Consider the following 57671-nt stretch of genomic DNA (forward strand, 5'->3'; position numbering starts at 1 on the left):
ATGAATATAACATTCCCGAACCGGTAGATGGTATTGAAGTTCCTTCTACTAAAATCGATGTGATTTTTGTTCCGCTTTTGGCTTTCGACAAAAAAGGACATCGGGTGGGTTACGGCAAAGGATTTTATGACAAATTTTTATCAGAGTGCAAACCGGATGCAATCAAAATTGGACTTTCTTTCTTCGAACCCGAAGAATTGATTACCGATATTTTTGAAGGCGATATACAACTGGATTACTGTGTGACTCCGAATCAAGTTTATAAATTTTAATCCGTACTTTTGTAACTGATACAATCCACTTAACTTATGAGAACATTCAAAAATTCAAGATTTGCCGTAAGCGTTATGGTTATTCTATTTGCAGTTTCCTTTTCAAGCTGCAGTATTCACACTGGAACCAGCAGATCATCCTATAAAGCTAAAAAACTACCTCCAGGTCAAGCAAAAAAAAAATATGGAGGGAAAAGCGCTAAACAATATGCCCCCGGACACAATAAAAATTAATACAAACAAAAAAGACTTGCTCAAATCAGGAACAGGTCTTTTTGTATGTTATAAAAAACGTCGAACCTATTCGTGATGAAAAGCTTTTTTGTTGAAAAAAATCAAGATTCCAACTCCTGTCGAAATAGCCATATCTGCAATATTGAAAATTGCATTGAAAAAAGTAAATTCTTTTCCACCCCAAATTGGCAACCAACTAGGTAAATTTCCGTGCCAAAAAGGAAAATAAAACATATCTACCACTTTTCCGTGAAACCAGGTTCCATACGGTTGATCCGAGAATAAAGTAGCCACTTCTTGCTGACTATCATCAAAAATAATTCCATAAAAAACAGAATCGATGATGTTCCCAAAAGCACCTGCCAAAATCAATGAGATGGCAACAATTAGATAGTTAGAACTATTTTTTCTTTCTATAGAATCCCATAGCCAGTACCCAATTCCGCCTACAGCAACCAATCTAAAAAGGGTTAAAAATAATTTTCCGTAAACCCCCGGAATTACTGTTCCCCATGCCATTCCCTCATTTTCAATGAAAAGGATTTTGAACCATTTGAATACTTCGACTTCTTCCCCTAAGATAAAATTAGTTTTGATGTAGATTTTAGTGACTTGATCAACAAGCAGTAAAATAAAAATAAGGAGATACGCTTTTCGTAATGACATTTTATAAATTTTAATGGCGCAAAAATAGCAATTTAATCAAAAAAAACGCTCCCAATGGAGCGTTAAATATTGTTTAACTAGTAGTTTATCGTTGCAGGTTCTTTGCTTCAATACTCATTGTAGCGTGAGGGACAATTTTCAATCTTTCTTTCCCGATTAATTTACCGAAGACTTTACACACTCCGTACGTTTTATTTTCGACACGGAAAAGGGCATTTTTCAAATCCCGAATAAACTTTTCCTGACGAATTGCCAGTTGAGAGTTTGCTTCTTTAGACATCGTTTCGCTTCCTTCTTCAAAGGCTTTAAAAGTTGGCGAAGTATCGTCAGTTCCGTTATTTAAATCATTCATGTACGCACTTTTTATCAGATCTAAATCAGCCTGTGCTTTTTTAATTTTCCCAAGGATTATCTCTTTGAATTCTGCTAAATCAGTATCAGAATATCTTGTGATTTCATCTGTCATCTTATATTATTTTGAAATTAATATCATTGTTTTTATTTCATCAAATGTTATTTCCGTACCGTTTGTTATTTCATCTACAAATACCAATTCACTGGTCAGTGTTTCTGATTTTATATAGGCTTCATTTTCTAAAATTGCCTGCTCTAAAAGTCCGTTTCTCTTCAGTTGCACTTTAATTTTATCCGTAACTTCAAATCCGGAATCTTTACGAATATTCTGAATTCTGTTTACTAATTCTCTGGCAATTCCCTCTTGTTTTAATGCTGGTGAAATTGTAATGTCCAGCGCAACCGTTATTCCGTTAGCGTTTGCTACCAACCAGCCTTCAATATCCTGTGAGGTAATTTCGACATCTTCTTGTGTTAAAATTACGGTATTTCCTGCAATAACAATACTTAGGCTTCCATCCTTATCCAATTGACTGATCTGTGCCGCAGAAAACCCTTGTATTTCCCTAGAAATCAACCCCATATCCTTTCCAAAACGGGGTCCAAGTGCCTTAAAATTAGGCTTGATTTGTTTCACCAAAACACCGGAAGCATCATCCAAAAGTACGATTTCCTTCACGTTTACCTCTGCTTTTATCAGGTCAGAAACAGCTTCAATTTCGGCTCTTTGATTGTCGTCAAGCACCGGAATCATTACCTTTTGCAACGGCTGACGCACCTTGATCATTTCCTTTTTTCGGAGTGATAAAACCAATGATGAAATGGTTTGTGCTTTCTGCATTTTGCTCTCCAACATTTTATTAACATAGTTTTCAACCGAAATTGGAAACTCGGCCAAATGTACGCTGTCATATTTTTCCGACTGTGTTGCTACAGTTAAGTCTCTGTAAAGTTTGTCCATAAAAAACGGAGCGATTGGCGCACCAAGTTTACTTATGGTTAACAAACACGTATATAAAGTTTGATATGCCGCGATTTTGTCCTGTGCGTATTCCCCTTTCCAGAAGCGTCTTCTGCACAAACGAACGTACCAGTTACTCAAATTTTCCTGAACAAATTCAGAGATTGCGCGAGCCGCTTTCGTTGGCTCATAATCTGCATAATAGGTATCTACATCTTTTATCAAGGTATTCAATTCAGAGATAATCCATTGGTCAATTTCCGGTCTTTCGCTTAATGGAATCTCTGCTTCTTCATATTTGAAACCATCAATATTAGCATACAAACTAAAAAACGAATACGTGTTGTACAAGGTTCCAAAGAATTTTCTACGTACCTCAGCGATTCCTTCTAAATCAAATTTCAAATTGTCCCAAGGATTTGCATTCGAAATCATGTACCAACGCGTCGCATCTGGACCGTATTCTTTTAATGTTTCAAATGGATCTGCGGCATTGCCCAGACGTTTAGACATTTTTTGTCCGTTTTTGTCTAAAACCAATCCGTTAGAAACTACATTTTTATAGGCAACTTTATCAAAAACTAATGTCCCAATGGCATGTAAAGTATAAAACCAACCACGCGTTTGATCCACTCCTTCAGCAATGAAATCAGCAGGAAAATCCTTGTTTGCGTCTATTTTATCTTTGTTTTCAAAAGGGTAATGCCATTGCGCATAAGGCATGGAACCAGAATCGAACCAAACATCAATCAAATCAGCTTCACGTTTCATTGCCTTTCCAGAAGCAGAAACCAAGGTGATTTCGTCGACTACATTTTTATGCAAATCAACTAAATCGTAATTGGATTCAGCCATATTTCCAATTTCAAAACCTTTAAAAGGATTTTCTTTTTGAAAACCTGCAGCGATAGATTTTTCAATTTCGTTGTATAATTCTTCAACAGAACCAATTAAGATTTCCTCTTGTTTATCTTCAGTTCTCCAAATTGGCAATGGAATTCCCCAGAATCTGGATCGCGATAAATTCCAGTCATTGGCATTTTTTATCCAGTTTCCAAAACGTCCTTCTCCAGTCGATTTTGGCTTCCAGTTAATCGTTTCGTTCAGTTCGAACATTCTGTCTCTAACCTCCGTGATTTTTATGAACCAGGAATCCAATGGATAATATAAAATCGGCTTATCGGTTCTCCAGCAATGCGGATAACTGTGGACATATTTCTCTACTTTGAAGGCTTTGTTTTCTTCTTTTAATCGAATGGCAATTTCAACATCTACTGAACGCTCTGGCGCTTCACCGTCGTTGTAATATTCATTTTTCACATATTTACCGGCATATTCGCCCACATGTGAGGTGAATTTTCCTTGTAAATCTACTAATGGAACCGGAGTTCCATTTTCATCCAGCACCAACATCGGCGGGATTTCTGGCGTAGCTTCTTTTGCTACTCTTGCATCATCAGCACCAAAAGTAGGTGAGGTATGTACAATTCCTGTTCCATCTTCGGTAGTTACAAAATCTCCTGAAATTACTCTAAAAGCATTTTCAGCATTTTGATACGGAAGCACCAATGGCATTAGTTGTTCGTACCGAATATCAACTAAATCAGCTCCTTTGCATTCTGCTAAAACCTGAAACGGAATTTTCTTGTCGCCTTCTTTGAAATTTTCAAAATCAGCAGGTTCTGTACTTTCAAAGAACCCTTTCCCGAATTGTTTTGCAACTAATTTTTTAGCCAAAATCAATGTTGCCGGACGAAATGTATATTGATTGAATGTTTTTACTAAAGCATATTCAATTTTTAGACCTACAGTCAAAGCGGTATTACTTGGCAATGTCCAAGGCGTTGTCGTCCAAGCGAGGAAATAAAAATCCCCAGCCCAGCCCTCCCCTTTGGGGAGGGAGTCGAGTCCGAAAGCCTTTGATACCGAATTTTCAGTTTCAGCTCCCTCTCCTTTGGAGAGGGTTGGGGAAAGGACTTTAAATTGTGCCACAACAGTCGTATCCGTTACATCACGATAACTTCCTGGTTGGTTGACTTCATGAGATGACAATCCTGTCCCTGCTTTTGGGGAATAAGGCTGAATGGTGTAGCCTTTGTACATCAAATCCTTGTTGTAGATTTGTTTCAAAATCCACCAAACCGTTTCCATATATTTAGATTTATAGGTCACATACGGATCTTCCATATCAACCCAATAGCCCATTTTTTCGGTCAAATCGTTCCATACATCTGTATAACGCATTACGGTTTTTTTGCACGCTTCGTTGTATTCTTCGATGGAAATGGTTTTTCCAATATCTTCTTTGGTGATTCCCAATTCTTTTTCGGTTCCTAATTCCACCGGCAAGCCATGCGTATCCCAGCCGGCTTTACGCTTTACCTGGAACCCTTTTTGAGTTTTATATCTGCAAAAAATATCTTTAATGGCGCGTGCCATTACGTGGTGAATTCCCGGTAATCCATTTGCCGAAGGCGGCCCTTCAAAAAACACGAATGGGGTGTTTCCTTCACGAGTGGTTACACTTTTCTCGAATATGTTTTCCTTCTTCCAAAAATCAAGTACCTCTGACGCTACAGTTGGTAAGTCAAGTCCTTTGTATTCAGTAAATTTTGTGCTCATTTTATCCTTTTCTAAATCGAGGTGCGAAAGTAAGGAATAGTTATGAATTATGAGTTATGAGTTACGAGTTTTTGCGTGAGGGATGGAAGAGGAAATCCTTTTATGAAGTTTACGAAATAAAAGATTGGAACGAACAGCCCGACCCGAAGTTTTTACGTAGGGTCACGCCCGAATTTCTAGGTAAAAACTTCTTTTAAAACATCCAGCGATTTTGGTTTTCTTGAAACTTTTATGGCTTTGCAATTTTCTAAAGTGAATTTGTTTTGAAAGAATTTGTATTAAATACAATTTCTTATCAAATTGAAGTATTTAACCCTTATTTGTCATCATCATCCAGTTCGAAAAAATCATTAACTGATTTTCCAAACAACCTTGATAATTTTAGCGCAAGAACTGTTGATGGCACAAAGCGATTGGTTTCAATTGAATTTATAGTTTGCCTTGAAACTCCTATTTTCTCCGCTAATTCCTCTTGAGTTAAATTTAAAATGGCGCGTTCTACTTTTAATCTATTCTTCATTATATGCTCTTTTTAGCTTTTTAAAGGTAATAATCTGCATTGCGAGCATAACTGCTAAAAGAGGAATATCCTTACTACCTTCTATTTTTGGCGTAGATGAGAAACTAAAAGTAATAGCATAATGAATAAATGGCAATATTAGATACAACAACACTGTTCCTATAACTGCATAATTATAAGATTGCAAACGAATTTTCGCAATTAACTCATCTTCTATTTTCTCTCGCGAAATTGAAATGATAAGTAATCCTAAAACCATATTAGTCAAAGCTATTCGCTCAAATAAATCATAGTGTTTTACTCCCACCAAATACAGCTTAAGCGATGTAATAATTGAAAGGACTGAAACAACAAATAATACTAAACCAACAATTTTAAATTTATTAGGAAGTTGGTAGCCGGTGATTTTTTCAATTTTTTCGATTTCCCCACCTTGTTTTACTTTTAATTCCATAAAGTTAATTAGTTAAAGTCTGCTTTCCATAAAGAACAACAAACTTGATTAAAAGACAAATATACTTTACTTTTAAACACAAAACTATATTTTCTCAAAAATTTTAAGTTTAAGAAAAAACTTCTTTTAAAACATCCAGCGATTTTGGTTTTTTGAAGCCGTCCAAGTGGAAACTGTAGTAATCGATCAGTATTCTTAAAATGATTTGCCGTTCGATGACATGGAATATTTTTTGATCGGTATCGAATTTCAAATCGATTAGTTTTTTGAACAAATTGCTTTCATGTTCCGTGAGCGAACTGATGGCATTGAAAGGCGTAAAGACACCTTCGTTCATTTCGAAAAAAGGCATGTCCATATCAGAAATATCCGGATAAAAACCCAGATATTTTGTGGTTTCCAATAATAAAATCAAATGAAAATTAGCAATTTCATCGTGATTGTCGAGCCAATGCAAAGCGGTTTCCAGAAAGGTAAACAGATGTTCATTTGCCTCTTCTTCGTGAATGGAATGGTGTAGCATTTCGGAAATAAACATTACAATCGTGCTTTTATAAATATCCGAATGTATCGAATGAAAAGGAGTCCCGATTTTTATTTCCTTGAAATTTTCTAAAGTACCTTTGTTTTTATGAACGGCTTCAATTTCGAGTATCGTCAAAGGTTGAAAATAAGCGATTTTTTGATTTGATTTTCGACTCGAAAAAGCATCCCGAACGAAGTACGATTTCAAGCCATGTGACAGCGTAAAGCATTTCACAATTAAGCTTTTTTCTTGAAATTTTAAAGATGAAAGAACAATGGCTTTGGTTTTTACGAGCACAATTTTAATTTAAAGATTGAAAAATTTAAAGATTGAAAAATTCATTCTTCTAAATTACCTGATTATCATTACTTTTTTAACTTTAGTTTCCACTCCGTCTTGTGCCGAAATAAAAATCATATACACACCGGAAGCCACTTTATATTTCCCAAAGGCGGTGGTATCCCATTCTATTGTTCCGCCTTCGGAAGTGGTTTCATAAACCAGATTTCCTCCAATATCAGTGATTTTAATGTTGGCTTTATCCAGTAATCCGGCAATTTTAACGGTTCCTTGGTATTCCGGTCGTACCGGATTTGGATACACATACGCGTTACTTAAATCATCATTAGCAGCAGTTGCAATTCCTTTGAAAGAAATCAGCCCTTTTGCAGTAGCAATAAAAACTTCGCCCGTAGCGCTATTGATCTCAATGTCATTGATCACATTGCTGGGCAACGGCGAGTTGCTTATTGTAAAATGATATTTGGTTTCCTGACCGTTTGGCGAGACTAAAAACAAACCGGAATCAGCCGTTCCAATCCATTTGTTATTGGCACCGTCTACAGCAATATCCGTAATAAACTGTTCGTATAACAATTCTTGGGCCAGATTATCGTCTGTAATTATTATGGGATTAGTTGTCATCTGGTCATCCGATTGAAAACTACTTACATTTGACAAAATTCGCAACCCTTTTGTAGTACCGATCCAGAGCTGGTTTCTGGTATCTATTGCAATAGTTCGAACATCCGAAACTGGTAAATTACCCAAATCAGCGCCTGTTGTTATTTTTTTAAATCTAGTGTTACTTTCGTTAAAACCAATCACACCATCACCATTCGTAGAAAGCCATTTGGTTCCATTTCTATCTATTGCAATTGTTCCAAAATTGTTGTCATTTGGCGAGTCCAAAATAGCATCCATCGCATAACTTTGCCATTGACCCGAGGGCCTCAAGACTTTCAATCCATTTTTTATTCGGCTGTTGGTAACCCAAAGATTTCCTGTTTTGTCAAATGCGGTTCCATTAATCCTGATGTCTTTATAATTAGGCCCTGCAAAGGTTAATGACTCTAAGCCGCTATTGGTTTGATTGTACAAAATTTTTGGCACGTCATTTTCTATTTTCAACAGTCCTGAGAAAAAAGAACTGGCATATACTTCGTTTTCATTGATTGGATTAACTATTATTCTGGTCATTGATTGCGCTCCTAAAACTGCTTCATACGGAATATTCAACCACCCTGTAGCGCTAAATTTACTAATCCCATAACTGTCTAACGGATACGGATTATAATCGGACGTATAATCTCCGTAAACTACCCAAAGCGAACTGGGCGCCACCTGAAGCGAAAATATATTGTTTCTTGACGGACCAATGGGTGTTATGTTTTCAAAAGTTACCCCCAAAGAAAGCGTAGTTGTAGTCAATCCATTTTCTTTTGTTCCAATAAAAACAGTGTCGCCTATTATAGTAGCACACGTAAAACTAATATTGGGTTCTGGCAGTTGATTGGTGTTTATTTGACGTACCAATGCCATTTGGCTGTTATAAATATAAACACTGTTTAAAGTTGTAACTACTAAATAATCATCCGATGTTCTCATATCCAATGCAGGTTGAGAAAGCTGGACAGATCCCGCAAACGAATCCGTAACCAAATTAAATTTATGAATATATCCCGAAGCGTCCACAGCATACAGATTTGAACCTACTGTTGTTATGCCAGACCAGATTCCAGAGGCTATTGTGGTCCATTGGTTAAAATCGACTAAATTCTTATTAGAAACAGCAGCTCTTTTTATTCCATTATTTGTGGCAGCATAAATAAAACCATTGTACAATGCGGTTTGGCTCACACTGATTTCGGCACCGGCATTCCCAATAAAATAAGTATCCCCAAATTGCATGGTGGCCAAATTAAATTGGACAATACCAAAATCACACGAGAGATAAGCTATCCCTTCAAATTCCATGAAATGATTGATTTTCTTTATATCCGAAGGAAGTTGTTTGTTGATAATATCGACTACATTGAGCATGCTTCCATCAACTTCATTAATCACGATTAGCAGTCCGTTTTCATATCCTACAATTGTTTTATTGGAGGCTGTACTATGAAATACCGACGAGATGGTTTGTCCGGAGAGTCCATCTACTGTATTGGTGGTTTTGATTATATTACTGGTTGTGTTTTTAGAAAACAACGCATTTTCAGAAGCAGCAAAAACGGCTGTTGCAGATACGGAGACATCTTTTATTTCATTATAGGAGAAATAACCCTGCCACGACAAATCGTTTTGAGCAAAACCCATTTGCACAAAAAGTAGCAGCAAAAAAAATAAAACGCTCTTGTTCATTATCTGTATGACTATTGAATTACAAATATAGAACAAACGAAAGTCTTAGCATTTTGTTACACACAAAAAATGCCTTCTGTCCAGAATAAAGACAAAAGGCATTTTATACAATAATTAAAGCTGATTTACACGACCCCTTGTGCCAGCATAGCATCTGCTACTTTTACAAATCCAGCAATGTTTGCTCCTTTTACATAGTTCACATATCCTTCTTCGTCCGTACCATATCTTTTACATTGATTGTGGATTCCTACCATAATCTCTTTTAGTCTGCTATCTACTTCTTCACTGGTCCAGTTTAAACGAATAGAATTTTGTGTCATCTCTAATCCAGAGGCTGCAACACCACCTGCATTTGCCGCTTTACCTGGTGCAAAAAGGACTTTTGCGTTTAAGAATTCTTTGATAGCTTCTAACGTACATGGCATGTTTGCTGCTTCGGTTACACAAATAACTCCATTTGCAATTAAGTTTTTTGCATCTTCCTCGTTCAACTCATTTTGAGTTGCGCAAGGAATGGCAATATCTGTTTTTACTTCCCACACACTTTTACCTCTGTGGAAAGCGGCATTTGGATATTTTTCTAAATACGATTCGCATCTGTTATCGCCTCTTGCCCTCATCTCTAGCATAAAGTCAATTTTTTCTCCGAAAATACCTTCCTCATCATAAATATACCCATCTGGACCTGAAATAGTAACTAATTTTCCGCCAAGGTCATTTACTTTCAAAGCGACTCCCCAAGCCACATTCCCAAATCCAGAAATGGAAACTGTTTTTCCATTGATAGTTTGACCTATGGTTTTAAGCATTTGTTCCGCAAAATAAACCACTCCATACCCTGTTGCTTCCGGTCTGATCAAAGAACCTCCGTAAGCCAGTCCTTTACCGGTTAACACTCCAGTAAATTCGTTTTTTATTCTTTTGTATTGACCAAATAGATACCCAATTTCCCTGGCTCCAACACCAATATCTCCTGCAGGAACGTCTAATTGTGGCCCGATGTGTCTGCACAATTCCGTCATGAAAGACTGACAGAAACGCATCACTTCCCCATCTGATTTTCCTTGTGGATCAAAATCCGATCCTCCTTTTCCTCCGCCCATTGGCAAAGTGGTCAGACTATTTTTGAATACTTGTTCAAATGCTAAAAACTTAAGCACTGATAAATTTACCGTATGGTGGAAGCGTATTCCCCCTTTGTATGGTCCGATTGCTGAATTCATTTGAATTCTAAAACCTCTGTTAACCTGTATTTCACCACTATCGTCAACCCACGGAACACGAAATATAATCGACCGTTCTGGTTCAGCTATTCTGAGAAGCAAATTTTTTCCGTCGTATTTTTTCTGTTCTGCAATAAATGGGATTACAGTTTCAGCGAATTCCCTAACAGCTTGAATAAATTCAGGTTCATTTGGATTTTTGGCTTCAACTTGAGCCATAAATTCATTTACTTTTAGTAACATAGATTATAAATAATTGATTAAGAAAACGATTTCGTTAAACTATACAAAGATACATTTTATAAAAATATTCAGACTTAGTTTTTCCACTTTATCAATAGAATTATTTTTTTATTACCCATTTGCAATCAATTGTGTATAAGATATACCATTTAATCTAAAATCACTATGACTTTCGTAAGTAAAATAAGAATTTGTAAACTTATTTATAATTTTATTTTTATTAGTGAATGATGTTTTTATATATTTGTCAGGATTAGAAAATTTATCCCCCTAATGATCAAACAAATAACCCTGCTTACCCTTTTTTTTTTGGGTTTTTACCTCATTCTAATGCACAATTCGGTGGTTTTTCGCATGAAATAGGAGTGGTTGTTGGGCCTGTTGCTTTTCAATCTGATTATGGGGAACGAAATGACCTTTCAACAAACTCAGGAAATACAGGTATAGGAATAGGGATTATTCATTATTTGAATTTTTCTTATAAAGCCGACTGTAGTTGTTATACCCCGGAAACGTATTTTAACAACCACTTCAAATTAAGAAGTGAGCTATCGTATAATAAAACCCACTTAAAACACTTTGGCGAATGGGTCGCTCCAGAGAGACCCTCACTGGAAGCAGATCAATTGCGCGCAATGACAGGAAGCACTGCTGTTACTAACATTGGGATGCAACTGGAATATTTTCCCTGGAGTATTCGTGATTTCAGTTCCCAAACAGGAAGCTTAGGGCCTTTTATAAGCCTGGGAGGTCAGTTTAGTTATTACAATGCAAAAGCTTCGTCCTCACTAGGCCCTTTAGGAACTCCGTTAACTACATTTCCTAAATATCTGACCCCAACTGATGGTCGTCCGTATGGGTTTTCTTCTGAAAGCGGATCTGTCTGGTCCGTGGTATCCAGCGTGGGAACCCGCTATAAATTATCTCCATTATCGGATTTAATGGTCGACTTAAGAATGCAGTATTATTTTTCCAACTGGGTAGATGGTTTAAATCCTAATCCGGAAATTTATAAAGAAAACAAAGCAAACGACTGGCTGGTCTGGTTTAATGTAGGGTATATTTATTATTTGTAATAATAATGGTAATACTTTCACACAACAAACCCCCAACTCTAAATTAGAATTGGGGGTTTGTTTTTATTTTGAAAAAATCTTACGCTAAGGCTTGTTTCAAATCTTCCAGTAGATCTTCGATATCTTCGATTCCTACGCTTAACCGGACTAAATCATCTGTGATACCAACTGCTGCCCGTTTGTCTTCCGGAATTGATGCGTGAGTCATCAAAGCCGGATGATTTGCTAATGATTCTACACCTCCAAGGGATTCTGCAAGGGTAAATACGTTAATTTTTTCTAGAAAAGCAATAGCATCTTCTTTTTTACCAGAAACAAAGGTAAACGAGACCATTCCTCCATAACCGCTCATTTGCTTTTTTGCAATTGCATGAAACGGATGGCTTGGCAATCCTGGATAATACACCGTCTTTACTTTTATATGATTGTCTAAAAAATCCGCTACTTTCTCTCCATTCTGACAATGTCTTTCGACACGCAAATGCAACGTTTTTATTCCTCTAAGTACTAAAAAACTATCCATTGGCCCTAATGTAGCTCCAGTTGCAAATTGTTGAAAATGCAATTGTTCCCCAAGTGCCGCCTCTTTTACAATTAAAGCTCCCGCAATTACATCAGAATGACCGCCAAGATATTTCGTGGCCGAATGCATGACAATATCAGCACCTAAGTCTAATGGTTTTTGTAAATAAGGCGTTGCAAAAGTATTATCAACTGCAAAAAGTATTTTCTTTTCTTTGGTGATTTTAGCAATTTCCTGAATATCTGCTAATTTCATCAAAGGATTTGTTGGCGTTTCTACCCAAACTAATTTTGTGTTTTCAGTTATCAATGACTTGAATTTCTCTATGTCATTCATATCCACAAAATGAAATTTTATTCCGGAATCTTTGTAAATACGGGTAAACATGCGATAGGTTCCTCCATATAAATCATCCATTGCTATAATTTCATCCCCTGCTTTGAAAGAACGCAAAACACAATCTGTAGCCGCTAACCCTGAAGAAAAAGCCAATGCTCGGGTTCCGTTTTCTATACTTGCTAATGCATTTTCCAGTGCGGTTCTGGTAGGATTTGCAGCTCTGCTATATTCATAATCCGGATTTATGGGTTGTCCGGGACTTGTTTGTGCAAATGTAGATGTTTGATATACCGGTGGCATAACGGCTCCTGTGCTTGGGTCATGGTGTTGTCCACCGTGAATCACTTTAGTATTAAATTTCATATCTTCTAATTTTAAAATGCTCGATTGTTTTACAAATTTACCGTTTAATTCATTCTTACCAAGCCTCAAGTAGGTACCATAGTATTTAATTATCTATTACAGGATGAAATACATTGTCTTATTTTCACTTATCCTTTTTTCTATCACACGGTGCTCTAATGAATTAGTTTTTGAATACCAGAATTTTGTAACAACAACTACATTACACTGCAAAAAGCCATGTCCTACAATAAGCTTAAAAATCCTAATAGCTAAAGAACTCCCAATTGTAGCAGACAGCATTAATAAAAAAGTATTTTCTGTACTGAAGAAAATTATTTATTTTGGCGAAAAGCCACACACTGCATCAAATCACAAGGAACTAACGACTGCTTTTATTGGTTCCTACGAAAAACTCCAAAACGATTTTCCGAATGATACCTTTGGATGGGAAGCTCAGGTTGAAGAAAGCATAAAATACAAATCTGAAAATATTTTAAATTATAAAAGTATGTCTGACCACCAGTCTTTCGGTTTAATTTACTCCAACAGAGGTCTTTTGGGGATCTGATTCTAAAAACACGAGGACAACTTGTTTTTAGAATCAAAAATTCAATTAGTCTATAGCTTTAATTCGGGATACCATCAGTGCTATCAAAAATCCAAAAATACCTATAAATGCGAATGAAAATCGCAGACTGGACAACTCAGCGATGTACCCTATAATAGGCGGACCCATCAAAAATCCAAGAAAGCTTACGCTGGAAACTGTGGTTAGGGCTACGCTGGGAGAAACGTTTGGTGTTTTCCCGGCAACACTATATACAGTAGGCACAATAGTAGAAACACCTAGTCCTACAAACATAAAAGCGAGGGTTGCGGGAATAATAAAAGGAAAAAGTACTGCTGTAAAAAGTCCTGCCGAAATCATGATACCACTTATTTGTAAGACTCTTTTTCTTCCAAATTTACGGATCAGTCCATCCCCTAAAAAACGCCCACCTGCCATCATAATCATAAAAGAAGTGTATCCTAAAATCACTAATGGTCCGGGTGCTTTGATAACATCTTTGAAATAAACGCCGCTCCAGTCAAACATAACACCTTCACTGGCCATGCAACAAAAGCCAATGACACCAAGCCAAATTAAACCGCTATCTGGTTTTGAAAACATTTTTTTCTTCTCGACTTGGATCGTTTCTTTGGCTTTGACCAAAAAATTATAATTAAATGCCATCATCAATAGTACTATTCCGGCAACAATCAAAAAATGAACATACGGAGTCAACTCAAATGCCAGCATACCCAATCCTACTAAAGCACCTGTAAATCCGGCAAAACTCCACATCCCATGAAAAGAGGACATAATTGTTTTTTTGAAAAGTACTTCTGTGTAAACACCCTGTGTATTCACGGCTATGTTAGACAAGTTTCCAAAAATTCCAAACACGAATAATCCCAATGACAATTGCCAAGCCGCAACAGCCAAGCCCAAGTTTGTCAAGCTAAAAACATAAAAAAGCAAGGAAAAAATCAAGATCCGATGACTGCCAAAACGAGTGACCAATTTACCGGAAAAAGGCATCACCACCAGTTGTCCTAGTGGCAAAGCAAATAAAATACTCCCTAAATCCCCTTCGCTTAGGTGCAATGCTGTTTTAATATCCGGAATTCGGCTGGCCCAAGTAGCAAAACACAAACCCATACCAAAATAGAACATAGAAACTGCCCAACGAATTCTTTTCAGATACGAAATCTTAGCATCTTTATATGTTTTCTTGAATTTAGCTTTCGTTTTTGACCTTCCTAAAAAGTTTAAATCTATCAAAGTGATTTGTTTTAGAATTTTATTGTGCCAAAATTACAAAAAGCAACGATTGGTTGTGTCAGAGCCACACATTTGATGCAAGCTACAACGTTATTGTTCATAAAAAGTAATTCCCGCGAATTCACTAATTTTCACAAAAGTTTAAAAAAATTAGCGAATTCGCGGTAGATTTTATAGGTCAATTACTTTTTTCTGCGCACTGCTTTGGATTGCCGATTCAATAATTCGCATAACCTGAACACCCTCTTGTGCCGTAACCGGTTCTATAGATTCATTTGTAATCGAATGATATACGCCGTCAAAAAAGTCATAATAATTCCCTTGAAGCGTGGGTGTGATTTCCTGAACCGTTTTGCCTTTTATTTCCGTGTGTAACAACCCTCTTTTTTCAACTGATTCCGTTCCCCAAACATCCAGATTGGGTTTCATTCCTAATTTTAATTCGTCTTCCTGTACATCGCCACGCGGTTTCAGGAATGACCCTTTTTTTCCATGAATAATATAAGCGGGAATCGCTTCCCGGACAAAAAAACCCGCTTTTAATCGGACACGAAAGTTAGAATAATACAGTAAAATATCGATATAATCATCAACCAAAGAATGTTCCCGTGTGATGCGGATGTCAGCAAAAACAGATTGTGGCAATCCAAATAAGCACAAGGCCTGATCGATTAAATGTGGCCCTAAATCCTTGAGAATTCCAGCACCGGAATTGGCGGTTTCTTTGTGTTGTTTTGGACTCAAAAGCGGATTGTACCGATCAAAATGGATTTCGGCTTCTATAAGATCTCCCAAAACTTTCTCTGAAATGATTTTCTGGACGGTCTTGAAATCACTGTCCCATCGTCTGTTTTGAAAAACGGCCAGTTTCAATCCATTTTCTTTAGCGATAGCAGCTAATTCCTGCGCTTGGGCAACCGTTGTGGTAAATGCTTTCTCGACAATGGCGTGTTTCCCGGCCAACAGCACTTTTTTAGCATATTCGTAATGTGTCTCTACAGGGGTATTGACTACCACCAGATCAAGATCATCCTCTAATAGCTCTTCCATCGTGGCATAACTTTTCACCGAAGGATAATCTTGATGAATCAATTTTTTACTTCGTTCCCAAGAACCAAGCAGCTCAAATCCGGGATGAAATTCTAAAAAAGGAGCATGAAATACTTTTCCGGACATTCCGTAGGAAAGCAAAGCTGTTTTTATTTTTTGCATGGTATTATTTTATATAACATTGATTTATACTTTTTAAAAACAAAACTCAAGTAAGTCGAAAGTTTAAACGTCATAAAGTCAAAAGGAACACTATTGCAAACAGTAGTTTAAAATCAATCTGTTGCGTCATTTTGTCTAATTTTAAAACACGACATTATACAGTGGCTGTTACTTATATGACTTAAGTAGCAAGAAAGATATATTGTCGCAATTATTAAAAAGATTTTTTGCCACAGATTGTAAGGATTAAAAAGATTTTTAAAATTACATAACGAATTAATCTGTGCTAATCTGTGAAATCTGTGGCAAAGAAATTTAGTGCTTTATTAAAATACGACATTAAATTTTAGTCATTACTTATATGTTTCAAAATTTTACTTTTTTGCTCTTTCGTATTGTTTTGGCCATTCGATCTCCGCCTTTAAGTCATGGGCAAATGTCAATCCTAAATTTGGATTTCTCAGGGACTCTCTGGCAAATAACACTAAATCCGCTTTACCTGAAGCAACAATCTCCTCGGCTTGGGCGGCATTAGTGATTAAACCTACGGCGCCAGTCCGGATTCCGGTTTCTTTTTTTATGCTTTCTGCAAAAGGGACTTGGTAATTTGGTCCCAACGGAATTTGTTGGTGCGAAACTAATCCTCCCGAAGAAACATCAATCAAGTCCACTCCTTTTTCTTTTAGTATTTTCGAAAGTTGTACAGATTCCTCAGCATTCCACCCGCCTTCTGCCCAGTCTGTTGCTGAGATTCTAACGAATAAAGGCAAGTTTTCCGGCCACTCAGCTTGAACTGCTACAACGACTTCGAGTGTCAATCGGATTCGGTTTTCGAAACTTCCACCGTATTCATCGGTTCTAAAATTAGACAAAGGCGAAAGAAACTGATGCAACAAATACCCGTGTGCGGCATGGATTTCCATCACTTGAAAACCTGCTTGAAGCGCTCTTTTTGTGGCTGATTTAAAGTCGGAAACTACTTTTTGAATTCCTGTTTGGTCTAATGCAATTGGTATTGCTTCATTGTCATGATAGGCTACAGCACTTGGCGCTACTGGATCCCAACCGTCTTGTATTTTAGCTACTTTTCTACCTCCGTTCCATGGTGATGCGGCGCTGGCTTTTCTTCCGGCATGTGCCAATTGGATTCCGGGAATTGAATTCTGATTGATGATAAATTGATTAATTTGCTGCATTTTTTCGATTTGTTCGTCTTTCCAAAGTCCCAAATCGCCCGGAGAAATCCTGCCTTCTGGAGAAACCGAAGTCGCTTCCTGAATGATTAATCCTGCGCCTCCGCTGGCGCGACTTCCCAGATGCACAAGATGCCAATCATGAGCAAAGCCATCATGAGCAGAATATTGGCACATAGGAGAAATTGCAATTCTATTTTTAAGCGTGATGCTTTTTATTTGGAGTGGAGAAAATAATTGAGATGACATAGTAGTAATTTAAGTATGTAATTAAAATAAAGACAAAGGGAATTTCCTTTTAAAAAAAGTAAAGTTACGGGACAGCAGCGAAACGAGGGACTGAATTTTCATTAATTAACAAACATTTAAAACGGTATGGAACAATTATTGCGAATTAAACAAATAGAAAACCTTACTTTTGTGAGTTGTAAAAGAACTAAAATTAAAAAATGGACATAGTTATCAAGCTTTCTCAATTTTTATTGAGCTTATCATTACTGATTATACTTCACGAATTAGGACATTTCATTCCTGCTAAACTGTTTAAAACCAGAGTCGAAAAATTCTACTTATTTTTTGATGTTAAATATTCCCTTATCAAAAAGAAAATTGGCGAAACTGAATACGGTATCGGGTGGTTGCCTCTTGGCGGTTATGTGAAAATTTCCGGAATGATTGATGAAAGCATGGACAAGGAACAAATGGCCTTGCCTCCGCAACCCTGGGAATTTCGCTCTAAACCGGCTTGGCAACGTTTGATTATTATGTTGGGAGGCGTTACCGTAAATTTTATTTTGGCTTTCATTATATATATCGGAATGGCATTTGCTTATGGCGATATTTTCATAGCAAATGCGGATTTGAAAGATGGTTTATTGATTGAAAATAAAGCGATGCAAAATGTTGGTTTCAAAACCGGTGATCATATTTTATCTGTTGATGGTGAAAAAATTACCCGATTTGACAATGATCTAACCATGAAGGTTATTATGGCAAAACAGATTCTTATTGAAAGAAATGGTGCGGAACAAGCAATCAAAATGCCAAATGACTTTGTAGACCAATTGTCAAAACAGGAAAAAGTACCATTGGTATCGATCCGAATGCCGTATGCAATAACATCTATCTCCGAAGGATCTTTGAACACTGCCCTGCAGCCTAAAGATATTATTACTTCATTAAACGGACAGTCCACAAAATATTTTGACCAAGTAAAATCTGTTTTAGAAAAAAACAAGAATAAAACAATTGCAGCCACTGTTTTAAGAGATGAAAAAGAGATAAAAGTACCTGTTATTGTTTCTAGCAATGGAGAATTAGGGATTACTGTTGGGTCATTAGGAATGGCTTCACTTGAAAAACTGGGCTATTACAAAATTAGCAAACAAGAATTTGGTTTCTTAGAATCTATTCCGGTTGGGATTACTAAAGGAAAAGATCAATTAGTAGGATACGGAAAACAGTTGAAAATGATTTTCAATCCGGAGACTAAAGCCTACAAACAAGTGGGAGGTTTCAAAGCCATCTTCGACATTTTTCCTAATACTTGGAGCTGGGAAGTGTTCTGGAACATCACTGCATTGTTATCCATAATGCTAGGTGTAATGAACTTATTGCCTATTCCGGCACTTGATGGAGGTCACGTTATGTTTTTATTATATGAAATCATCAGTGGTAAAAAACCAAGTGACAAATTCCTAGAGAATGCGCAAATGGTTGGTTTCGTATTACTTATAACACTGTTATTATTTGCTAACGGAAACGACATTTACAAGGCAATTGTAGGGAAGTAAAAAAAATTAAAAAAAAATTTATTTTTGCTTGCAGAAATCAAATTAAGCCCTATATTTGCACCGCTTTACAAGTGAAATAAACTTCATTAATAAGCACACAAAAACGTTCATTTTTTACCAGAATAAAAATATACAGTTTCCTTCTTAGCTCAGTTGGTTAGAGCATCTGACTGTTAATCAGAGGGTCCTTGGTTCGAGCCCAAGAGAGGGAGCTTTTAAAAAGACTTTACAGCAATGTAAGGTCTTTTTTATTTTAAAGCGGTAGTGGAAGCGGGACTTCAGGGTGATTCAGTAGATAAAAGCTAATTCTAGATTTTGCCAAGTTGCTAGGTTCGTTTATAAAAAAAAGGCACACTATTCGGTACCCATCTAAAATCTCGAGGTACCCATTTTATATTCTGACTTGTCATGCCAATTGTTTAACTCTAAAAAACGGAAACATGAATCAAAAAAAAACTACAATTCTAATAGTGCCTCTTGCCAAAAACCCACCTCCTTTTTTTAAAGAATCCTATCCTGCCTTTGCTATAATTTTACGCTAATAGTACATTAATTGTATATCTTTGAATTTCGATCACATGACTTATTATTTACAAATAGGTTCGGGAATAAATAAAGACACTTAATCCTGTTTGAACTTGCGGATTTTAATATCTTTTCTTTCGAATATACATCCAACACCTTTTGTTTATAGTTGCTTCGATTAAGTAAATAGTGTAAAAACGAACTAGAACTGACCTAAAAAAAACCAATACATAACCCTAAATTTAGATTTAATGAAGAAAATTCTTTTCCTCTCTCTCTTTTTTATACTGGCTTGTAAGCCAACTCAAAAAACAGTTATTCCGGCATGGGCCCCTTATGACGAAACCGAAGAACTAGCAAAAAATGCTACCAACGCATCAACAAAAATGCAATACAAATTGATCCAGTCAAAAATTCTGGATAAAAACACTATTTGGGAAAACATAACACAACAGATAGGTGCTTTTTCGGAAGACGATTATCAAAGACTAAAACCTTTAATCTTAGAACAAAACATTCCCACCATTCAATCCCATATTCAATCTGGCAGCCTTAGCTATGAAACACTGACACAGTGGTATTTATACAGAATTGTCAAATATGAAAATGATAAAGATAAGATGCTAAATGCAATTGTAGCTATTAACCCTGAAGCAGTTAATGAAGCACGAAAGAGAGATAAAAACAAATCCAATCACGACCATCCAATTTACGGTATTCCAATACTTGTAAAAGACAATACAAACGTTAAAGGCATGCCTACCACCGCAGGAACACATTTGTTACGAAACAATACCGCTGCAGATGCATTTATAATTACCCAAATAAAAGATAAAGGTGCTATTGTTTTAGGTAAAACAAACTTAAGCGAATGGGCTAATTTCCTTTTCCTGACTGGTCCTAATGGCTATAGTGCAGTGGGAGGGCAAACGCTTAATCCCTATGGACGGAAAATATTTGACACTGGTGGTTCGAGCTCAGGAAGTGGTGCTGCGGTAGCCGCCAATTATGCAGCGGCAGCAGTGGGAACTGAAACTTCAGGTTCTATTCTTTCTCCTTCGTGGCAAAATTCAATTATTGGTCTAAAACCAACTACTGGTTTATTGAGCCGAACGGGTATTATTCCAATCTCAAGTACATTAGACACGCCTGGGCCAATGACAAAAAATGTTACTGATAGTGGAATCCTTCTTTCGGCTATGAGTGGAGAAGACAATAATGATCCTGCAACCAAGAACAATCCAAAAAACATAAAGTACCTCGATGATCTAAAGTCGGGAACGCTGCAAGGATTACGATTTGGTGCCATTAAAAACTTTTTAGGAGATTCAATTTATAAGCAGAGTATCAATACCATAATTAAGTTAGGTGGCATAGTCGTTGAATATGATCCAGAACCAATGAACTTCGACGGTTTTGGCACCATACTTAGTGCCGACATGAAAGTTGATCTTCCTAATTATTTGAATAAATATGCATCAAATGAACTTACTATCCGCTCTATTGCTGACATTATAGCGTACAATAAAAATGATTCGATACTAAAAATTCCCTACGGACAAGGACGTTTTGAACAAATGCTAGCCGAAAACACTACTGAAGCAGAATTACTGCAAATAAAGGCCAAAATCAAAAAAGAAGGAGTCAATTTTTTTGAAAAACCGATGGTAAAATACCAACTCGACGCTATCTTATCCATAAACAATAATAACGCCGGTCATGCCGCTGCGGCCAACTACCCTTGCCTTACTATTCCTATGGGCTACAAAACAACGGGAGAGCCATGGGGTCTTACATTTATAGCCAGACCGTATCATGAAGACAGCCTTTTAAAAATGGGATTTGCCTTTGAAAAAGCAACAAAAATTCGAAAATTACCGCAAGACTATAAATAGTTTTAAAAGATTAAAATTAAAACTACCCGCATCTATTAAATCACTTGTACGTTGGTTACAACTTTAATTTAAAGCAAGAAGATGCAAAGCAAAATTGATATTGAAAACCTAATACAGAATCCTGAAATTTCAATGAGATTACTTGAAAACATATAAAAAGTTAATCATCGAATAAATCACCCGAACTAGCCTCAATAGCTATCGGTAGAACCTTTTTAAAAAAGACTTTACAGCAATGTAAGGTCTTTTTTGTTTTAAATTCACAATGAAATTAAGACATCACCTAGTTCAAAGATAGAAATAGGAAAATTTGTTGATAACCATTTTAACTTGGTTACAAATCTGTGCTTCCATGCAACGCCGTTTAACAACTACAATTACTACTAAATTAATTCTTATATTTGATAAATAACTAGGTATGTGTTTTTCCAATATGCAGTGTTTAAAACTAAAAATGGCAAATCCTTATTGAAGTTTAAAATTTAATAACCACTAACCAATCTATTAAAACCTATGAACCAAACTTATTTTAAAAGAATTAACTTTAGTATCGTTCTTGTCTTTTTTATAACACTTTCCACTAGCTTAGGCTATGCTCAAAAAAAGAATGTAAAAAACAAAACAACTTCAAATTTTGTCTCAGATAGCGTATTTAATGCGCTTAAATGGAGAAATATCGGACCTTTTCGATCGGGAAGATCACTTGCGGTAGCAGGACATGCCAACCACCCTTTGACGTATTATTTTGGTGCAACAGGAGGTGGCGTTTGGAAAACAATTGATGGAGGAAATGAGTGGTTTCCTATTTCTGATAGTATTTTTAAATCATCTGCTGTAGGTGCAATTACAGTTGCCCCATCTGATGCAAATGTGGTATATGTAGGAATGGGCGAAGCGGATATGAGATCCAATATCTCTTTTGGTGACGGAATGTATAAATCTGTAAACGGCGGAAAAACCTGGTCAAAATCTGGCCTCGATAAAGCGGATGCAATCGCTAATATTGAAGTACACCCTTCTGATGCTAACATCGTTTTTGTTGCAGCAATGGGAAATCCTTTTAAATCTAATCCGGAACGCGGTGTTTACCGATCAAAAGATGGTGGAAAAACATGGCAATTAGTTCTTTCTAAAGATGAAAAAACGGGCGCCATGTGTGTTCGTATCGATCCTACCAATCCTAGAATTGTTTACGCAACGCTTTGGGAAGGGTATCGTAACGGTCATTCTATGTCATCAGGAGGAAAAGGATCTGGAATGTACAAATCTATTGATGGCGGTGATACTTGGAAATCGCTTAACGAAAAACCAGGAATGCCAATTGGAATCCTCGGAAAAATGGGAATCGCTGTGTCTCCAGTAAATTCGAATCGCTTGTATGCTTTGATCGAAAATACAAAAGGCGGACTATATCGATCTGACGATGCAGGCGAGCACTGGGAATTGATTAATGAAGATAAAAATCTTTGGCAAAGACCATGGTATTACATGAATTTACAAACCGATCCTAAAAACGAAAATGGATTAATTGTATTAAATGTAGACGCTTGGAAAACCAGTGATGGCGGTAAAAGCTTTAAAAAAATAAATGTCCGACACGGAGATACACATGATGTATGGATAAATCCTTTAAACCCAGATAACTTTATAATTGGCGATGATGGTGGTGGAGAAGTAACCTTCAACGGTGGAGAAACCTTCACGGAATTAGACACACCAACCGCTCAATTTTATCATGTATCAGTAGACAATGAATTTCCGTATAATATCTATGGAGCTCAGCAGGACAATTCTTCCATTCGGATTGCTTCTAGAACTAGTGGCAATAGTATAGGTCCTGAATCTTGGTACGCCGTTGCGGGTGGCGAAGCAGGATACATCGAGGCAGATCCAACGAATGCTGACATTACATACGGTGGCGAGTACGACGGTCAATTGAGTTCTTACAACAAAAAAACAGGCCAAGGAAAAGATATCTCTCCGTATCCAGAATCGAATATTGGGGCTCCTTCTAGTGCTAAAAAATACCGTTTTCAATGGACGTACCCAATTGTTTTTTCGCCTCACAACCCAAAAAGAATGTATGTTACCTCTCAGGTAGTACACGTGACGGAAGATCAAGGTCATTCATTTGAAATTATAAGTCCTGATTTATCCCGAAATGATCCAAAAACTACAGGAGAAACGGGCGGACCAATAACTAAGGATCAAACAGGAGCGGAAGTATACGCTACTATATTCACCCTCTCAGAATCACCGCTAGAAAAAGGGGTAATTTGGACCGGATCTGATGACGGTTTAGTACATATCACTAAAAACAATGGGGCAAAATGGGAGAATATCTCATTACCAACAACAGTATTACCTGACTTTTCTTTGATTAGTATGATTCACACTTCAGAACACGAAAAAGGAAAAGCATATTTAACAGCCAATAAATACATGTACGGCGATCGTACACCGTATATGTTCAAAACGGTTGATTATGGAAAAAGTTGGACTAAAATAACCAATGGGATTCCATCTGATGAATATTGCAGAGTATTGCGTGAAGATCCTAACAAACCTGGATTACTGTTTGCTGGAACTGAGCGAGGCGTTTATGTTTCCTTCAACGATGGGGATTCTTGGCAAAAACTAAACTTGAATTTACCGGTTACTCCTATCCGAGATTTAAGAATTCAAAAAAGAGAAAAGGATTTAATCGTTGCAACCCACGGCCGATCTTTTTGGGTATTAGATGATATTACACCGCTTTATGAAATAAAAGACAAAACAGTAAAAGGAAACAAACACCTTTTCAAACCGCGTCCTGCTTATAGAATGCAAGGCGGACAAAGCGATGACATGAGTTCAGGAACTAATGCCCCAAATGGAGTAATTGTACGTTACTTTTTCAAAAAGAAACCTTCAACTGAGATAAAATTACAGTTTCTGACACTCAAAGGAGATACGATAAATACCTACTCTTCAACCAAAGACATGAAGGGTGAGCCCATGAAAATTTCCAAGGAATTTTATCAAGATCCAAAAAAAGAGCAAGCGGGTTTCATCACCGCAAAAGCAGGTATGAATTCATTTGTATGGAATATGCGCTATCCAAATGCAACTGCAGTTGACGGAACTAATGTAATGTGGGCAGGATCTGGTATTGGCGCAAAAGTAGTACCGGGATCTTATATTGTTCGGTTAATTGAAGACAAAACCATTATTGCAGAGTCAGCTGTTGAAATCAAACTTGATCCTCGAATGACCACGAGTGATGCTGATTTAAAAGAGCAATTTGACTTGCACCAAAAAGTAAATAAAAAAGTCAATGAAGCTCATCTCGCGATTAACCAACTGCGAAAAATTCGGACGCAAATTAATGGATACATAGCAACTGTAAAAGATACTGTGGCAGTCAATCAAATGAAAAAAATGACGAAATCGACTCTGGAAAATTTGGATAAAATTGAGTCATCATTAATGCAGCCAAAAGCTAAAGCACCACAAGATGTGTTAGCTTTCCCAATTCAATTGAACGATAAAATGGCTGGATTAGGATCCAATATTTCGTCATCGGAATCAAAACCAACCCGAAATGCTTATGTTGTTTATGAAGATTTAGCTATGAAAATAGATGCCGAACTCCAGAAAATAAAAGATATCGTGGATAACGATGTCAAGAAATTTAATGCTTTTGTAATGAAACAGCAAATTCCTGCCATTATTTTAGATAAGGAAATAAAATAATTAGATCGTATCAATCTTGTCAAATGGAGCGCAGTCGAGATTTAACTGCTAATCTGTCCCGAGGGGCGAGCCCAAGAGAGGAGCTTTTTAAAAAGACTTTACAGCAATGTAAGGTCTTTTTTGTTTTAAGGCTTTAGTGAAAGCCGGGCTTCGTGGTGATTAATTAGAAAAACTATCTTGTTTTGCAAAAACCGTTCTGTTTCAAAAACAGCAGTCATTCTCCTTTTAAAATTTGAGATAAATAGTGATCCTATTCTATTTTTAATTTAGATATTTACATTTAAAATTAATCAGATGATACGAAGACAGTTTATTGGTTCGGCGGCTTTAGTAGGTATTGCAGGTGCTTTTGGATTCACAAAACACTCCAATGAAAAAAATTTAATACACCATGTGTTTTTTTGGTTAAAGAACCCCCAATCGGAAGAAGATAAACAGCAATTGATTTCCGGCTTGAAAACTTTAGCAGCAATTCCAACGGTTCGCCAATTTCATTTGGGTATATTAGCTTCTACGGAAAAACGGGAAGTAGTAGACACTTCTTGGGACGTTTCAGAACTGTTATTTTTTGATGATGAAGCGGGTCAAAAAATATATCAGGACCACCCTATTCATCAGGATTTTGTAAAAAACTGTTCCCATCTTTGGGAGAAAGTTTTGGTTTATGATGCAATAGACTTATAGGCCTTGAATCTTGAGATATTAGATCAAATACTTTTACCATAATTAAGAGATTCTAAACAAAAATTAATGAATTCTTATTTTTTTCAGCCATTACAATTTTCTACTTTACCATTTTTGCAATAATCTTTTTTGCTTGATTTGAATTACCCCAGCTTGCGATTTCGTGCAAAACAGGCATTAAGCTTTTCACTTTAGCAAATGAAAATGTAATTCCAGATTTAGATATTGGAAATTATTTGAATAACATTCGTCGGGAAAAATTATTTGTTGTTGAGCAAAAACTTGTTGATGGCAAAATTTTTGAAATAGAAAGATCATATTATTTAGCAGAAGTAGAAATTGGAAATAAAGTATCTATAAACAATGAGGTTATTAAAGACGGCTCATATCAAATAAGCAACGAAAAAAAAATATATGAAGTCAAAAACAATACAATAATACAGATTTTTACAGTTAACATTTACAAAACTTCTTCTGAAACAGAAATTACAGTACATCAAAAAAATTACTGGGAGATATCAAAAGATGATAGCGTTTTTATAAACTCTGAAATTGCAGAAAGTCAATCATTAAAACTTACGAAAGGGAGGATTTTATTAATTCATGATGGTAAAATTAACCAAATAAAATGGAAAACAATTTTTCATAATTTACTGTATTTATATCTGCATTAAATTCTCACTAAGTTTCAGAGTAAATTGGGCATTTAATCGCAATAATACTTATGTCATGGGGTGATTATGTTTTTAAAGTTTCAATATAAAAACATGAGACAAATATTAAATGCCAACTGTAGAATTTGCAATTTTGAAACTGATTTTAAATATGGTGGCGGTCAGTTTAATTACCATGAAAACCGCCCTGTTTCTGCTATAAATAAAGAAACTGGACAATTTGAAACCGTGAACTATTATTTCACTTCCTTAATTGCACTGCTCTCTATCCAGCCTTCGGCTCCATCTGTTAGTTGCACTTTTTTCCATTTTTCGATGACTTCCTTCACATAAACTTTAGTTCCTTCATGCAGCACAAAAATAGATTTACCGCTATTTCTGGGTTCGCTTTTCACATTCGCCATTTCGGCAAAAACAATGGCTGGTTTTTCGGTATCAAAATGACTTTTCTCAATAATAGCTGCGACCAGCGCCATTAGTAAAAGAAAAACAGCCAGAAACATTCCAAAAAAGAAAATCCGTTTAGGAAGTGTTCTTTGTAAAAAATAGTACCCGATAAAAAACAACAAAAAAGCGGCAGCCAATCCTACAGAAACCCATCCCCAGGTATTATAATGATAAATTCCCGTGAAATCACGAACTAATTTTGCAAAACCTACTTTTGGGATTACTTTAATTTCATCAATTGTTCTTTTTTGAGCGAATTTCAGGTTGTTTATACTTCCTTGATCGTTTGGATTGAGCACTAATGCTTTTTCATAATTGTAGATCGAAGGCGCAACCTGATTCAATTTATAATAGGCATTTCCTAAATTAAAATACAATTCCGAAGAGTGCTGCTGGGTTTTCAAAACACTTTCATAGGCAGCCACGGCTTCAGTGTACTTTGCCTTTTCATAATACGCATTCCCTTTTTCAAAGCCGTTTTGGGCAAAGAAAAACTGAGTTGAAAGTAAAAGTATGTATAGTATATTTTTCATCATTATCTTTTTTTGCAACGAGGGCACAAAGGCTCATAGTGTATTTACTCAAAAATTAATTTTAGTACTTTTATTAAGCAATCTGTTTTTCCAACGCAGCGATGATATAAACTGCTTTATCAAAATCCTGTTGTATTGTAACACTGGATGAAGGTGCATAACGAGCCACTTCACAATTTTCAGTAAGCGCAATAAAATCGTTTACAGCTTCTGGTTTTGCATTTCGGGACAACAATAATTCCTGAATATTATTCTTGCTCATTTCAGAGGTTTCAATGTGTAATTTTGCCTTCAGGAAATTATGCATCGCTTTCTCCAGTGCAATGTAAAACAGTTCTTTGTTATTGATTTGTTTCTTGGCCACTGATAAATATTTCTTGGCCAGTCTATTATTCATTCGGATTCTGTTTCCGGAAATATCGCCATCCATAGCTTCCTTTTTCTTTTTGAATAACACAATTATTGGAACCAATAAAAAAGGCAGTACTAACAATCCAATAAACAAATTCGATCCAAAGAAATCCTCTTTATCAATGGTAACCAGATGGGTTTTTGACTTGATCGTTTTAAATTCTTCAACCGCTGCAATTTTATTTTTATTTCCAGCTGTAGCGGAAGAATCTGCCGGAGAAGGGCCATCAAGAATATGGATCATAATCTCTGGAGAACGGAGTGTTTTATACGTACGGGAATCCAAATCAAAATAAGAAAACAGCATTGGTTTTACTGGATAATTCCCTCTGTATTGCGGAATTATAGTATAACTGTCTGACATTTTTCCGCTCATACCGGAAAGTGGTGTACTGATGTCTTCGCTGTGAACGGCATCATACATTTCCAGCGCATTTGGCACAACTGGTTTTGGCAAACTGAACAATTTTAGATTCCCTTTTCCGGTTACGCTGACAACAAGATCCAGACTTTCTCCGTTTTTTAAATCGGTTTTAGACGGTGTGACTTTGAAGTCGAAACTTCCAACCGCTCCGGTAAAATTTTCTGGTTTTCCAGACTCGGGTAGTGGTTTAACGGTAATGGTTTTGGCTCCGGCCGAAACTCTTTGGGTCGTTTCCGTTAGTACCATTCGACCAAACATATCCCTTTGGTTCGTTGGTAACTGCACATCAACTGCTAATGATAGGGGCTCGATCTTAAGTTTTCCTGATTTTTGCGGATATAGCACTACTTTTTTTAGCACGATATAGCGATAATTTTGGCCTTTAAACATCCCCTCTTCGGCAGCAAGCTGTTTTATTTCAATATTTTGACTCCAAAAATCATTGTATTTTGGCTTGGTCAGTTCTCCTAAATTTGAGATGCCAATATTTGCAAAATACAATTTGTACACGACCGTAATGGGTTCGTTGATGTACGGATTTGTTTTAGACACATCGGCAACAAGATATAAGTTTTCATCCGCAGACACTTGTGAATCGTTTGGATCTCTGGGTTGTTGCGTAGCCTCAGTAACATTTATTTTTACTGGTGCTGTCTTATAAATTTGACCATTAAACTCTATGGCTGCCTGCTTGATAACCAAGGTTCCTTTTTGATTTGGCAAAAGAATATATGAATAGACTTTCTCAAAAGAACTTCTCCCGTTTACCCAGGACTGACTTACTTGCTGGCTGGGCCCGGCAACAATTCTAAATCCTTCAAATGAAGGCTTCACAAAATTATCCCCATCTACATTCATCATAAAATCAATACGCAACCTCTCATTTAAGCCCAACGTACTTTTGCTGACTTTGGCCTCAAACTGAACCTGAGCATTAAGGGAGCTGCACACCAATAAAACGATTGCTGCTATATATTTTTTCATTTTCAAACTGTCTAATTGAATTACCAATCCTTCTCCGTTTTAACTGGTTTTCCTTTTACTTTCTGGGCATTCACCTTATCCTGAACCTTCTTTTCTTCTCTATTTACAGCATCTAGTAAATTTTCCAGACGTTGTTTGGAGATACCTCCAGGTGCTGGTTTTGGCTCCCCATTTTCATTGGGTTTTGGCTCATTTTTATCTTTGTCCTGATCGCCTTTATCGTCTTTTTTATCTTCCTCTTTTTTGTCTTTCTTCTCGTCCTTTTTATCGTCTTTCTTGTCTTTATCTTTATCTTTCTTGTCGTCTTTTTTCTTGTCATCCTTTGGCGGATTGTCTTTCAGCATTTTTTTGGCCAAAGCAAAATTATAACGGGTTTCCTCATCGGTTGGGTCATTTCGCAAGGCGTTTTTATACGCTTCTACCGCCTGAGTATAATCCTTTTCATTCATGAATACGTTTCCCAAATTATGCAGGGCTCTGTGTTTTTGAGGTCTCGTTTTTGAATTTTTAAATGCTTTGGCGTACGCAAATTTGGCTTCTCCAGACTGCTTTTGCTTGTAAATACTATTTCCAAGATTGAAGGACGCAGCGGTACTATTAGGGAATTTTGAATCCGAAATTCTGTAATTAGCCTCTGCCTCTGCGAATTTATTTTCCGCATATTCTGCATTTGCTTTAGGCAAAATTCGGTCTTTTTGTTGTGCGTACAAACCGGCCGTTCCGCAGAAAGCAATCATTAAAAAAGCAATTATGATAATTTTAAATCTTTTCATTTATTGTATCTATAAATCCAGAAGGTTAAGAACCTTTAGGAAATAATTATTTATTTTCGTTAAATAAATTCAATTTCTTAACCCAGTTTGTTTTTCTCTCCAATAGAAAGACATCCACAAATAACAGCAAGAAGGCAAACCCCAAAAACCATTGAAATTGCGATTGAAAATCCGCCATTTCCGTCGCTTCAAATTCGGTTTTTTGAATATTATTCAATGCATTTTTTACATATTCAAGCACTTCTTTGGTATTATTTCCGTTTACATAACCCCCTTTTGTGGCTTTAGCAATCGCTGTCAGACTTTCTGGAACCAACTTCGTTATAACCACTTGGTTGTTATTGTCTTTCTTGAAACCTTCAATAATTCCATTTCTTTTCAATGGGATTGTACCTCCTTTTTCAGTTCCAACACCAATTGTAATAATTTTAATTCCCAACTTATTGGCTTCTTCAGCCGCTTCTTCAGCACCTTCATTATGGTCTTCACCATCCGAAATCATGATCAATAACTTACTCGTTTTTTTATCATCAAAATAGGTTGACGATAATTTGATTGCCTCGTTGAACGATGTTCCTACGGAGGAAACCATATCAGTATTCATGCTTTGCAAAAACATTTTTGCAACGCTGTAATCCGTAGTGATGGGCAATACCGGAAAAGCACTTCCGGCATACGCCACAATACCTATCCTATCGCTTCCTAACTGGTTGATGATTTGTGAGACAATTTGCTTGCTTTTGTCCAATCGATTGGGCGCAACATCTTCGGCCAGCATACTTTTAGAAACATCCATTGCAAAAACAATGTCAATCCCTTCCCGTTTTACGGTTTCCATCTTGGTGCCAATCTTTGGGTTTACCAAAGCAAAAATCAGCCCAAGAAAAGCTAAAATCAGCACGACTATTTTTAATACTGGCTTAAAAACGGAACTTTCCGGACTTAATTTTTTTACCATTTCTAAATCTCCAAACTCGCGCTGTTTCTTTCTTTTCCAATATAAATTGGCCAGAAAAACCAACACTAAAAGAGGCAGTATAAAAAGAAGGTATAAATATTTTTTTTCGTCTAATTCCATTTTTAATTTTAGATTTATGAATTTTGATCTTAGATTTTTACCCTAAATCAAAATTCTAAACTTGGTCATTCTAATTCCAATATTCCAGTTCGTGCTCCCTTCCCTTCGGGGAGGGCTGGGGTGGGGATTTTATATAAAGCTTTTAAAAACTGTATTCCTTAGTCCTACTTCCAGCAACAACAAAAAACCGGCAAACCATATAAAAGGCCTGAATTTTTCATCGTAATCATAGAATTTTAATTCTTCTATTTCTGTAGTTTCCAGTTTATTGATGGAGGCATAAATTTCGGCCAGCTTGCTATTGCTGGTGGCTCTAAAATATTTTCCGTCCGTTTTTCTGGCAATACTTTTCATTAATTGTTCGTCGATTTCCACTTTCATCATTTGGAATAAAAACGTTCCATTAGGTGCTATTTTATAGGGAAACATGGCCATTCCGTTAGTTCCAATTCCTACTGTGTATACTTTTATTCCATATTGCTTGGCGATGTCTGAGGCTGTTTCCGGCTCAATGAACCCAGCATTATTCACACCATCTGTCAAAAGAATAATGACTTTACTTTTGGCTTTACTGTCTTTTAATCGGTTTACGGCAGTGGCTAATCCCATCCCGATTCCGGTTCCGTCCTGCAAAACAGTATCGTATTTTATAGTGCTAATCGCATTTAGGATTACTGCTTTATCGCTGGTCACCGGTGTTTTTGTGTACGCTTCCGAGGCATACACCACTAATCCTATTCTGTCATTTGGTCGTTCTTCAACAAAATCAGCTGCGACTCTTTTCAATGCTTCCATTCGGTTTGGTTTCAAATCTTTGGCCAGCATACTCCCAGAAACATCCATTGCCATAACAATATCAATTCCTTTAGTTGTTTTTGTTCTACTGCTTACATCCACCGTTCTTGGCCTGGCCATGGCAACAATTAAAGAACACAATGCTAAAACCCGTAATACATTCAACAGTGGCTTTAACTTTGTCAAATACGACTCTGCGCCTTTAAATCCTGCTATAGAACTAATTTTTAATGTTGCGATCTGTTCGTTTTTTGTCCAAAGCAACCAGACAATCACAACTGGAATCAGTAGAAACAGCCAAAAAAATTCTGGGTTCAAAAAAGTTATTTTATCCATTATTTACTTGCTTGTTTTAATTCGACCGAGTTCAAAACTCGTTCTGAGATTTCATTGCCATAGGTATCTCCTTCTTCATGAAAAAGTAAAATTTGTTGTAATCCACCTTCCTGACTGAACAATACTGCTTCATAGTACATTTTTACACCTGTCGCATCACCGCCATCAACTTGGGAAAAAGTGCCGTAGGCTTTAATCCCTTTGACCCCTTCTTTGGTTTCAAATTCTTCTTGTTTAACAATCATATTTTGAGCTCCTTGGGATTCTAATGATTGCAATATCCCGTCCATCGATTTAGCCAAATCAATTTGCGTTTCTGCTTTGAATTTTAACGTAGAAACCATCACATAAAAACGATCTAAAACACTACCATACACAAACGATTGCATCTCTTTAATCAATGCCATTCCATTTTTAGGAAGCGTTTTAGTCAGATCTATTCTCTTGAGTACTTTTGGTGTTTCTATGATAATTCCTGGATTTCCATATTCACTTTTTACCCATTCGCCTTCTAATAATTCTTTTGTAGGATGACCAATGATATTGTCTTTCACATAACTAAACCCTTTGGTAACAATAAAAAAAGTGGTGGTCGCTGCCAATAAAAAAAGTACAATAGCGCTGGCCGTAAGAATCCGTTTATTTCTTTGTTTGCGCAACTGAATTTGAATTTGTTTTTGTCTTTGTGCTTCATTCAACAGTATCTCTTCTGCTTCTGGAACTTCCAGCGGAATGGAGCTGTCCAGGGTTAAAATTGCTTTTTGAATTTTATTTCGGTCTTCGGTTATTTCAAAATCCAATGGTTTCGATTTGGCAAATTTCACTAAATCGGCTTGTTTCAAAACACGCTCCAGATTATCGATAATTTCCTTCGAAAGCGTCATTTTCTTTTTGACAGAAGCCGCTCTAAGTCCAAGAATCAGCTCTGATGTAGTACTTTCCATAGCTGGAATTTCTATGGCTTCTTCAATATAATTTCGGGCAATATCAGTCAATTCACTGTAATAGGCTTTGACTTCTCCTTTTTGCCAAAGTTCTTTTTTCTCCAAAGAATCCAGCAAACTAGTCGCTCTTTCTATAGGCGTTTTATAAATTTCTTTGTGTAGTTTTTTCTCTTGTCGTTTTTTAATAAACCAATAAATACACGCTCCTATACCACCAATCAAAGCAACAATCAGCAGGTATTTCCACCAATCCCCAATTGAATTATCCGCAGGAGCAATGTCCTTGATGTCGTACATTTTTTGTTTCAAAGTATCCACTTGAACATTCGCTACCTCAACCAAAAGCGAATCCGTAAAAAACGGTTTGCTGTTGATAAAAATCTTGATACTTGGAACCACATATCTGCCAGAATCAAATTGGGTCAACCCGTATTTCTTGATTAATTCATAACGGCCGTCCATTTTGACCGTATCAATAGGATACGACTGAATCACCTCTAAAGCGCCAAGGTTTTTTAAGTTTGGAAAAATGACCTTAGACGAAGTATCAACAGTAGTTTTTATAGATAATTTAAATTCGGCACCAATTTTATTTTTAATTGTATCAATACTTGTGACTACTTGCTTTTGTTGTGCAAAAACAGCCGTAGAAAGCAGCAATAGTAGGTATAATTGTTTTTTCATCTTTTATTATTGAACCCTTATCTCGATTTAAAATAACTCAGCAATTTAGTCACATAACTTTCATCAACTCTTGTGTTTACCACACCTGAACCTGATTTACTGAATGTTTCTTTAAAATAGGTTACTTTATTATGGTACTGTTTTTCATAATTCATTCGCACTGCTTTCGAGCTGGTATTTATCAATTCAATTGCTCCGGTTTCGGCATCAAGCATAGAAACCATCCCTAAATTCGGCATTTTTTCTTCCCGAATGTCGTACACGCGAATCCCAGTTATATCGTGTTTTTTAGAGGCTATTTTTAATGTATGTTCATACTCTTCCGACATGAAATCAGAAATTACAAACACAATAGCTTTCTTTTTCTGGGTTCCCGATAAAAATTTTAAGGCTTGGGCAAGATCTGTTTTACGGCTTTTGGGCTGAAATTCGATCAATTCCCTGATGATGCGCAATACATGCGATCTTCCCTTTTTTGGCGGAATATACAATTCGATTGCGTCAGAAAACAAAATTAAACCTATTTTATCATTGTTTTGTGTGGCTGAAAAAGCCATTGTTGCCGCAATCTCCGTAACAATATCTTTCTTGAATTGATTTTTCGAACCAAAACTTTCTGATCCTGATATATCCACCATCAACATCATGGTCAATTCCCGTTCTTCCTCAAACACTTTTACGTGCGCTTCATTGTATCGCGCCGTAACATTCCAATCAATAGCACGAATATCATCTCCAAACTGGTATTGACGCACCTCGCTGAACGTCATTCCGCGCCCTTTAAAAGATGTGTGGTATTCCCCCGAAAAGATGTGATCGCTCAATCTTCGGGTTTTGATTTCTATTTTTCGTACTTTTTTTAAGAGGTCTTTTGTATCCATTTCTTTGGTAATGAGTGAGAAGTGAGTGGTGAGTAGCAACCAAAAAAGGCTAATTACTATTCACTTTTTACTATTCACTTTTATGGCACTTCTATTTCGTTTACAATTTTGTTAATGATATCGACTGAAGTAATGTTTTCGGCTTCTGCTTCGTAGGTAACACCAATTCTGTGACGCAATACATCATGCACTACCGCCCGAACATCTTCTGGAATTACATAACCGCGACGTTTGATAAAAGCGTAACATTTTGCAGCATTTGCTAAATTGATGCTTCCTCGAGGAGATGCTCCAAAACTGATTAACGGTTTCAAATCAGCCAATTTGTATTTCTCCGGGTACCGTGTGGCAAAAACGATATCCAGAATGTATTTCTCTATTTTTTCATCCATGTATACTTCCCGAACGGCTTCCTGTGCACGCAAGATTTGCTCTACTGAAACTACTGGATTAACTTTTTCATAACTCCCTTTCAGGTTCTGGCGAACAATCAAACGTTCGTCTTCCATTTTTGGGTAATCAATAACCGTTTTCAACATAAAACGATCCACCTGGGCTTCAGGCAATTGGTACGTTCCTTCTTGTTCAATAGGATTTTGAGTAGCCAAAACCAAGAATGGACGGTCTAGTTTGAAAGTAGTGTCTCCAATAGTTACTTGCTTTTCCTGCATGGCTTCCAGTAAGGCGGATTGTACTTTGGCAGGTGCACGATTTATCTCATCCGCAAGGACGAAATTAGCAAAAATTGGTCCTTTTTTTATCGAAAACTCATTTTGCTTAATATTGTAAATCATTGTTCCCACAACATCCGCAGGCAATAAATCCGGCGTAAATTGTATTCTGCTGAAAGAACCATGTACCGCTTGTGAAAGCGTATTGATCGCTAATGTTTTTGCTAATCCGGGAACTCCTTCTAATAAAATATGACCCTGACCCAAAAGTCCAATCAACAAACGCTCCACCATGTGCTTTTGACCTACAATAACCTTGTTCATTTCCATTGTGAGAAGGTCTATAAAAGCACTCTCTCTTTCAATTTTTTCATTGATTGCTCTGATGTCTAAAGCCGCTGTATTTTCTTCCATTTTATTATTTTTAAAACCTTGAATTTAATGCCGTCGTTTTGAAGGTGCAAATTGAATTTTTTTTTAGAAGTAAGATGTTAAAAAATGGTTAAAACTTCGACAAAAGACTTAATTTTAAGGCCGAATTATGATACAATTTTTATATTTTTAAGAACTTTGGAAAATATATTTCGAATTTGAAGATTTACGCATTTTAATAAAAAATAAAAAACATGAATAAAACTAAATTATCACCCATTGTAGCAGGCGTCATGAACTGGGGGATTTGGGATAAAAATCTCAATACCAAAGAAATGGAAAACATGATTAATGTGTGTTTAGAAAATAAAATCACCACTTTTGACCATGCTGATATCTACGGGGATTACACCACCGAGTCTGATTTTGGAAAAGCATTTGCAGCCAGCAGTATTGACCGGGAAAAAATGCAATTGATATCCAAATGCGGAATCCAAATGGTGACCGAAAACCGGAACAATACGATCAAACATTATGAATATTCAAAAGAGTACATCATCTGGTCCGTTGAAAACTCCTTAAAAAACCTGCATACCGATTATTTAGACGTGCTTTTACTACACAGACCCAGTCCTTTGATGCAGCCGGATGAAATTGCCGAAGCCGTTTTGAAGCTAAAATCAGAAGGGAAGATCATCGATTTTGGAGTTTCTAATTTCACTTCTACACAAACCGAATTAATTGGTCAAAAAACAGAAGTCTTGTACAATCAAGTCCAATTTTCGGCCACTAATTTCGAACCTATGGTGGATGGAAGTTTTGATTATATGCAGGCCAATAACATTCGGCCTATGTCTTGGAATCCACTTGGATCTGTTTTCAGAAAAGATATTCCGCAAACCCATCGCTTAAAAAAATTATTGGCGACCTTAGTTTCAAAATACCATTTAGGCTCCGACTCGATTTTGCTGTCCTGGATTTTAAAACACCCTGCTCAAGTAATTCCTATTGCCGGAACGGTAAATGTAGCCCGAATCCAATCCTTGATGAAAGCCGTTGAATTAGAATTAGACAAAGAAGATTGGTTTGCTATTTGGGCAGCAAGTATGGGAACAAATGTAGCCTAGAATCCCTATTCAACTCAACAACTTTAGAATCAAAAAAGAAAAAAATTTCATGACTAAAACAGCCTTAGTGACCGGAGCCACCAGCGGAATTGGTAAAGCAACAGCACAAATATTAGCTAAAAATAACTATCAGATTATTCTTTGCGGACGCCGTGAGGACCGATTGACTGAACTCAAAAAGGAGCTTTCAGCATTTACCAAAGTGCATACGTTGTCTTTTGACGTTCGAGATAAAAAAGCGGTTTTCGAAAGCATCAATTCTATTCCGGAAGTCTTTGCTACAATTGATGTTTTGATTAATAATGCCGGAAATGCACATGGTTTAGACCCCATTCAAAAAGGAGATTTAGACGACTGGGATGCCATGATTGACATCAATGTAAAAGGACTTTTGTATGTCTCAAAAGCCATAATCCCACAAATGATCGAACGAAAATCAGGTCATATTATCAACATTGGGTCCATAGCCGGAAAAGAAGTATATCCAAACGGAAACGTCTATTGTGCTTCCAAACATGCTGTTGATGCCTTAAACCAAGCTATGCGAATGGACTTGAATCCTTATGGAATCCGGGTGGGAGCCATTCATCCCGGTGCCGTGGAAACAGAATTCAGTGAAGTGCGTTTCAAAGGCGATACAGACAGAGCCGCCAATGTATACAAAGGTTTTGAGCCATTACATCCTGAAGACATTGCTGACATTATTCACTTTGTAGTTTCCAGACCGTACCATGTAAATATTGCCGATTTGATGGTGTTGCCAACCGCACAAGCCGCTGCTACTATTTTAAAAAGGAATTGATTATCCCCATTATTTATTATAAAACACTACAATACATCGAGTTATCATTATATTTATAAAAGGGAATAAACAAAAAATGCAACAGGTAAAAATGCAACCGCTAATTCGCAGATTTTCTAATTAATTTTAAAATCTGCGAATTAGCGGTAGTTTATTAAAATATTCTGATAGAAAAGGATCAAAATAGGATCAACAAATATGTCTTTACAACACTGAAAAAAAAAATACATAATAAACAGTACCAATGATCAACAAACGCATTCTTATTAAAAACCTGCTTGCTCACAATGATGAAAGTAGTTTTTATGACAAAAAGCGCCAGTTAAATTTGCATACACGGGAAGGAAAAGCCAAGTTTCTCAAACACATTTGCGCGCTGTCCAATTCAAACCCTATGAATAACTCCTATATTGTAGTGGGGGTTGAAGACCAAGACAATACTATTGTGGGGGATGATTTTTTTGATGACAGTCGGATTCAGAATTTAGTGAATGCCTATCTGGAGAATCCACCCAAAATTCAATATGAAAATATACCTTTTCCAAATCTACCAAAGGACAAGGTTATCGGACTGGTAACAATCAAGCCAAAAAGCAACACCTCCTATTTCAAAAAAGGAATTCACACGATTCCTGCCAACAGTATTTTTATCCGAAGAGGCAGCAACACGACACCGGTTGAAGGCGAAATTGAAAAGAATTATCAGAATACGGAAACCGTAATTGGCATTGAAAACAACTCCCGAAACAGCATTGAATACACACTTGATGGCGTGATTGATTTTATGAATTTACGCCACAAAGACATGTCGCCAAAGTATAAAGTATTCAAGGAGTTATTTGTGATTTGCTGGGCAGGAATTGCAAAAAAATCCCGTGATAAAACGTATTTATCCCGCGTGGATATTGAATTGATCAACGAACAAATCAAGCTGTTTTATTCGGCTCAGGATGTGGTCGAAATCACTTTTGACGAAGATACTTTTACCATTATTGAGTATGTTCCTTTGGGTCTGAATGATAAAACGAGTTATTATCCTTTAGAAAAACAAACGATTCATTTTCACGACAATGGCTATTATAAAATTGAGAGAGAGATGCTTTTTCAACCACCGGAATTCAACAAGAAAATGCTGTTCCATATTTATAATGCCAATATTACTTTGCTGAACAAACTCCAAAAAGGACTTTCATTAAGCAAACGAGAAGAAAAAGATTTAGAGAATTTACCCTCAACATTTATGATTTGCTACCTCAACGGTTTTGAAGAAGCCAAACAAAAGCTAATAGATGCCAAAGTACTGTTGAAACCTTTCAACCACGTGTATTTATCGTTTAAGGAAGCGTTGCGAATTTTGAGAAAGATGAAATATGATGTGCAGTAATTTTTTGTTGATTTATTTATTTTTAAAATGTCCTGAAAAGTAAAATAAGCCCCTAAAGTAGTGATATTTTAAGTTTTACTTTAAAATGAGATTTGAGGAATTTAGCCCTGTTATTTGCAATAAAAATCAGAATTTTTAAAAAAGAGCTCCTTTAACTTTAGTTAAAAAAATAAGTTAAAAAGTAGTACTTCACCACTCTTTTACTTAATTTTATACCTTGAAAGACAGCTCGTATTTCTTGCTGTTTTTAGACTAATAAATGAACAACCCGTACATGAGAACACTTGTTATAGGCGATATCCACGGTGGTTTGCGAGCATTGCACCAAATTATGGAAAGAGCCAATGTTACTAAAAACGACACCCTGATTTTTCTGGGAGATTACGTCGATGGCTGGAGTCAATCGCCTCAAGTACTAGATTTTATCATTGCTCTGAAAACCAAACAAAACTGCATCTGCATCCGTGGGAACCATGATGATTTATTGCTGGAATGGCTCGGCGAAAGCAAAGACAATCTGCTTTGGCACAAACATGGTGGAGAAGCAACTGTTTTAGCCTACGAAACGGTTGGCTTAGAAACCAAGAAAAAACACATTGAATTCCTGAAATCATTAGAAAATTTTCATCTGGACGAGCAACAACGGCTTTTTGTCCATGCCGGTTTTACGAATATGAATGGTGTTGACTTTGAATATTTTCCCGGGCTTTTCTATTGGGACAGAACCTTATGGGAAACGGCCTTGGCATTAGACACGACAATGAAAACCGACCATGCGTTTTACCCAAAACGCTTTACTTTATATAATGAAATCTATATTGGTCACACGCCTGTCACCCGAATAGGTGAAACGACTCCCGTTCAAAAGGCAAATGTTTGGAATGTAGATACCGGAGCAGCCTTCAAAGGACCATTGACTATTATGGATGTTGACACCAAGGAGTTTTGGCAAAGTGAACCTTTGAACCAATTGTATTTTGACGAAAAAGGAAGAAATTAGATGTCCTATTTTTTTAAACCTGTGTTTAAAAGTGATCTATTACTGCCACATTAACACTTGCACAAGCTTTAAAAAACAAAAAAAAATCGTCTAAGTCAAATATATTTGTCTGGGCACTTTGGATTTTATTATTGCTGTAGAAAAGGGTTTGTTTTTTTCGATGTGTATGACGGGTTAGATTACATCACAAAGATTATTGTGCGTGTTTTTTAATAAGTTTACAAGGAATTTGTAATACTAAAAAAGGCAATTTGAAATATTCAAATTGCCTTTTTTAGTTAATTCTATTTTGGGGTTACAAGTCAAATTTTATTCCTTGTGCCAATGGCAATTGGGTTCCGTAATTGATAGTATTAGTTTGTCTTCTCATGTAGGCTTTCCATGCATCAGAACCCGATTCACGTCCGCCGCCAGTTTCTTTTTCCCCTCCAAAAGCACCACCAATTTCAGCTCCTGAAGTACCAATATTTACGTTGGCAATTCCACAATCGGAACCCGATTGAGAAAGGAACAATTCCATTTCTCTCATGCTGTTTGTAAAAATCGAAGAAGAAAGTCCTTGTGGAACTCCGTTTTGCAACGCAATCGCTTCTTCAATCGTGCTGTATTTCATTACATATAAAATAGGAGCAAAAGTTTCTGTTTGCACAATGTTAAAATGGTTTTCAGCTTCAATGATACATGGTCTTACATAACAACCACTTTCATATCCTTCTCCTTCAACCAAACCACCTTCAACAATAATTTTTCCACCTTCTTTTTTAGCGCTTTCAATCGCATTCAAATATTCCTGAACAGCACCTTTATCGATCAGCGGTCCTACGTGATTATTCTCATCCAATGGATTTCCTATTTGCAATTGTCCGTACGCATTTTTCAACACGCTGATCGTTTTGTCATATACACTTTCGTGAATGATTAAACGTCTGGTTGAGGTACAACGCTGTCCTGCTGTTCCTACCGCTCCAAAAACCGCTCCGACTAATACCATACTGATATCCGCGTGTTCCGAAACGATAATGGCATTGTTCCCTCCTAATTCAAGGATAGTATTTCCAAAACGTTCGGCAACAGTTTTTGATACGTGACGACCTATTCTAGTTGAACCTGTAAAAGAAACCAGCGAAATTCTCTTATCATTATTGATTAAGTCTCCGGATTCATTTCCTGTTACTAAACAACTAACGCCTTCAGGAACGTTATTTCTTTTTAACACTGTTTTAATGATGTTCTGACAAGCAATTCCACATAAAGGTACTTTTGAACTTGGCTTCCAGATGGCAACATCACCGCAAACCCAAGCAATCATAGCGTTCCAACTCCAAACTGCTACCGGAAAGTTAAACGCTGAAATGATTCCAACCGTTCCTATTGGATGGTATTGCTCATACATCCGGTGCAAAGGTCTTTCAGAGTGCATGGTTAATCCGTACAATTGACGGGATAATCCCACCGCAAAATCACAGATATCAATCATTTCCTGTACTTCGCCATATCCTTCTTGAAGACTTTTTCCCATTTCATAAGAAACTAGTTTTCCTAAAGGCTCTTTGAATTTTCTTAATTCATCTCCCATCTGGCGAACGATATCCCCTCTTTTAGGAGCTGGAACCATACGCCATTCTAAAAATGCTTCCGAAGCTTTTTGCATTGCTTTTTCATAGTCTTCCTTAGAAGACGTTTTTACTTTTCCAATTAAAGTCCCATCTGCTGGTGAATAACTTTCGATGATTTTTCCATTGGCAAAATTAGCTGCTCCTGTTGATGTTCCTTCATTTACCTCCTCAATCCCTAATTGCTTTAGGGCGTCTTTGATTCCGAATTGATCTGCTATTGTTATCATTGTAACTTTTTTATTAAAAATTGTTATATTATTTACAAATATATTGATTTAACGTCAAATACTAAACATTGCTACTTTTATTTTGTTCTTTGGATCCAAAATCTGTTTTTTATAAAACAAACCCTTTTATAGATCTCAGAATTCTATCCAAATGATCTTCTTTTGAGGTTCCTTGTTATCGGTAGGCAAAATAAAATCGGATACACACTATAGTTTTAATCCCCTATAGTTGTAAATCTATTCTATTTTATCTTAAAAACAGAACAATTACTTATCTTAACTTTTATTTCCTGCGACGTTCCGTGAATATATTTGCAAGGGATAGTGGGAAATAGCTCCAAATAAAAATTGGATTGCTTATTTTTGTGCTCAATAAAATAGAATCATGATACAGAATCCAAAAAGATATACAATTACAGCGGCATTGCCTTATACGAACGGCCCAATTCACATTGGCCATTTGGCGGGTGTCTACGTACCTTCGGACATATATTCCAGATATTTAAGATTGCAGGGAAGAGACGTTTTGTTTGTTTGCGGAAGTGACGAGCACGGCGTGGCGATTTCGATGAAAGCTAAAAAAGAAGGTATTACACCACAGGAAGTAATCGATAAATATGACGGAATTATACGTAAATCATTCTCTGATTTTGGAATTTCATTTGATAATTATTCCAGAACTTCGGCTAAAATCCATCATGATACCGCTTCGGAATTTTTTAAAAAGCTGTATGATAAAGGTGATTTTATTGAGGAAGTGACCGAGCAATTGTATGATGCAAAAGCGGATCAATTTTTGGCAGACCGGTTTGTGGTGGGAACGTGTCCAAAATGTGGCAACGAAGAAGCCTACGGCGATCAATGCGAAAAATGTGGCTCTACGTTGAATGCTACGGATTTGATTAATCCAAAATCGACCATTACAGGCGAAACGCCAATTATGAAAGCAACGAAACACTGGTTTTTGCCTTTGGATCGTTATGAAGATTTCCTGAAAGAATGGATTCTTGTTGGACATAAAAACGACTGGAAACCGAATGTTTACGGACAAGTAAAATCATGGATTGACGGTGGTTTAGAGCCTCGTGCAGTAACTCGTGACTTGGACTGGGGAATTGACGTTCCTGTTGAAGGTGCCGAAGGAAAAAAATTATACGTGTGGTTTGATGCGCCTATTGGCTACATTTCTTCTACAAAAGAATGGGCTTTGCGCGAAGGAAAAGATTGGGAACCGTACTGGAAAGATCAGGATACAAAACTGGTTCACTTCATAGGGAAAGACAATATTGTTTTCCATTGCATTATTTTTCCGGCGATGTTGAAAGCCGAAGGAAGTTATATTTTGCCGGACAATGTGCCTGCAAATGAGTTCTTAAATTTGGAAGGAAATAAATTATCGACTTCAAAAAACTGGGCGGTTTGGCTGCACGAATATTTGGAAGAATTCCCGAATCAGCAAGACGTGTTGCGTTATGCGTTGACCTCAAATGCACCGGAAACAAAAGACAATGATTTTACCTGGAAAGATTTTCAGGCGAGAAACAATAATGAATTGGTGGCGATTTACGGAAATTTCATTAATCGCGTGGTAGTTTTAACCAATAAATATTACAACGGAATTGTACCTACTCCAAATGAACTTTCGGAAGTGGACGAAGCTACTTTGACGGAATTGAAAGCATATCCAGCGGTGATTTCAAGTTCTCTGGAGCGTTACAGATTCCGGGAAGCGTTGAGCGAGTTGATGAATGTGGCTCGTTTAGGAAATAAATATTTAGCCGACGAAGAACCCTGGAAAGTAATCAAAGACAATCCGGAGCGCGTGCAGACACAAATGTACGTTGCGTTGCAAATTGCGGCTGCGTTGAGTTCACTTTGCGAACCCTTCTTGCCGTTTACAGCTACAAAATTATCAAGAATTCTAAAAATAAAAAGTCCTTTGAATTGGAATACTGTTGCTCAAAACTCTGATTTGATTCCAGCTGGTCACCAAATTGGAGAAGCGGAATTATTGTTTGCCAAAATTGAAGACGAGGAAATACAGAAACAAATTGACAAATTAGAGGCGACTAAAACGGCTAACAAAGCAGAGAATAAAGTAGCCGAACCACAGAAAGAAACAATTCAATTTGAGGATTTTGCCAAAATGGATATCCGTACGGGAACAATCTTGGAAGCAGAAAAAATGCCAAAAGCGAACAAGCTTTTGATTTTGAAAATAGATACTGGAATTGACGTGCGCACCATTGTTTCAGGAATTGCGGAGAGTTTTAAGCCCGAAGATATAATAGGGAAAAAAGTTACTGTTTTAGTGAATTTGGCTCCAAGAAACCTTCGTGGCGTAGAAAGTCAGGGCATGATATTGATGACCACTAATGCCGAAGGGAAACTGGTTTTTGTAAATCCGGATACCGATGGCGTTGCCAATGGAGAGACTATAAATTAAGAAAAAACAACCGCAAATTTGCTAATTAATATGTAATCTTAAATATATTAAGTAATAACCATGGTATAATGTCGTATTTTAAAATCAGGATGAAATTATGTAACAATCTGATTTTAAGCTGTTTTACTTAAAGTTAATTCTTTTGACTTTACGACTTTTAAACTTTCGACTTACTTAATTAGCGAATTCGCGGTAAATAAAAAAATATGAGCTTAAAAGTAATTGCCTTCGATGCCGATGATACCTTATGGATCAACGAAACCTATTTTGATGAAACGGAGAAAAAATTCTGCGGTTTGATGGAAGATTATTTATCGCATCAGGGAATTTCTAAAGAACTTTTCAAGGTCGAAATTGACAATCTGAAATTATACGGCTACGGAATCAAAGGCTATATTCTTTCGATGATTGAAGCCGCGATGAATATTTCGAATAATACCATTCCTATTGAAATAATCGAAAAAATTATTCAATATGGAAAAGAATTGCTGGAGAAACCTATCGTTTTATTGGATGGTGTTCAAGAAACTTTAGACGCATTGAACGGAAAATACAAATTGGTTGTAGCTACCAAAGGCGATTTATTAGACCAACGCCGAAAATTGCACAATTCTGGTTTGGGACATTATTTTCACCATATAGAAGTGATGTCAGACAAACAGGAAAAAGATTATTCCGATCTCATCAAACGATTGGAAATACAACCTTCGGAATTTTTTATGATTGGCAATTCCTTAAAATCAGATATACTTCCGGTTTTAGCTATTGGCGGACATGCCGTTCACATTCCGTTTCATACCACTTGGGCACATGAAAAAATTGACCATAAAATAGAACACGAAAATTTCATTGCTTTCAAAAAAATAACAGACGTTTTAAAACGATTGGAATTACGATAAATCCACCAATCCAATTGGCTAAAATTAGAGTATGCGAGTGCATTTGTCGGATCTGTTCTGTCTTAAATTTAGCCCCTTTAAACCTCTTTTTTAAGTAAAAAAGACACAAATTCAGCATATAAATACCTATTTTGAGCTATCAAAAACGCTTTAAAACATTCAAAAAATGCCCGTTTTAGTACATTGTTTATTACAATTGGAACGAATCCTTATATAATTTACTCTTTACCGGCTATCCTCCATTTTTGTACTGTAGGTTTGTAAAAACTTTAAATTTTTATATGATGAAAAAAATCATACTTACGTTAGTTTTTGCTTCAGCGATTACAACTTTAAGCGCTCAAACAGAACCTCAGAAAAATACTGAAAACGATTACAACAAATGGTCTGTTGAATTAGCAGGTGGTGTTAATAAAACACAAAGACCAATGACTGCTGGTTATTTCACCTCTACACCTAGTCCTTTTGTTGCTGATCTTGGAGTTCGATATATGTTCAACAACAAATTTGGTTTAAAGGCTGACATTGGATACAACAGCTTCCAAGGCAAAAACAATTCAATTGATTTTGACACTAAATATTACAGAGCAGATATTCAAGCCGTCGCTAATTTAGGAAGAATCATGAATTTTGAAACATGGACAAACACTCTTGGTTTATTGGGTCATGCAGGTTTTGGTTTAGCACAATTAGAAGACCAAAATTCGGCGTTGAAAGACAGAATGGGTAACTTTATGGCCGGTGTTACAGGTCAAATTAAACTATCAAACAGAATTGCTCTAACGGGAGATTTCACAACTATTCTTAATGCTGCGCAAGATGCCGCTTTTGATGGTGCAAGTACTCGTGATGCCAGAGGTTTCTCAGGGATTCTTTTTAATGGTACAGTAGGTTTAACAGTTTACTTAGGTAAAAACGAAAAACATGCGGACTGGGTTATCGATCACGAAGGTAAATTTGATGCAATTGATACAAGATTTATGGCTATCGAAAATAAAATGCTGGATACGGATGGAGATGGCGTAGCTAATTATTTAGATCAAGAAGAAAATACCCCTGCAGGAGCTTTGGTTGACACAAAAGGAAGATCAATTGATAAAAATAACAACAATGTTCCTGATGCTACAGAAGCTTACGTCCTAGAGAATTATGCTAGCAAAACCCCCGATAGTAACGTTGTATATGATAACGAACTAATCAAAAGTTTAATTAATGGTGGTTATGTTGCTGTTTATTTTAACTTTGATCAATCAAGACCAACTGACGTATCTACAGAAGCTACTAGTTTTATTTTAACATACTTGAGAGACAATCCTTCTGCTTCAGTAGACATTATTGGCCATGCTGATGAATTAGGAGGATCTGCTTACAATGATAAATTATCTACAGCAAGAGCTAACCATGTTAAAACTACATTGGTAAAAGCTAACATTGATGCATCAAGATTGAATGTTGTTGCAAACGGTGAAGATACCTCTGTAGATAAAAATTCAGTAAATGCAAGAAAATTAGTTAGAAGAGTTACGTTCTCCGTAAAATAAGCTTCATACTTACTTATAAAAAAGCCCTAAAGGAAAATTTCTTTAGGGCTTTTTTTAGAACTACACCTTATCTAACTGTTCCATTTTAGAATAGAGAATCAACTAACTCCTAACTATTCACAAAGAATAGCTGTACTTTTGAACTTTAAATAAAATCCCTTCATTTTGAGAACCCTTTTAGATATAGAAAATTGGCCCAGAAAAGAACATTTTCATTTTTTTAGACAATTTGAAGAACCTTTTTTTGGAGCCACAGTCAAAATTGATTGTACGAAAGCTTATGCAGCTGCAAAAGCACTAAATTCTTCTTTTTTTAATTATTATTTACACCAAACATTAGTAGCGGTAAATACCATTGAATCTTTTAAGTATCGAGTTTCAGAGGACCAAATATATATTTGTGACCAAATTAATGCTTCAGCTACAATTGGTCGGGAGGACGGCACTTTCGGATTTTCTTTAATCGAATACAATGCTGATTTTGCAGTTTTCAAAACGACCTCCGCTACAGAGATTGCCCGCATTCAAACCACAACAGGACTTTTTACCCGAACCTTTGAGGAGGATAACGTGATCCATTTTTCAGCAATTCCGTGGCTGGATTTTTCCTCTTTATCCCATGCTAGAAGTTTTTCCTTTCCGGACAGCTGTCCAAAAATATCTTTTGGCAAAATGAAAGTCTCCCCTAGTGGCAAAAGAACCATGCCCTTGTCTGTTCATGTACATCATGGATTAATGGACGGTTTTCATCTGGGACAATTTGTGGATTGTTTTCAGGAATTGATGAATCAGTAGTGACTTATTTTTTTTAACTTTACTAAAAACTAAAATTATGCTATCTAAAAATATTGAAATTGCCCTAAACAAACAGATTCGCATTGAAGCAGAATCCTCGCAAACCTACCTTTCTATGGCGTGTTGGGCTGAAGTGAGCGGACTGGAAGGAATTGCTCAATTCATGTTTGCCCAATCTGACGAAGAGCGCCTGCACATGCTCAAATTAATCAAGTATGTAAATGAACGTGGTAGCCATGCAAAAATAACGGACTTAAAAGCCCCAAAAACTACTTATGAAACCTTCAAAGATATGTTTGAGGAACTTTATAAACATGAAATTTTTGTTTCGGATTCGATAAATGAGTTGGTACACATCACTTTCTCTGAAAAAGATTATGCCACACATAACTTTCTGCAATGGTATGTTGCCGAGCAAATTGAGGAAGAAGCGACCGCAAAATCTATTTTGGACAAAATCAACTTAATAGGAGATGACAAAGGCGGTTTATACTTATTTGACAGAGACTTACAACAAGTGGCGCTTGTCAAACCTGCTATTTAAATGTTAAAATTTATTTAGAACAGATAAAAATAACATACATTTGCCTTAGTTTTTAATTCTTTATAAAAATTGGAAAAGAAAAAAAAGGAAAAGAAAAAAAAGGAAAAGAAAAAAAATCAAAAAGAAATCCTTAAAACCATTAAGATTGCAGAAAACTGCAAATCTAAATGTTGCAAAAAATTCAAAAAAGGGGAAGACAATCGCTGTAAGCGGTGTCCGTTGTTTGATTTATTAAAAAAAGTATCCTGATTCAAAACATAAATGCCCTCTGATACAGAGGGCATTATTTTATTGCTTCGTCTTGAAAAACCTATTTCCCTAAAAGCAAAACATCATCAACGACAACTTCAGTGATGTAACGTTTTTCTCCATTTTTATCGTCATAACTTCTATGGGTTAATTTTCCTTCAATGGCAATTTCTTTTCCTTTGGTAACATATTTCTCTATGATTTCAGCCGTTTTTCCCCAAGCAACGAGTTTGTGCCATTGGGTTTCTTCTACTTTTTCTCCTTTGTCGTTTTTGTAGCTTTCATTTGTAGCTAAGGAAAAATTAGCTAGTTTTTTTCCTCCGTCAAATGATTTGATTTCCGGATCATTTCCTACATGTCCAATTAACTGTACTTTGTTTCTTAATGTGCTCATGGCGTATACTATTTAAATGTTAGTGTATGTTTGTTGAATTGGTCTTTCAAATCAACAGGGCAAAGATGCGATCATAGCTAAAAAGCATTCGGTTGTTAACTATTTACTTTCGGTTGTAACTATTTGTAACCGTTTGTAATTGGTAAATTTTAGCTATATTTGATAAAATCATTATTTCATGCAAGCCAAAATAAACAAAGTAGAGTTACGAAATCTAGCGATTGAAGACTATAAAGAGCTCAAAAAATCAATGGTAGAATCGTATCCGGAAATGGTAGGTTCCTATTGGAGAGAACATCATATTGAAAAATTATTGAGCATTTTTCCGGAAGGCCAACTCGTAATCTTAGTAGACGGCAAAGTTGTAGGCTCTGCATTATCGCTAATTGTGGATGAAAGCTTAGTAGACAAAAACCATAATTATTCTGATATAACAGGAAAATATACCTTTTCGACCCACAATCCACAAGGGGATGTCTTGTATGGAATAGATGTGTTTATTCATCCAAGCTACAGAGGACTCCGCTTGGGAAGACGTTTGTATGACGCCCGTAAAGAACTATGTGAACAATTGAATCTGAAAGCAATTGTTTTTGCCGGCAGGATTCCAAATTATGGGCAACACGCCAAAACCCTCACTCCTAAAAATTATATCGAAAAAGTAAAAAGAAAAGAGCTACACGACCCTGTGCTTTCTTTTCAGCTGAGTAATGATTTTCACGTAATCCGGGTCATGAAAAACTATCTGGAAGGCGATACCGATTCTAAAGAATTTGCCGTTTTACTAGAATGGAATAATATTTATTACGACGAAAGCCCTAAATTAATAAACCTCAAGAAAAGTGTCATCCGCCTGGGACTCGTTCAGTGGCAGATGCGCCAACTCAACAATCTGGAAGCTTTATTTGAACAATGTGAATTTTTTGTTGATGTCGTTTCCGGGTATGGCAGTGATTTTGCATTATTTCCAGAACTCTTTACCGCTCCGTTGATGGCGGATTACAATCATTTGTCCGAGGCAGAAGCCATACGGGAATTAGCCAAACATTCAGAGCCTGTTCGCAAACGCTTTCAGGAGCTAGCCATTTCGTACAACATCAACATTATTACAGGAAGTATGCCTCATTTAGAAAACGGCACGCTTTACAATGTGGGTTTTTTATGCAAGAGAGACGGAACTTCAGAAATGTATGCCAAAATTCATGTTACTCCAAACGAAGTACAACACTGGGGGATGACTGGAGGATCACAAATTAAGACCTTTGATACCGATTGTGGTAAAATAGGCATCATGATTTGTTATGATGTTGAATTTCCGGAACTCTCTAGATTAATGGCAGATGAAGGCATGAATATTTTATTTGTCCCGTTCTTGACAGATACTCAAAACGCCTATACCAGAGTCAAACATTGCGCACAAGCCAGAGCGATTGAAAACGAATGTTATGTAGCCATAGCAGGATGTGTAGGAAATCTTCCAAAGGTAAACAACATGGATATTCAATATGCGCAATCAGCAGTATTTACACCTTCTGATTTTGCTTTTCCAAGTAATGGAATCAAAGCCGAAGCAACCCCAAATACCGAGATGACACTCATTGTTGACGTAGATTTAGATTTACTGAAAGAGCTTCACGAGCACGGTAGCGTACGCATTCTAAAAGACCGTAGAACTGATTTATACGATATCAAAAAAATAAATCCATGACAAAAACCTGCTTAGAATGTGAAGATAAAATTGTAGGCCGTGAAGATAAAAAGTTTTGCAGTGACGGATGTCGCAACGCCTACAACAATAAAATAAACAAAGACAGCACTAATTTTATGCGCAACATCAACAATAAGTTGCGTAAAAATTACCGCATTCTAATTGAACTTAATCCCGATGGAAAATCAAAAACCACCCGCGCAAAATTATTAAGCAAAGGTTTTGATTTTGAATTTTTTACTAATATTCTGCGAACCAAAACAGGAAATACTTACTATTTCCTGTACGATCAGGGGTATTTAGTTTTAGACAATGAGTATTACATGCTAGTCAAAAAAGACATTTAACACCGCATCCAAATCCACTTACTTACCATGAAAAAAGATTATTTCTCCATTTTTGCCGGTTTGTTTATTTCAGTAACCCTAGCGTTAATCTACTTTACGATGATGCCGCAATGGACTTCCAATGATCAAGGGTCCCTTACTGAGTTTTCGACCCAAAGGGCTTTGAATCACATCAAATCCATTTCAAAAAAACCTCATTATGTAGGCTCCGACAATCATGATGTGGTCGCAAATTACCTCCTGAAAGAGCTAAAAAAGTTAGGACTGCAGACTTCTGTTCAAACCGGCTATACGCTAAGTGACTGGGGAAATCTTGTACAATCAAAAAACATCTTGGCTCGTATCAAAGGTTCTAATAGTTCCAAAGCCTTGTTGTTGCTTTCACACTATGACAGCGCACCCCATTCCTACTCGCCTGGAGCTAGTGATGCGGGTTCCGGTGTAGCTACAATTCTGGAAAGTGTTCGGGCTTTTTTATACAATAAAACCCCGCATAAAAACGATATTATTATTCTGTTTTCGGATGCAGAAGAGTTAGGACTTAATGGTGCTGCACTTTTTGTAACCCAACATCAATGGGCAAAACAAGTGGGACTGGTACTCAACTTTGAAGCCCGTGGTTCTTCCGGCCCCAGCTACATGCTGATGGAAACTAACAATGGAAATGCAGGATTAGTAAAAGAGTTTGCTGCTGCAAAAGCGACTTTTCCAGTATCTAATTCCTTGATGTACAGTATTTATAAAATGTTACCCAACGACACTGATTTGACCGTTTTTAGGGAACAAGGCGATATTCAGGGCTATAACTTTGCATTTATTGACGACCATTTTAACTACCATACCGCTCAGGATGACATCCAGCATTTAAACAAAAATACGCTGGCTCATCAGGGTTCATATTTAATGCCGTTGTTAAATTATTTTTCCAATACGGATTTAAATGCGGTGCAATCCAGTGAAGAGTATGTCTATTTTACCATTCCATACACTTTTATAAGCTATCCTTTCAGTTGGGTTTTGCCTATGGTTCTACTGGCCTTAGCGTTGTTTCTTTCGCTATTATTTATAGGAAGAGCCAAACGCCTTATATCAGCCCGAGAAATTGTAAAAGGATTCATTCCGCTGTTTGGTTCCCTGACGGCAACGGGAATAATTACCTTTTTTGGATGGAAAGGATTGCTGCTCGTCTATCCTCAATACACGGATTTGCTGAACGGATTTACCTATAACGGACATGCTTACATAGCTGCTTTCGTACTGCTGGCTTTAGCAATAAGCATGGTGTTTTATCATTTATTTTCATGTCGTAAAGTCAACATCAATCATTATGTAGCGCCATTATTTATTTGGATTGTGATTAATGCCATCATAGCTTTTATGTTACCGGGAGCTGGATTCTTGATTATTCCGGTGTACTTTGGTCTATTCCTTTTTGGGGTTTTCATTGTGACTCAAAAATCAAGCGAAACATTAAATCTTATTTTTAGCATTCCTGCTTTGATCATTATAGCTCCTTTTATCCAAATGTTTCCTATCGGTTTGGGACTAAAGGTATTGTTTGGAAGTGCCCTTCTTACCGTATTGATGTTCGGATTATTGCTGCCTATTTTTGGGGCTTTCGCCAAAAAGGGAATCTGGTCTATACTCCTGCTTTTGCTTTCCATTGGCTTTTTTGCGAAAGCGCATTTAGAGTCGGGATACAAACCCGGAAAAGCGAAGTCAAATAGTTTATTATACCTCTATAATGCTGACACAGATCAAGCCAATTGGGCCACGTATGACACCAATCTCGATTCCTGGACCACAGGCTATTTGGGTGTAAACCCGAAAAAGGCAACCAATTTGAACGAAATTCCGTTGTTTAGCAAATACAATTCTGGTTTTACCTATGCTGCCAAAGCTCCTAAAAAAGCGATTCCGAAACCAACTATCGCATTTCTGGAAGACCGAATTATAGGAAATCAAAGACATGTCAAAATAAAAATTTCCCCGAACAGAAACATTAATCGCTATGACATTTTTGCCAATGAAAAAATGATACTTCATAATTTAAAAGCGAATGGCGTGACTACACTAGGTCGGAAAAATTCAATTTACCAGCGAAAAGGAAAGAAGATATTGAGTTATTATGTGGTAGGAAACGCCCCTTTAGAATTGCAGTTTAGTTTTAATGCTGCAACTGCGTTCAACATGGAACTGTTAGAAAGTTCTTTTGACCTACTTTCCAATCCTTTATTTGAAATCACGAAAAGAGAAAACTGGATGATGCCAACCCCTTTTGTTTTGAACGATGCGGTTGTCATTAGGCAAAAAATAAAAGCGAGTCCGGTTGTTGTGAATACTTTGAATACTACTGTAACAAATCCTGTTGTAAAAGATAGTTTAGCAGTAGTGAAAGACAGTTTGAAAAAATTATGATGGAATTTCTTTAAGGTCACATTTTATGACCTTGAATAAATTTAAATTTATGAGAATGCACGGCCACCAATTGTAACCGCATATAAATTTGAAAATTACGATTGATTACAAAAAACGAAAATGACAAAAATTAGTGTTCTGGGTTGCGGATGGCTGGGTTTGCCTTTGGCGAAAGCCTTCCTTTCAAAAGGATTTTCCGTGAAGGGCTCGACGACTTCTACAGCGAAATTAGACGTATTGAAAAATGCCGGAATCGCTCCTTTCTTAATTGCGCTTTCAGAAAATAAAACCACAGGAAACCTTTCTGATTTTCTGGAAAATTCTAAAATTTTAATCATTGATGTCCCACCAAAACTTCGTGGTTTAGCGCAAGAAAACTTTGTTGCCAAGATTAGAAATATGATTCCATCTATCGAAAAATCTTCTGTTGAAAACGTACTTTTCATCAGTTCGACATCTGTTTATAATGATGAAGCTATTTTTGTTACTGAAGAAACTATCCCAAAACCGGATACGGAAAGCGGCAAACAATTACTGGAAACAGAACAGCTTTTGCTAAACAACAGTCATTTTAAAACGACGGTATTGCGTTTTGGCGGATTAATTGGCCAGGACCGCCATCCTGTAAAATTCTTGGCCGGCAGAGAAAATCTTGACAACCCTAATGCAACCATTAACTTAATTCATCAAGACGATTGTATTGGAATCATTGAAAAAATTATTGAAACGGATTCATGGAATGAAACCTTCAATGCAGTGGCTCCATTTCATCCTTCTCGAGAACAGTACTACACCCAAAAAGCGAAGGATCTGGATTTAGCTTTGCCAAAATTTAATTCTGAAGAAAATTCAACTGGAAAAATAATTTTGAGTGCTCGCATAGAAACGGTTTTAAAGTATACTTTTACGAAACCAAATTTGTAATGTGAGAACTAAAATTAAGAATGCCGTTTCGTCCAAAATAGACACTATTGGACTGCCAATTTTGGCTTTGTGTTGGGTCAGTTTTTTTTGGGGAACTACCTGGATTGCTTCTAAAGAAGGCGTGAAACACATGCCCGCCTTACAACTTGTCGCCATCAGACAATTTTTAGGAGGATTCCTGTATATTTCCTATTTTTTATTTAAAAAGGCGCCTTGGCCAAAGGGAAAACAATGGAAAACGATCATCATTCTAAGCATTCTTAATTTTGTTTTAAGCAACGGATTAAGCACTTGGGGCGTCAAGTATATCAGTAGTGGTCTAGGCGCAATTATTGGCGCTTGTGTCCCTTTATGGATTGTGATCATTACTTTTTTTAGAGGCGAACGATTATCCAGAGTATCAGTTGTGGGTTTGATTATCAGTTTCAGTGGGGTTTGTGTGATTTTTTACGACCACCTGAGTGATTTTTTGATTCCTAGTTTCAGATTTGGAATAATCATTTCCATAATTTCTACTTTAACTTGGGCTTTTGGCACCTTGTACACGAAGAAAAAAGCAGCCACTTTTAATCCGTATTTTAGTTTGGGACTGCAAATGTTTATTTCTAGTATTTTAGTTTTCGCCTACACTGGCGCAACTGGAATTTCCGTCAAATTAAGCGAAATTCCTGCTGCTTCCTGGTGGTCTATCGCTTATTTAGTTGTTTTTGGTTCCATACTTACTTTCATTGCCTTTATTTATGCTCTTCAAAATCTTCCTGCGGAGATCAGTAGTGTGTATTCCTATATCAACCCAATTATTGCCGTGATTTTAGGCGCAATAATCTTTGGGGAAACCCTCAATACTGCCATAGCCGTAGGAGGTGGCGTCACCTTATTTGGCTTGTATCTGGTGAATTATTCGCTGAGAAGAACCCGAAAAAACAGTATCAAAACAGAATAAAAAAAGTCCCATTTGCTCAGGCAAATGGAACTTTTTCATACTACAAGATAATTTTTATACCTGTATTTTTTTCTGGACTGAAGCTACGTCTCTGTGTCATTCGACTAAGGAGAAATCACATCAGGATCATACTCTGGTGAATAATTTCTACCAGATTTTTACTCTCTTTTCTGGAGCAATGTACATTCCATCATTTTCTTTAATATCAAAGGCTTGATAAAACGTATCAATATTTTGCAAAGGCACATACGCACGGTACATTCCTGGAGAATGCGGATCTGTTTTCACTTGATTTTTCAAGGCTTCATCACGCATTTTGGAACGCCAGATCGTTGACCAGGAAATAAAGAACCGTTGTTCCGGAGTATATCCATCGATTAATCCCGGGTTTCCGTTTGCTTTCAGGTACAATTGCAAACCATCATAAGCGGCATTTACGCCTCCTAAATCTCCAATGTTTTCACCAAGCGTGAATTTACCATCTACAAAAGTTCCTGGAATAGGTTGCAAAGCGCTGTATTGAGCTGCAAGCGCTCCTGTTAAAGCAGAGAATTGTTTCAAATCTTCAGCGGTCCACCAATCTACTAAGTTTCCGTCAGCATTGTAACGCGATCCCGAATCATCAAACCCATGTGAAATTTCATGCCCGATAACGGCTCCAATTCCACCATAATTTACGGCTTCATCTGCTTGATAATTATAAAAAGGCGGTTGCAAAATAGCTGCTGGAAATACAATTTCATTATTTGATGGGTTGAAATAGGCGTTCACCGTTTGTGGAGACATGCCCCATTTTTCTTTATCGACTGGCTTGTTCAATTCAGCTATATTTTCTTCAAAACGCCATTTTGCCAAGTTTTTAACATTATCAAAATACGTTCCGCCTTCTTTTGGACTTTTAATGGTCAAGGCTGAATAATCTTTCCATTTGTCTGGATATCCAATTTTTATTCTTGATTTATGCAGTTTAGCAAGTGCACTTACCTTAGTTTCTGTAGACATCCAAGGCAAATTATTGATTCGGTTTTCGAAAGCAAGAAATATATTTTTGATCATTTTTTCCGCTTTGGCTTTGGCTTCAGCCGGAAACATTTTCTCTACATATAATTTCCCTAACGCTTCTCCAACCGTTCCGTTGATGGTTTGAAGTGCTCTTTCGTCACGTGGTCTTTGACTTACAGCGCCCGTCAGGGTTTTTCCGTAAAACTCCCAGTTTGCGTCTTCAATAGTAGTTGACAATTGACTTGATGCTCTGTTTAATAAAGTCCAACGCATGTATGCTTTCCAGTCTTCTACTTTATTTTCTTTGAAAATTGTTTCTAAAGCAGTCATATATTTAGGCTGCGACACTATCAAGGAATCCACTTTAGGCAATCCTATTTTTGTGAAATAATTATCCCAGTTGATTGAAGGCGTCAGTTTTTGTAAATCTTTAACCGTCATTGGGTTGTATGATTTACGACGGTCTCTTCTTTCTACTCTATCCAATCTTGGTTTAGACATGGCGATTTCAAGTGCCAGGATTTTTTCGGCATTCGCTTTAGCAACTACCGGAGTATCACCAAGGTACTGTAACATTTTAGCAACGTGAAGCACGTATTTAGCTCGTTTTTCTTTAGAGTCGGCATCTTCAGAAACATAATAATCTCTGTCTGGCAAACCTACGCTACCCAATCCTACATTAATTACATTTCTATTGCTGTTCTTTGCATCAGTGCCTACACTGGCTCCCACAAATCCAATACCGCCAATTGGCTCCATTTCAATTAATAATGCCTCTAGGTCTTTCGCATTTTTAACTGCGTTTATTTTTGTCAAATACGGCTTTAAAGGCGCTATCCCAAGCTTATTTCTTCCTATGGTATCTAATATCGACTGGTATAAATTAACGGCTTTCCCTTGATCAGTATTTGATTTATAACTCGGATTCTTAGTGGCTTCCTTCAAGATTGCCAAAGCATCGGCATCTGTTTTTTGACGCAATTCATCAAAACTTCCCCAACGGGTTCTATCAGCTGGAATTTCTGTATTATCCAACCATGTTCCATTCACATAGCGAAAAAAATCATTGTTGGGTTGTACATTCTTGTCCATGTGGTTCACATTGATTCCTGGCTCTTTCGCCACGGCTGTGTTCTGGGCTTGACTTACCGTAAAACCCATGATTGCAGGAATCACAAAAAGCAACTGCTTATTGATGTTCTTTTTCATTTTTAATATATATTTAGTTAGTTTTACAAAGCTATCAATAAAACTTTTAACTTCTTGTTAAATTTTATCCCAATAAGATTGTGTTAATTTGAATTAAAAACAAATTTCGTTTTCGTATTTTTGTATTAAAATAACATTATGTTACGAATTTTAAAAAAATACCGAATCTTTTTAGGCGTCTTCCTGGTTTTTTCTGCAGTCGTTTTATCCTTATTTTATTCGGCCT

47 protein-coding genes and 1 tRNA gene (2 of these 48 cut by a window edge) are annotated in these 57671 nt (G+C 36.7%); 25 read left to right on the top strand and 23 right to left on the bottom strand.

The window, feature by feature from the left end; genetic code table 11:
• Positions 1-272, top strand: partial view of a 5-formyltetrahydrofolate cyclo-ligase gene (locus EKL97_RS00440; protein ID WP_126567748.1) — the end only. 292 nt of this gene lie to the left of the window's left edge; only the last 272 of its 564 coding nucleotides appear in the window; its start codon lies beyond the left edge, outside the window; it ends in the stop codon at positions 270-272.
• Positions 273-308: 36 nt separating this feature from the next.
• On the top strand, positions 309-506 hold the full coding sequence (locus EKL97_RS00445) for a hypothetical protein (protein ID WP_126567750.1): 198 nt from the start codon (positions 309-311) through the stop codon (positions 504-506).
• Positions 507-572: 66 nt separating this feature from the next.
• Here EKL97_RS00445 and EKL97_RS00450 read toward each other — a convergent pair whose 3' ends face one another.
• The 8 genes from EKL97_RS00450 to gdhA form a co-directional block, all read right to left on the bottom strand.
• Positions 573-1172 (bottom strand): lipoprotein signal peptidase, encoded by a 600-nt coding sequence (locus EKL97_RS00450; protein WP_126457639.1) that lies wholly within the window; start codon positions 1170-1172, stop codon positions 573-575.
• An 85-nt stretch (positions 1173-1257) separates the two neighbouring features.
• Positions 1258-1638: a TraR/DksA family transcriptional regulator gene (locus tag EKL97_RS00455; RefSeq protein ID WP_126457640.1), complete on the bottom strand. Its 381-nt coding sequence runs from the start codon at positions 1636-1638 to the stop codon at positions 1258-1260.
• 6 nt (positions 1639-1644) lie between these two features.
• Positions 1645-5109, bottom strand: a complete 3465-nt coding sequence (gene ileS, locus EKL97_RS00460) for an isoleucine--tRNA ligase (protein ID WP_126567751.1) — start codon at positions 5107-5109, stop codon at positions 1645-1647.
• Between the two features lie 316 nt (positions 5110-5425).
• On the bottom strand, positions 5426-5629 hold the full coding sequence (locus tag EKL97_RS00465; protein WP_126457642.1) for a helix-turn-helix transcriptional regulator: 204 nt from the start codon (positions 5627-5629) through the stop codon (positions 5426-5428).
• On the bottom strand, positions 5619-6083 hold the full coding sequence (locus EKL97_RS00470) for a hypothetical protein (RefSeq protein ID WP_126567753.1): 465 nt from the start codon (positions 6081-6083) through the stop codon (positions 5619-5621). The genes EKL97_RS00465 and EKL97_RS00470 overlap by 11 nt, the downstream gene beginning before the upstream one ends.
• A gap of 109 nt (positions 6084-6192) precedes the next feature.
• Complete coding sequence (recO, locus tag EKL97_RS00475; protein WP_126561421.1) at positions 6193-6906, bottom strand: DNA repair protein RecO; 714 nt, start codon at positions 6904-6906, stop codon at positions 6193-6195.
• A gap of 54 nt (positions 6907-6960) precedes the next feature.
• The gene (locus EKL97_RS00480; protein WP_126567754.1) at positions 6961-9249 is read right to left on the bottom strand and encodes a T9SS type A sorting domain-containing protein; all 2289 of its coding nucleotides are present in this window, start codon (positions 9247-9249) and stop codon (positions 6961-6963) included.
• A 125-nt stretch (positions 9250-9374) separates the two neighbouring features.
• Positions 9375-10718, bottom strand: coding sequence for an NADP-specific glutamate dehydrogenase (gene gdhA, locus EKL97_RS00485; protein WP_126457645.1), 1344 nt, complete (start codon positions 10716-10718; stop codon positions 9375-9377).
• 260 nt (positions 10719-10978) lie between these two features.
• Between gdhA and EKL97_RS00490 the strand changes: the two genes are divergently transcribed.
• Positions 10979-11794, top strand: a complete 816-nt coding sequence (locus EKL97_RS00490) for a THC0290_0291 family protein (protein ID WP_410503675.1) — start codon at positions 10979-10981, stop codon at positions 11792-11794.
• A gap of 79 nt (positions 11795-11873) precedes the next feature.
• On the opposite strand, the gene EKL97_RS00495 is transcribed toward EKL97_RS00490, so the two are convergent.
• Positions 11874-13019, bottom strand: a complete 1146-nt coding sequence (locus tag EKL97_RS00495) for a cystathionine gamma-synthase (protein WP_126567758.1) — start codon at positions 13017-13019, stop codon at positions 11874-11876.
• A 103-nt stretch (positions 13020-13122) separates the two neighbouring features.
• Here EKL97_RS00495 and EKL97_RS00500 point away from each other — a divergent pair, with 103 nt between their 5' ends.
• The gene (locus EKL97_RS00500; RefSeq protein ID WP_126567760.1) at positions 13123-13569 is read left to right on the top strand and encodes a hypothetical protein; all 447 of its coding nucleotides are present in this window, start codon (positions 13123-13125) and stop codon (positions 13567-13569) included.
• 45 nt (positions 13570-13614) lie between these two features.
• On the opposite strand, the gene EKL97_RS00505 is transcribed toward EKL97_RS00500, so the two are convergent.
• The 3 genes from EKL97_RS00505 to EKL97_RS00515 form a co-directional block, all read right to left on the bottom strand.
• Complete coding sequence (locus tag EKL97_RS00505; RefSeq protein WP_126452111.1) at positions 13615-14826, bottom strand: MFS transporter; 1212 nt, start codon at positions 14824-14826, stop codon at positions 13615-13617.
• Between the two features lie 171 nt (positions 14827-14997).
• A complete protein-coding gene (locus EKL97_RS00510) occupies positions 14998-16038 on the bottom strand; it encodes a Gfo/Idh/MocA family oxidoreductase (RefSeq protein WP_126554052.1) in 1041 nt (346 codons plus the stop codon).
• A gap of 374 nt (positions 16039-16412) precedes the next feature.
• Positions 16413-17480 carry an NADH:flavin oxidoreductase/NADH oxidase gene (locus EKL97_RS00515; RefSeq protein WP_126567761.1) on the bottom strand — a complete coding sequence of 356 codons (1068 nt, stop codon included), beginning with the start codon at positions 17478-17480 and terminating at the stop codon, positions 16413-16415.
• 200 nt (positions 17481-17680) lie between these two features.
• Between EKL97_RS00515 and rseP the strand changes: the two genes are divergently transcribed.
• The 6 genes from rseP to EKL97_RS00545 all read left to right on the top strand — a co-directional run bounded on the left by rseP (position 17681) and on the right by EKL97_RS00545 (position 26537).
• The gene (gene rseP, locus EKL97_RS00520; RefSeq protein ID WP_126515356.1) at positions 17681-19024 is read left to right on the top strand and encodes an RIP metalloprotease RseP; all 1344 of its coding nucleotides are present in this window, start codon (positions 17681-17683) and stop codon (positions 19022-19024) included.
• 138 nt (positions 19025-19162) lie between these two features.
• Positions 19163-19236, top strand: a tRNA-Asn gene (locus EKL97_RS00525).
• A gap of 564 nt (positions 19237-19800) precedes the next feature.
• Complete coding sequence (locus EKL97_RS00530; protein WP_126567763.1) at positions 19801-21444, top strand: amidase family protein; 1644 nt, start codon at positions 19801-19803, stop codon at positions 21442-21444.
• A gap of 513 nt (positions 21445-21957) precedes the next feature.
• The gene (locus EKL97_RS00535) at positions 21958-25179 is read left to right on the top strand and encodes a WD40/YVTN/BNR-like repeat-containing protein (protein ID WP_126567764.1); all 3222 of its coding nucleotides are present in this window, start codon (positions 21958-21960) and stop codon (positions 25177-25179) included.
• Between the two features lie 294 nt (positions 25180-25473).
• Positions 25474-25863 carry a Dabb family protein gene (locus EKL97_RS00540; protein ID WP_126561412.1) on the top strand — a complete coding sequence of 130 codons (390 nt, stop codon included), beginning with the start codon at positions 25474-25476 and terminating at the stop codon, positions 25861-25863.
• A 236-nt stretch (positions 25864-26099) separates the two neighbouring features.
• Positions 26100-26537, top strand: a complete 438-nt coding sequence (locus tag EKL97_RS00545) for a hypothetical protein (protein WP_126567766.1) — start codon at positions 26100-26102, stop codon at positions 26535-26537.
• A gap of 236 nt (positions 26538-26773) precedes the next feature.
• Here the strand turns inward: EKL97_RS00545 and EKL97_RS00550 are convergent, their stop codons facing one another.
• The 8 genes from EKL97_RS00550 to EKL97_RS00585 all read right to left on the bottom strand — a co-directional run bounded on the left by EKL97_RS00550 (position 26774) and on the right by EKL97_RS00585 (position 35912).
• Positions 26774-27517 (bottom strand): tetratricopeptide repeat protein, encoded by a 744-nt coding sequence (locus EKL97_RS00550; RefSeq protein ID WP_126567768.1) that lies wholly within the window; start codon positions 27515-27517, stop codon positions 26774-26776.
• Between the two features lie 73 nt (positions 27518-27590).
• Positions 27591-29336 carry a BatD family protein gene (locus tag EKL97_RS00555; protein ID WP_126567769.1) on the bottom strand — a complete coding sequence of 582 codons (1746 nt, stop codon included), beginning with the start codon at positions 29334-29336 and terminating at the stop codon, positions 27591-27593.
• A 20-nt stretch (positions 29337-29356) separates the two neighbouring features.
• The gene (locus EKL97_RS00560) at positions 29357-30109 is read right to left on the bottom strand and encodes a tetratricopeptide repeat protein (protein WP_126567771.1); all 753 of its coding nucleotides are present in this window, start codon (positions 30107-30109) and stop codon (positions 29357-29359) included.
• A gap of 46 nt (positions 30110-30155) precedes the next feature.
• Positions 30156-31187, bottom strand: a complete 1032-nt coding sequence (locus EKL97_RS00565) for a vWA domain-containing protein (RefSeq protein WP_126457678.1) — start codon at positions 31185-31187, stop codon at positions 30156-30158.
• Positions 31188-31316: 129 nt separating this feature from the next.
• Positions 31317-32318: a vWA domain-containing protein gene (locus EKL97_RS00570; RefSeq protein ID WP_126567772.1), complete on the bottom strand. Its 1002-nt coding sequence runs from the start codon at positions 32316-32318 to the stop codon at positions 31317-31319.
• Positions 32318-33946 carry a hypothetical protein gene (locus EKL97_RS00575; RefSeq protein ID WP_126563571.1) on the bottom strand — a complete coding sequence of 543 codons (1629 nt, stop codon included), beginning with the start codon at positions 33944-33946 and terminating at the stop codon, positions 32318-32320. Before EKL97_RS00575 ends, EKL97_RS00570 begins: the two co-directional genes overlap by 1 nt.
• 17 nt (positions 33947-33963) lie before the next feature.
• Positions 33964-34827, bottom strand: coding sequence for a DUF58 domain-containing protein (locus EKL97_RS00580; protein ID WP_126457681.1), 864 nt, complete (start codon positions 34825-34827; stop codon positions 33964-33966).
• Positions 34828-34907: 80 nt separating this feature from the next.
• On the bottom strand, positions 34908-35912 hold the full coding sequence (locus tag EKL97_RS00585; protein ID WP_126452140.1) for an AAA family ATPase: 1005 nt from the start codon (positions 35910-35912) through the stop codon (positions 34908-34910).
• A gap of 212 nt (positions 35913-36124) precedes the next feature.
• Between EKL97_RS00585 and EKL97_RS00590 the strand changes: the two genes are divergently transcribed.
• The 4 genes from EKL97_RS00590 (at position 36125) to EKL97_RS00605 (ending at position 40183) form a co-directional block, all read left to right on the top strand.
• Positions 36125-36997 (top strand): aldo/keto reductase family oxidoreductase, encoded by an 873-nt coding sequence (locus tag EKL97_RS00590; RefSeq protein WP_126452142.1) that lies wholly within the window; start codon positions 36125-36127, stop codon positions 36995-36997.
• 49 nt (positions 36998-37046) lie between these two features.
• Entirely contained in the window at positions 37047-37799 is a 753-nt protein-coding gene (locus EKL97_RS00595) for an SDR family NAD(P)-dependent oxidoreductase (RefSeq protein WP_126457682.1), read from the top strand.
• A gap of 244 nt (positions 37800-38043) precedes the next feature.
• Positions 38044-39183, top strand: a complete 1140-nt coding sequence (locus EKL97_RS00600) for an ATP-binding protein (RefSeq protein WP_126457683.1) — start codon at positions 38044-38046, stop codon at positions 39181-39183.
• Positions 39184-39457: 274 nt separating this feature from the next.
• The gene (locus tag EKL97_RS00605) at positions 39458-40183 is read left to right on the top strand and encodes a metallophosphoesterase family protein (RefSeq protein ID WP_126452327.1); all 726 of its coding nucleotides are present in this window, start codon (positions 39458-39460) and stop codon (positions 40181-40183) included.
• A gap of 295 nt (positions 40184-40478) precedes the next feature.
• On the opposite strand, the gene EKL97_RS00610 is transcribed toward EKL97_RS00605, so the two are convergent.
• Positions 40479-42026, bottom strand: coding sequence for an aldehyde dehydrogenase family protein (locus tag EKL97_RS00610; protein WP_126452148.1), 1548 nt, complete (start codon positions 42024-42026; stop codon positions 40479-40481).
• A 385-nt stretch (positions 42027-42411) separates the two neighbouring features.
• Between EKL97_RS00610 and metG the strand changes: the two genes are divergently transcribed.
• The 5 genes from metG to EKL97_RS00635 all read left to right on the top strand — a co-directional run bounded on the left by metG (position 42412) and on the right by EKL97_RS00635 (position 48251).
• The gene (metG, locus tag EKL97_RS00615) at positions 42412-44472 is read left to right on the top strand and encodes a methionine--tRNA ligase (protein ID WP_126567774.1); all 2061 of its coding nucleotides are present in this window, start codon (positions 42412-42414) and stop codon (positions 44470-44472) included.
• A 206-nt stretch (positions 44473-44678) separates the two neighbouring features.
• Positions 44679-45371: an HAD family hydrolase gene (locus EKL97_RS00620; protein WP_126457686.1), complete on the top strand. Its 693-nt coding sequence runs from the start codon at positions 44679-44681 to the stop codon at positions 45369-45371.
• A gap of 284 nt (positions 45372-45655) precedes the next feature.
• Complete coding sequence (locus EKL97_RS00625; RefSeq protein WP_126457687.1) at positions 45656-46912, top strand: OmpA family protein; 1257 nt, start codon at positions 45656-45658, stop codon at positions 46910-46912.
• 165 nt (positions 46913-47077) lie between these two features.
• The gene (locus EKL97_RS00630; protein ID WP_126561401.1) at positions 47078-47707 is read left to right on the top strand and encodes a chloramphenicol acetyltransferase; all 630 of its coding nucleotides are present in this window, start codon (positions 47078-47080) and stop codon (positions 47705-47707) included.
• Positions 47708-47744: 37 nt separating this feature from the next.
• A complete protein-coding gene (locus tag EKL97_RS00635; RefSeq protein WP_126457689.1) occupies positions 47745-48251 on the top strand; it encodes a ferritin in 507 nt (168 codons plus the stop codon).
• A 310-nt stretch (positions 48252-48561) separates the two neighbouring features.
• On the opposite strand, the gene EKL97_RS00645 is transcribed toward EKL97_RS00635, so the two are convergent.
• Positions 48562-48894 carry a single-stranded DNA-binding protein gene (locus EKL97_RS00645; RefSeq protein ID WP_126452160.1) on the bottom strand — a complete coding sequence of 111 codons (333 nt, stop codon included), beginning with the start codon at positions 48892-48894 and terminating at the stop codon, positions 48562-48564.
• A 178-nt stretch (positions 48895-49072) separates the two neighbouring features.
• Here EKL97_RS00645 and EKL97_RS00650 point away from each other — a divergent pair, with 178 nt between their 5' ends.
• From EKL97_RS00650 to EKL97_RS00670, 5 genes are all read left to right on the top strand, one after another.
• On the top strand, positions 49073-50602 hold the full coding sequence (locus tag EKL97_RS00650) for a bifunctional GNAT family N-acetyltransferase/carbon-nitrogen hydrolase family protein (RefSeq protein ID WP_126452162.1): 1530 nt from the start codon (positions 49073-49075) through the stop codon (positions 50600-50602).
• Positions 50599-50949: a hypothetical protein gene (locus EKL97_RS00655; protein ID WP_126567777.1), complete on the top strand. Its 351-nt coding sequence runs from the start codon at positions 50599-50601 to the stop codon at positions 50947-50949. The genes EKL97_RS00650 and EKL97_RS00655 overlap by 4 nt, the downstream gene beginning before the upstream one ends.
• A 27-nt stretch (positions 50950-50976) precedes the next feature.
• Positions 50977-53367, top strand: a complete 2391-nt coding sequence (locus EKL97_RS00660) for a M28 family peptidase (RefSeq protein WP_317125225.1) — start codon at positions 50977-50979, stop codon at positions 53365-53367.
• 120 nt (positions 53368-53487) lie between these two features.
• Positions 53488-54291, top strand: coding sequence for an SDR family NAD(P)-dependent oxidoreductase (locus EKL97_RS00665; RefSeq protein WP_126567779.1), 804 nt, complete (start codon positions 53488-53490; stop codon positions 54289-54291).
• Position 54292: 1 nt separating this feature from the next.
• Positions 54293-55234, top strand: a complete 942-nt coding sequence (locus EKL97_RS00670; protein WP_233579252.1) for a DMT family transporter — start codon at positions 54293-54295, stop codon at positions 55232-55234.
• A gap of 147 nt (positions 55235-55381) precedes the next feature.
• Here EKL97_RS00670 and EKL97_RS00675 read toward each other — a convergent pair whose 3' ends face one another.
• The gene (locus EKL97_RS00675; protein ID WP_126452174.1) at positions 55382-57445 is read right to left on the bottom strand and encodes a M13 family metallopeptidase; all 2064 of its coding nucleotides are present in this window, start codon (positions 57443-57445) and stop codon (positions 55382-55384) included.
• Between the two features lie 138 nt (positions 57446-57583).
• On the opposite strand from EKL97_RS00675, the gene EKL97_RS00680 reads away from it, so the two are divergent.
• Positions 57584-57671 carry the 5' portion of an SCO family protein gene (locus EKL97_RS00680; protein ID WP_126567780.1) on the top strand. The gene runs 578 nt beyond the window's last position, so 88 of the gene's 666 nt are visible here — the first part of the coding sequence; the start codon lies at positions 57584-57586; its stop codon lies off the right edge, out of view.

The organism is Flavobacterium sp. LS1P28 (assembly GCF_003970335.1).
Lineage (GTDB): Bacteria > Bacteroidota > Bacteroidia > Flavobacteriales > Flavobacteriaceae > Flavobacterium.

Bases quoted from the DNA above. Each gene is read 5' to 3' on its own strand.
- EKL97_RS00445 (WP_126567750.1), top strand. From the start codon at position 309: ATGAGAACATTCAAAAATTCAAGATTTGCCGTAAGCGTTATGGTTATT.
- EKL97_RS00450 (WP_126457639.1), bottom strand. From the start codon at position 1,172: ATGTCATTACGAAAAGCGTATCTCCTTATTTTTATTTTACTGCTTGTT.
- EKL97_RS00455 (WP_126457640.1), bottom strand. From the start codon at position 1,638: ATGACAGATGAAATCACAAGATATTCTGATACTGATTTAGCAGAATTC.
- ileS (WP_126567751.1), bottom strand. From the start codon at position 5,109: ATGAGCACAAAATTTACTGAATACAAAGGACTTGACTTACCAACTGTA.
- EKL97_RS00465 (WP_126457642.1), bottom strand. From the start codon at position 5,629: ATGAAGAATAGATTAAAAGTAGAACGCGCCATTTTAAATTTAACTCAA.
- EKL97_RS00470 (WP_126567753.1), bottom strand. From the start codon at position 6,083: ATGGAATTAAAAGTAAAACAAGGTGGGGAAATCGAAAAAATTGAAAAA.
- EKL97_RS00480 (WP_126567754.1), bottom strand. From the start codon at position 9,249: ATGAACAAGAGCGTTTTATTTTTTTTGCTGCTACTTTTTGTGCAAATG.
- gdhA (WP_126457645.1), bottom strand. From the start codon at position 10,718: ATGTTACTAAAAGTAAATGAATTTATGGCTCAAGTTGAAGCCAAAAAT.
- EKL97_RS00495 (WP_126567758.1), bottom strand. From the start codon at position 13,019: ATGAAATTTAATACTAAAGTGATTCACGGTGGACAACACCATGACCCA.
- EKL97_RS00500 (WP_126567760.1), top strand. From the start codon at position 13,123: ATGAAATACATTGTCTTATTTTCACTTATCCTTTTTTCTATCACACGG.
- EKL97_RS00510 (WP_126554052.1), bottom strand. From the start codon at position 16,038: ATGCAAAAAATAAAAACAGCTTTGCTTTCCTACGGAATGTCCGGAAAA.
- EKL97_RS00515 (WP_126567761.1), bottom strand. From the start codon at position 17,480: ATGTCATCTCAATTATTTTCTCCACTCCAAATAAAAAGCATCACGCTT.
- rseP (WP_126515356.1), top strand. From the start codon at position 17,681: ATGGACATAGTTATCAAGCTTTCTCAATTTTTATTGAGCTTATCATTA.
- EKL97_RS00530 (WP_126567763.1), top strand. From the start codon at position 19,801: ATGAAGAAAATTCTTTTCCTCTCTCTCTTTTTTATACTGGCTTGTAAG.
- EKL97_RS00535 (WP_126567764.1), top strand. From the start codon at position 21,958: ATGAACCAAACTTATTTTAAAAGAATTAACTTTAGTATCGTTCTTGTC.
- EKL97_RS00540 (WP_126561412.1), top strand. From the start codon at position 25,474: ATGATACGAAGACAGTTTATTGGTTCGGCGGCTTTAGTAGGTATTGCA.
- EKL97_RS00550 (WP_126567768.1), bottom strand. From the start codon at position 27,517: ATGAAAAATATACTATACATACTTTTACTTTCAACTCAGTTTTTCTTT.
- EKL97_RS00555 (WP_126567769.1), bottom strand. From the start codon at position 29,336: ATGAAAAAATATATAGCAGCAATCGTTTTATTGGTGTGCAGCTCCCTT.
- EKL97_RS00560 (WP_126567771.1), bottom strand. From the start codon at position 30,109: ATGAAAAGATTTAAAATTATCATAATTGCTTTTTTAATGATTGCTTTC.
- EKL97_RS00565 (WP_126457678.1), bottom strand. From the start codon at position 31,187: ATGGAATTAGACGAAAAAAAATATTTATACCTTCTTTTTATACTGCCT.
- EKL97_RS00570 (WP_126567772.1), bottom strand. From the start codon at position 32,318: ATGGATAAAATAACTTTTTTGAACCCAGAATTTTTTTGGCTGTTTCTA.
- EKL97_RS00575 (WP_126563571.1), bottom strand. From the start codon at position 33,946: ATGAAAAAACAATTATACCTACTATTGCTGCTTTCTACGGCTGTTTTT.
- EKL97_RS00580 (WP_126457681.1), bottom strand. From the start codon at position 34,827: ATGGATACAAAAGACCTCTTAAAAAAAGTACGAAAAATAGAAATCAAA.
- EKL97_RS00585 (WP_126452140.1), bottom strand. From the start codon at position 35,912: ATGGAAGAAAATACAGCGGCTTTAGACATCAGAGCAATCAATGAAAAA.
- EKL97_RS00590 (WP_126452142.1), top strand. From the start codon at position 36,125: ATGAATAAAACTAAATTATCACCCATTGTAGCAGGCGTCATGAACTGG.
- EKL97_RS00595 (WP_126457682.1), top strand. From the start codon at position 37,047: ATGACTAAAACAGCCTTAGTGACCGGAGCCACCAGCGGAATTGGTAAA.
- EKL97_RS00600 (WP_126457683.1), top strand. From the start codon at position 38,044: ATGATCAACAAACGCATTCTTATTAAAAACCTGCTTGCTCACAATGAT.
- EKL97_RS00605 (WP_126452327.1), top strand. From the start codon at position 39,458: ATGAGAACACTTGTTATAGGCGATATCCACGGTGGTTTGCGAGCATTG.
- EKL97_RS00610 (WP_126452148.1), bottom strand. From the start codon at position 42,026: ATGATAACAATAGCAGATCAATTCGGAATCAAAGACGCCCTAAAGCAA.
- metG (WP_126567774.1), top strand. From the start codon at position 42,412: ATGATACAGAATCCAAAAAGATATACAATTACAGCGGCATTGCCTTAT.
- EKL97_RS00620 (WP_126457686.1), top strand. From the start codon at position 44,679: ATGAGCTTAAAAGTAATTGCCTTCGATGCCGATGATACCTTATGGATC.
- EKL97_RS00625 (WP_126457687.1), top strand. From the start codon at position 45,656: ATGAAAAAAATCATACTTACGTTAGTTTTTGCTTCAGCGATTACAACT.
- EKL97_RS00635 (WP_126457689.1), top strand. From the start codon at position 47,745: ATGCTATCTAAAAATATTGAAATTGCCCTAAACAAACAGATTCGCATT.
- EKL97_RS00645 (WP_126452160.1), bottom strand. From the start codon at position 48,894: ATGAGCACATTAAGAAACAAAGTACAGTTAATTGGACATGTAGGAAAT.
- EKL97_RS00650 (WP_126452162.1), top strand. From the start codon at position 49,073: ATGCAAGCCAAAATAAACAAAGTAGAGTTACGAAATCTAGCGATTGAA.
- EKL97_RS00655 (WP_126567777.1), top strand. From the start codon at position 50,599: ATGACAAAAACCTGCTTAGAATGTGAAGATAAAATTGTAGGCCGTGAA.
- EKL97_RS00660 (WP_317125225.1), top strand. From the start codon at position 50,977: ATGAAAAAAGATTATTTCTCCATTTTTGCCGGTTTGTTTATTTCAGTA.
- EKL97_RS00665 (WP_126567779.1), top strand. From the start codon at position 53,488: ATGACAAAAATTAGTGTTCTGGGTTGCGGATGGCTGGGTTTGCCTTTG.
- EKL97_RS00675 (WP_126452174.1), bottom strand. From the start codon at position 57,445: ATGAAAAAGAACATCAATAAGCAGTTGCTTTTTGTGATTCCTGCAATC.